This is a genomic window from Methanomassiliicoccaceae archaeon, assembly GCA_034928305.1.
In the GTDB taxonomy this organism is placed as follows: Archaea; Thermoplasmatota; Thermoplasmata; order Methanomassiliicoccales; family Methanomethylophilaceae; genus VadinCA11.
Genome location: JAYFOZ010000002.1, coordinates 284,422 through 341,121, shown reverse-complemented (window position 1 = coordinate 341,121; position 56,700 = coordinate 284,422). Strand labels below are relative to the sequence as shown.

The following is a 56,700-nucleotide window of genomic DNA, read 5'->3' as shown; positions in this document are numbered from 1 at the left end:
CCTATCCCGGTCACTGCGGCAGCGGCGGACCCCTCTTCGATATTGTTGGTATAGGATATCGTATAATCTATTCCTTCAAAAAGTTGGGTGCCTCCGTCCATGACGGCGACCGGTTCGATAGCATATCCTGTATAGATCTGGACCGGCGCATACATCATGCCCATGTTCAGCGTTTTAGCGGCTATCGACCATTCGACGGCCTCGTGTTCGGTGCTTCCGTTGGGCCAAGATGTTATGCTGGCATCGGTGAGGGCTACCAGAGCCTCGTAGCTGCCAGCATCTGAACCTATGTTGCCGGAAAGCATGTATCCGTCCCCTCCAGAGACGCCTATCTGTTCGGTTCCGTTATACACCAACCCGGCGTTGGGTACCGGTATTTGAATCACTTTCTTGCTTATGACCAGGGTACCTCCGATATACTCGAAATCATAGTTGTCCGCCGACCCGCCAAATGGTAGCAGCGTGTATGTTCCGGCATTGATGTTTTCATTGGTTATCGTGGGTGCGACGTATCCTGCTGCATTATTGACATTCTCATTGGAAACGAACCCGGAGACCGTTAAAGTAAGAGACGGAGATATGCCATAAACTACGTTCTCCCCGGAATATGCGATCGTCAGAGTTTCTTTGGCGATCGTCCAGCTGATCGTCTTAGGTTCGGTGGTCCCGTCCAACCATGCCGTGTTGACCGTATCGATAAGTGATGCGGTTGCCACGTAATTACCGGCACCGATACCGGATGTTGCGCCTGTTAGAGTGTATCCATCGCCATTTTCGACGCCGACCTGCGCGAATCCACTGTAAATAAGTTCTCCATTTACTGGGGGGACCGTAACACCTTTCAAGACAATATTAAATGTCTTTTCTATCGTTCCAGAATAGTTACCAATTCCTGTAATTATGGCTGTGGCAACCCCCGCATTGACATTATTTGTGTATGAAATATTGTAATCTGTTTCCAGAAATAGTGTTAAGTCTCCGTTTTTTACCTCTGAAACTGGCATTAATTCGTTACCGGAATAAATCATTGTAGATATGGGAGAAATCATATTATCTGTCAAAACCATTTGAGAAATTGACCAAATTATTGTCTTAGGCTCCACGGTTCCGTCCGACCATATTGTGTTTGTCGCATCACATAGAGTCAGAGTTACAGTGTAACTGCCCGCGTTTATTCCGAAATTATCACCTGCAAGTAGATATCCTGCGCCCTCAAAAATTCCAAACTGTTCATTTCCATTATATCTCAGTTCTTTTTCAGCGACAGGAATGGTTATATCTTTCATTATAATGCTGAATGACTTTTCCATTGTGCCAGTAAAGTTTCCAATACCTGTAATTACAGCTTTTGCAACCCCTACATTAGTATTATTTGTGTATGAAATAAGGTAGTCTTTATTCAGTACTAATGTGGTCTCACCGTCTATGACGTCGACTCCTGGCATTAGGGCCCCTCCTGTGTAAATCATTGATTCAATCGAAGCCGCCATCCCGTTAGTCAAAACCTTTGGTTCTATCTCCCAAATAATGGTTTTTTCATCGGAGTATCCATCTTCCCAGATGGTGTTTATTGGATCGATTAATGTAGCCCTAACAGTATAAAACCCAGCGCCAATACCAGACGTTTCACCTGCAAGTGCGTATCCTTCACCATCTAGAGCTCCGTGCTGCTCAAATCCATTGTACTTGAGGTCTGTGTTTTCTATTGGAATTGATATATTTTTCATTACAATGTTAAAGGTTTTTTCTATTGTCCCCGTATAGTTACCTATTCCTGTAATTAACGCCTTAGCTGCTCCTGCATTGACATTATTTTTGTAAGATACTGTATAATCTTTATTCAAAACAAGTGCTGTTTCGCCATCTGAAATAGAAACCTTTGGATTGAGTACGTCCCCAGTGTAAACCAAATAATTTATGGAAGCTACCATGTTAGTAGCCAGAGCCTTGGGGGAAATTGTCCAATTTATTGTTTTGGGTTCTGTTGTCCCGTCCGACCATGTTGTATTTACTGGGTCATCCAGCGTTGCTATCGCCACATAGTCGCCGGCATCTATACCTGTGTTACCGGTCAGGGTGTACCAGTCTGCGTCCGACATTGCGGTGACCATGGCGCCGCTATAGACCATTGTCGTATCAGTCAAAGTTACGTCTGAATTCATATTATAATTGCAATCACCGGATGTCGAGAGATCCTTCTCTTCGCTGTCCATTATCAAGGAGAGGGATGAAAAAAGTACAATCGCGAACAATGCGGCGATAGCAACACCTCCCTTTCTGTTCAGTTCATATGATGTTGAAGGCTTTTTTGTCTTCATGTCATTTTTATTTAACTATGAATAAAAATATTGCCCAAAATTTGAATAATATTAATGTTACAAAATAAAAATAGATATATATTATTAAGTTCTGTTGAATATATCTATAGATTTAATCCTTAATTATTTAATTTCTGAGCAATTGCGATTCATAGCAAGAAAACACCTCTTTTTTGTTGAACGGCCCTATATTCATTCCAAAATAATGATGATTGAACTGCTGGATACCATGATTTTACAGTCGGATCGCCTTTGCCGACAGGATGTTCATTTGATTCCGATCATGCAAAAACAGCAATATGACATTACTGACACTTTGTATTACGGTCCCGCATTTTTGTATTGGATATCTGATTCAACGATACCGTTGCGACCTCGACGGCGCATCGCTGGGAGATTCTTTATAGGGGCGCGCGTATCATCGCGCACCGCCAGGAAGATAAACTTGGCATAGAAGGATGAGCGATGATAAAGCAGGTCCGTGCAGATTATAACGCGCCAGATATCGAGAAGGGTGTCCAACAGTTCTGGAAAGACACGAACGCATACGAGAAGACCAAGGAATACAGATCCGATGGAGAGAACTTCTACTTCTGTGATGGTCCCCCGTACACCACTGGGAAGATACACCTCGGTACGGCCATGAACAAGACCGTCAAGGACATCTTTATCAGATACTGGAGAATGAACGGGCTCAACGTCCGCGACCAGCCTGGATTCGACATGCACGGCCTGCCTATCGAAGTGCAGGTCGAAAAGAAGATGGGCGTGCACTCCAAGAAGGAGATCGAAGAGAACGTCGGTATCGATAAGTTCGTCTCCACTTGCCAGAAGTATGCTCTGGACCTCAGGGTCAGCATGACCGAGGAGTTCAAACAGCTCGGCGTTTGGATGGACTGGGACAATCCCTATCAGACTCTTAAATCGGAATACATAGAATCCGCATGGTGGACTCTGTCCCGTGCATACGACCGTGGGCTCCTGGAGGACGCCGACCGTGTGGTCACATGGTGTCCCAGGTGCGAGACTGCCCTCGCAGAGGCGGAGATCGAATACTGGGACGAGAGCGATCCGTCCATAATGGTGAGGATGCCCGTGATAGGTCAGGATTGCTCGCTCCTCATATGGACCACTACACCATGGACTTTGCCGTCAAATATGGCTGTCGCCGTACACCCAGATTATGATTATGCCAAGGTAAGGATGAAGAACGACATGGGAACCGAAGATGTTATCGTCCTCGAATCCCAGGCCGGATATGTGATGAGCCAGGGAGGATACTCGGAATTCGAGGTCATCGAAAGGATGAAGGGCAAAGCACTCGAGGGCCTCTCGTACGTTCCGCCTTTTGAAATCGGAAACGGCCTCAAGAAAAGTGACTGGGTCTATAAGGTCGTTACAGCGCAGTATGTCGAAAAAGATAACACCGGGCTCGTACACACGGCCCCTGGATTCGGTCCCGACGACTACGACACGGGAAAAAGATACGATATGGTCCCGTTCTGCCCCGTAGGCGAGGACGGAAGGTTCAACGATGATTTCCCGATGATGGCCGGACGGAAGGTCCGTGGCGTCAACGACGATGTGATAAAACACCTGGCCGAGAACAATAGAATGTTCCAGTCGGGAAGAGTGATGCACCGCTACGGCCACTGCTGGAGATGCAAATCTCCCATCATCTACAGAGATACCCGCCAGTGGTTCTTGGACATCCCGAAGTTAAAAGACAAGATGTTGAGCGAAATCGACGAGACGAAATGGGTGCCCAGCTGGGCGGGCGAGTCGCGGGAACGCAACTGGGTGGAGGGAGCTAGGTCCTGGTGCATATCCAGGCAACGCTACTGGGGCATACCTATGCCCGTCTGGGAATGCGGATGCGGCGAGAAGCGCGTGGTCGGACAATATTCGGAGCTCAAAGAAGGCGAAGGATACACCGAGGGAATGGACACGCACAGGCCCTGGATAGACAAAGTTACGTTCAAATGCCCGAAGTGCGGAAAAACCATGCACAGGGTCCCCGACGTGTTGGACGTCTGGTTCGACTCCGGAGTTGCGTCTTGGGCTCAGTTCGGATACCCTGCCAAGAAGGAAGAGTTCAACAAATGGTGGCCTGCCGACTTCATCGTCGAAGCCCACGACCAGACGCGCGGATGGTTCTACTCGCAGTTGGGGGCCGGAGTGATATCTTTCGACCATGCACCCTATGACGAAGTGATGATGCACGGATGGGTTTTGGACCCCAAAGGACAGAAGATGTCCAAGTCCAAAGGCAACGTGATCGAGCCTCTGGAAATTATCAACCAGGTCGGGGCAGACTCGCTCAGATTATATCTGGTCAAATCAAACGCCCCATGGGAGGACACATCTTTCCAGAAGGACGGGCCGAAGAACGCCAGGAAGATGCTCAACACGTATTGGAATGTGGTCAACTTCGCTTCGACCTACATGAATCTAGATGGTTACGAGCCGGAGAAATACTCTCTCGATACCATACGCGACAGCCTGAGGCACGAGGACCTCTGGATGCTTTCCCGTACGGAGCACATGAAACGCGATGTGACCGAGGGATTGGAAGCCAGGGAGCTCCACAAGGTCGCACGCTCTCTCGAGGACTACATTATGGAAGATCTCTCCAGATGGTACGTCCGTCTTGTAAGGGACAGGACATGGGCCGAGGACGAGGACTCCGAGAAGGACAAGAACGCATCCTACTTCACGTTGCACTATGCAATAATGAGCACGGCCATAGCGCTCGCTCCGATGGCGCCGCATATTTCGGAAGAAGTGTACCAGCACATGGGCGGCAGCAAGCTCACGGTCCATATGGAGGACTGGCCTGTCTGCAACGAATCGCTTATCGACGAGGGTCTCGAGCACAGCATGGCGCTGATACAGAACATAGTCGAGATAATAGCCTCCGAGAGGGCCAAGATGGGCAGCAAGCTAAGATGGCCTCTGCTCGGGGCATACATACGCGGAACGGACGGGAACGTCAACAGCTCCATCAAGGTCTTCGGCAATGTGCTGGCCCAACAGGCCAACATCAAGAACATCGGATATCTCCTCGAGGGCACTGTCCCCGAGGGGGAAACCACGGAAGTGCCGTTCGATGAGGGCGACCTGTTCATCGACTTCTCGATCACGCCCGAGATAGAAGCCGAAGGATATGCCAGGGAACTGATACGCAGGGTCCAGCAGATGCGCAAGGACATGAAGCTCAACGTCGAGCAGTTCATCAACTGCGATGTAAAGGCGGAGCCGCGCCTGGTTGAGCTTCTTTCCTCATGGAGAGACCACATCTCTGGCGAGGTCAGGGCCAACAGCCTTACGTTCACCGACAGCCCCGGAGGGGATGAGATTAAGACGTGGGATGTCACCGGCGAGGATATCGTGATCGGCATAACTGCCGCAGAGCCGTGATCACGGTTCCAGCATCGCCGAGACCGCCTCGTACGTATACTTGACGGTCTTCCTCGACGGCAGGTCCTTGGGCTCCACCCATTCAAAACCCAGGTTCTCATGGTTCAGCTTGGGCTCCGCTGCCTTGAGACGGTAGAGGAAAGGATACACTCTCCATATGGTGTCCTTTTCCCTGACCGTCACAACCCTGCCGGACCTGTCCGGCGCATGTACGTCAATACCGGTTTCCTCCATGATTTCGCGTACGGATGCTTCGACCGGCGACTCGCCGAATTCGATCTTTCCGGCGACTAGTGACCATACTCCCGGGAACGAACGTGCGTTTTCGGGACGCTTCAGCATAAGCACCCTTCCATCCACCAGTATGGCAGATGATACGGACTCGATTATCTCAACGCCTTCCACTTCGACCGTGCCCGCATCTGCATCGACTGTGACCCTGTCTCCATCGCGCAGAAGAGAAACATCGATACGGTCGACCATCGGTATGGACGATATCACCGCCCCGGTTGTGACTATCGTCTCGGCGTTGTTGTTAATCACTGCCGCCGGAGCCTTGCCGTGGACGGCCAGGTCGTACATGACATATGATCCCACTGTGCTTCCCTTGCCTGCAGGGAACACGAACACCTTGCCGGCGACGTTTCCTTTTCCGGAGTTCAGCTCCCCTGTGGAGCCATCGACCCCTCCCAAAAAGCTGAACGGTTCGTCCAGCTTCAGTACTTCGCCCTTGGCCTTGCCAGGGGATATCGAGCGTCCGGAGAGGATCAATATACCGCCTCCATCAGTTTGGCGATGTCTTTGCACATTATGTTCTGCGAGCAAAGCGTCGGGAGATAATTCCCCGCTTTGGCTGAGTTTGTGCCGGTGCGCGAGAATGTTCCCTCGATGGGTGCGACCACCATGCATGTGTCTGCCAGGACCGGACCGAACTCCTCCAGTATCTTCACATCCTCGCCACATTTTTCCCTGGTTGCAGCTGAAGTGCAGAACCATATCTCCGGAGAACCCTGTTTCTTCTTTTTACCTTTAAGCATTGTTGCGATCTCATGGATCTCCTTCTGGGTCAGGTGGGGGCACCCGAGAGCTATAAGCTGGACATCGTCCGCCGTGTTCAGTGTGTCATAGGCCGCTTTGAGCTCTTCCTTGCCCACATGTATAACCTCGAGGTCCGACACGTCATATTTCCCAGCCTCCGGCGTCACGTTCTCCGCGTGCCAGATCGCCACAGAACCTGCTGCCGCCATTGCCGCGGAGAGTGTCTTTGCCTCTTCGATACCTGTGTCTTTAGGAAGTCCTCTGAAGTACGGGACACGACCGCCGATGGCGCAACCTACTGCCTGTCCGAGAAGTGAATAACTGAAGACAGAGCCGTCTATATCTGCGTCGATCAACACAGATGGTACCCTCTTATCATCGAGATGGAGTCCATAATTCGCCGTTTTACCGAGAATTGCCGCAGCCAACGCTCCGGGACCGCCTTCTCTGTTGGTCCTTGCTCCGATAAATGAGTTAACAAAGGATAAAGCCGATGACTCTGCCCATGCCACATGGTCCCCGAATTTCGGAACGTTTTCTCCGGTGTACGGGGTGCATGAACACGTGGTCTTCACCCCCATTTTTCCATAGAGTTCTACGATCTTCTGTTGCTTTACAGCGAATTTTTCGGAGATGTGCATCTCTTTCCATCTGCAGAGGTCCATCCCTACAGGGTTCAGGGTCGTCAGTACAGACACCTTGGCACCTCCGGCGACCTGGTCGCCAAGGTATTTCAGTCCGCCATCGCCGATCGTCTTATATGAAGCGCCCGAAAGGTGAGCGGAAGTGATATCGATAAGGTCCTCGGCACCGTAGACCTTGCCGAGAGCCACTAGAAGTTCCATCGCTTTGCGGCGGCTTTCGCCTTCCTCGCCTTTGAGTATGTGTTCTTCGTCGGGTCTGAGTTCCATGGCCCCGAATATGCAGTCTATGTTAAGGATTTGTCCCTGAAACTTGCCGTTGTGTTAGTAAATGTGATTTGATGAATTGCCGCATCTCCTACCTTTATGATAGGATTACTTAAACCATTGATGCAATCACCGCCTCCTATGAAATCGCTGACTTTGGTAAGGTCTCCGAAATACGACCGCGAAGGCGGGATAAGGATAATGTCACCTCTGGAAACTCTCGAAAATACCCTCCCGCTTCTTGCCAAAGCCGGTTTGCTTTCTCCCGAGGACATCACGGGGAAGGACAACGTGGGCATCCCTGTGTTCTCGATATCCAGACCAGACGCCGCCGAGGGCGCCGTATCAAGTTACAACGGCAAAGGGGCCACTTACGAACAGGCCAAAGCTTCAGCTGTCATGGAAGCTATGGAGAGATACAGCGCGGAGGTGCGCGACGATGACGAGATCGTCTACGGAACTTACGAACAAGCCAAGGATACCGGACTCACGGTGGACCCCGCCGACCTGATACTTCCGATAGACCGTCTGAACTACTATCGCAACGCGGAGATCGCCTGGTGCGAGGGGTGGGAGATGTTCAGGGGAGAAAAAATCTGGGTCCCTGCGTGCGCAGTATACCATCCTTACGTTACGGACGGCGACCTCCAGCTCTTCAGATACAACACGAACGGGCTGGCTTCGGGAAACACGATAGAAGAGGCGATACTTCACGCAACTTTCGAGGTCATCGAGAGGGACGCATGGTCTCTGGCCGAGGACCGCGAAGTTGCCAACGCAGATGTCGTAGTAGAGCCGGATTCCGTTCCGGGAAGACTTCTGGAAGCTTTCCATAAACAAGGTGTCGAAATAAAACTCAAGGATATTACCACCGATGTCGGCGTGACAACCATAGGCGCGGCCTCCGATGATGTCAGGACAGAGGACCCGGAGATGCTGACCATCGGTGTCGGTACGCACCTGGACCCGGAGATCGCGGCCGTACGTGCGATAACCGAGGTCGCTCAAAGCAGGGCTACACATAAACAAGGCGTGAAAGTGAATACCAAGATTCAGAAAACCACCCGCGACATGGGATATGAGAAGATCAAAAGGATCAATCACCTATGGTATTCCGAACTTGATCGTAAAGTGCAACTCAGGGATATGAAAGACGAATCGACCGATTATGTTCTGGACGACATAGAGGTCGTTCTCGACAAACTGATGAACGCAGGTTTTGACATGGTCATAGTATCCGATTTAACTCGACCGGAAGTCAATGTGCCAGTTGTCAGGATGAATATTCCGGGCATGGAATGTTCCACGATGGACCCTGACCGCATAGGATGCCGCCTTAACGGAATATGGCCTCCAAGAAAATGACAGTCTTGCGACCGTTGACATGAAGCGGACCCGCCGGGATTCGAACCCGGGTCAGAGGCTCCGGAGGCCCCAATGCTATCCAAGCTATACCACGGGTCCCTTTTAATGTAAAGCGTTAAAGAGAAGCAGGCAGGTCATGCCGGGGCTGGGCCCCGGCGATCCTGAGGCTCCCATTGAGAGGGCGGGAGCCGAATGAAGATGCCTTTACTCTTTTTTGCTGAACTCGGTGTACCCGCACTTTCCGCAGGATGTCCGGTCCTTGTGGACGGCCATGAACACGCCCGGTCCGCACTTGGGGCATACCGGTTTGGTCCTTATGATTTTGTTGCCTTCGACCTTGTATGCGTCTTTCTTGCTGATTGACTTAGGTGCGACCTTCTTCTTTGGTGCTGCCATTTTCACTCCACCTTCTTGGGTACTTCAGGCTTAGGTGCCTCGATGCCGTTCCTCTTTAGGAGGTGTTCGTTCTCGAACTCCAATGCAGCCTCTTTGCTCTCGTATACCTTGGCGTATCCTTCGGATACTCCCTTGCCGTAAACTGAGTCAAAGTGGTCGATGACCAGGCTGTCCCTCTTGGACTTCAATGTCTTGGCAAGCTCCTCGGCCACTGCGTTCCTCTTTGGTGTGCTCTCCCCGGTGTGGTCCACCGAGAAGTATACCTCGTTCCTCTTCTGCAGGGGGTTTTTCTTCTGCTGGGTTATTTCTATCTTCATTACAGCTCCTCCATCATCTCAATGAGCAGTTCTGCTTCTTTTCGGATATGCTCGTCCGTGGTGACAAGCTTCATCCCTCTTCCGGGCCATCCGTACACGATATTGGTGCCATAGGGCGCAAGGGCCATGCAGGCGACGGTCGCCAGGTCCTCTTCCCCATCCACCTTTATGATATGGATGTCTCCTTCGAAAGCGTTTTTCACGGCCTCGATTAACTCCGCAGTTATCATCTTTGGAGGGTTCCTGACCTCTATCTCGTCCCAACCGCTGTCTTTAACGAGAGATGAGAATTCGGTCATCTCGTGCCTTTCCGTCCTTCCGTCATAGATGGAGAGGAACGGCACGATGCCGTGCTTTCTGACGACCAGCGATACCACGTCGCCGACCGTAATCAATTTGGAACCTTTATCGAGTATAATAAGTTCGTTTTCGCCCAGGTCCCGCCCGATAGGCTTCCTGAACAGTTCGCGCCTGTCCTCCGGAAGCTTTCTGTCCCTGAGCTCCATCAGATCAGCGGACCTTCAGGGCATATCTGCCGTTAGCCATAATGCTCATGCGCTTGGCAATCTCCGATTTCGTATAATCGATAATCGCCACATATCCCTGCCATTCTTTGGATGTCTGTCCTCCGCAACGGGGGCACGTATCGTCTTCGGATATGAAACTGCAGTTCTTGCATGCTTTAAGAACAGGTCCTGCCATCAGGCCGCCTCCTTCTTCTTCGTGTTGTCTTCTTCGATCCACTGGAACTTTCCGAGGCCGGGCTGGCGCATCGTAAGTCCGATCTTGCTGTCCTGGGGGTTCTTGTCGTTAAGGTCTATGCTGACGACCCTCGCCCTGACCCTGTCCCCTAAGGAAAGCGTCCTTCCGGACTCCTTCCCTACGAGCCTCTGGTTGACCTCATCGATGTCGACACGGTCGTCCATTACCTGACTGATATGCAACAGGCCATCTAGAGGGCCGAATCTTATGAAAGCTCCGAACTTGAGGATCTCCACGACTATACCCTCGATCACCTCGTTGTCCTTCAGTCTGTAGACTAGCTGGTTATATTTTACGGTCTGGTACACTGCACCGTCACCGTGGACTATGCGACCCGGGCCCACAGGCTCGACGTCTTTTATGAGGACCGTAAGTGATTTGTCCTCGTTGAATCTGCCCTCGAAAGTATCCCATGTGAGGTTATCTATAGCCTCACTAATATCTTCGCCCAGATTTTTTGGCGGGACGCGGACCTTCCTCTCGGCCTCTGTGATCATATACATATGGCGAAACTCCTGAATGTGGGGATTAGGCCACTCTTATATAAAACTGATTCGTACGCGCGACGTTATACGAAAAGCCGAAGCTCCGATGATGCATTCTTCTGATTGGTGTTTAGGCTATCGCCTTATTTTTCAAAGGCGTATTATAAAAATGTGCCAGCGATAAAAAAATATGATTCATATCTTATGTCCTGCGGTATGTATTTTACCTGTTATCCATGCATCCCGCCAAGAGTATTATTTATAGAAGGAGAGTTTACCGCAAGTAAAGTTCAGAGGTAAACTCATGATCGAAATAACAACAGTTGAAAACTTGCTTTTCATGATACCTGTTGCCGTCGTGATCGCACTGGTCTTTGCATTGTATTTCCTGACCGACATAAGGTCTAGAGACAAGGGAACGCCTGAAATGCAGAAGATTTCCGATGCGATAGAGACCGGCGCCATGGCATATCTGAAGCGCCAGTACAAAACGATAGCTGTCATAAGCATAATCGTTGCCATTATAATCGCACTCGCGGGAATCCCCGAGTCCACCAGAAACTATCTCGGATATCCAGTGGCAATCGCGTTCCTCATAGGTGCGGGATTCTCCATCCTTTCCGGGTTTATCGGAATGAAGGTATCCGTTAGCACAAACATAAGAACGGCCAGCGCAGCACGCGAGTCTCTCGCCAGCGCATTCAAGACGGCGTTCCGCGGAGGTGCCGTTTCGGGAATCATTGTTTCGACCCTCAGTATCCTCGGCCTATTCGCCGTGTTCCTTGCGTACAACGCCATATACGTAGAGATGACCCAGACTCTCCACTACATCATAGGATATGCTTTCGGTGCATCATTCGCGGCACTGTTCGCCCAGCTCGGCGGCGGTATCTACACCAAAGCGGCCGACGTAGGTGCGGACCTCGTGGGAAAAGTCGAAGCAGGAATACCTGAAGACGACCCCAGGAACCCCGCCGTCATTGCCGACCTCGTCGGTGACAACGTCGGAGACTGCGCCGGAAGGGGAGCGGACATTTTCGAATCGACCGCGGCCGAGATCATCGGATCGATGGTCATCGGACTTGCAGTCCTCAAAATCGCGGGCAGCTTAGGGCTTTCTAATAACTGGATATACCTGCCGATGGTCATAATGGCCTTCGGACTGATCGCCTCCTTGATAGGTATCCTGGCTGTTAAGCTCAGGGATTCTGACAAAGAAGTGTTCTCCGCTCTTAACCGCGGCTACTACGTCACAATGGCGCTCGTCATAGTGGGTACAACATTCTCAGTATACTGGCTCCTTAAGGACGAAGTCTCCAACTGGTTCTATTTCGCAGGGTGCGGAGCGGTCGGTATCGTACTAGCTCTCGCCATAGTCTATATCACCCAATATTACACCGGAGACCACGGACCCGTCAAGTCGATCGCAGATGCATCCAAGACCGGCCCGGCCACCAACGTGATAAAAGGAATATCTGTGGGAATGGAGTCTACTCTCCTCCCCGTAATCTGCATAAGCATAGCCATATGCGCTACTTTCGTGCTCGGATACTACGCGGACCCCACCGGCTCCAACGGAATGATCTTCGGACTTTACGGAACAGCCGTCGGAACGATTGCAATGCTCGCATCTTCCGCGTTCATCCTCGCCGAGGACACATACGGACCGATCACCGATAACGCAGGCGGCATCATCGAAATGAGCGACCAGCCCGCCGAAGTCAGAGAGAGGACCGATAAGCTGGATGCTTCCGGAAACACCACCAAGGCCCTGACGAAAGGATATGCAATGGCCTCCGCGTCGCTTGCAGCATTCCTTCTGTTCGCAGCCTACTTCGAAATCGTCGGAGAAATCAAAGGCCTGCCCAGCCTTATCGACGCAATGCAGGTCAACCTCGGCAACCCGCTGATATTTGTCGGCGGACTTATCGGAGCGGTGCTTGTGTTCTACTTCGCATCCCTCGCTATGAGCGCCGTCGGAAAGGCGGCCGGCGAAATGATCGAAGAGGTCCGCAGGCAGTTCAGAGAGGACCCGGGCATCATGGAAGGAACTTCCGACCCGGACTACGCCAGTTGCGTCGACATCGCAACCCGCGGTGCCCTGAGGCAGATGGTCCTGCCCGCTCTTCTACCGATTATCGTACCCATCCTGTTCGGACTCCTGTTCAAGTGGGTCCTTCCCGATGAGCTTGCCGTCGAAGCCCCTGCGGCAGTCGGTGCGCTCATCATGGTAGCGACGATCGTCGGTGTCCTGCTTGCCAACTTCCTCAACAACGGAGGAGGAGCATGGGACAACGCCAAGAAGTACATCGAAGCCGGAGCAAACGGCGGAAAGGGTTCGCCCGCACACGCCGCTGCAGTCGTCGGAGACACTGTCGGAGATCCCTTCAAGGACACCGCCGGACCTTCGATACACGTGCTCATCAAACTGCTGTCCACCATCTGTCTGGTGACCGCGGTCCTGTACATCTGAGCTTAAAACCTATTACGGGGGAGCGATCCCCCGTCAAGTATTTTTATACTTAATTTTAGACAAACGGCGACATCAATAGGCCGGCCTCTTTTGCCGCCTCGGTCGCAGGCTCTTCTTGAGGATAGTCGCACGAGCCTGACACGACTATAGGTGTACCGTCCTCGTCAAGGTATCCGATTCCTATTATCTCGACCGGATTGCAAATGTCCTTTCCGGATACCACCGCCACGCATGAGGCGCCCAACGGACATGTCAGCGATAGAATCACATCAGAACCGGCCAGCATTTCAGGATCGAACTTCTCTCTGACCCTGGACCCTATGCACGATGCAGATACGACTATCGTTCCCGTCACATCGATACCGTCCTTCGACAGCTTATCGGAAAGCCTCTCCGCCGCATCCGCGCCTCCCAGCCCCCCGCATATCCTGACACAGGTGTTACAGGTGAGCACCAGCACCTTCTTCCTACTGAGCGATTCCGAAAGCTCCTTGTAATCTCTGTTGCGGCCTGCTATGATCACACCCGGTAATCGGGCGTTGATGATATATCTTTAACGCGCCCGATGTGCGCCTGCACAAACCCTTTTATCGGTGGCAGATGGTAGCCAATCAATACAAGGTGTTTTGAATGTCAGACTTAGAATTGGTCCCTGTAGAAGATATCAAGGTAACGAAAGGAATGACCGTAAATCAGATTTTGGAGGCCATGGGGCGCTCCGGAGGCTTTACTGCTCAGAAGCTCGCCGATGCCACCGACATTGCGGAGAAGATGATCAAGAAAAAGGGGTGCCTCAGAATACTGTCGTTCCCCGCTTGCATCATGGCGACCGGAACAAGGGGCATCATAATCGATATGGTGAAAAACCACATGGTGGACCTCATTATAACGACCTGCGGAACCCTCGACCATGATATCTCGAGGACTTATGCGGCATACTACAAAGGGGACTTCATGATGGACGATGCCAGGCTCAGAAGGCATAGCGTCAGCAGGCTCGGTAACGTGCTGGTCCCCGATTCATGCTACGGAATAGTCCTGGAAGACAACCTCCTGCCTATGTTCGATGAAATATTCAAGGACCGCAAAGACATGACCACCCATGAGATCATTGACGAGGTCGGAAAGAGGATGCCCAGCGAGGAAAGCCTACTGTACCAGTGCCACGTCAATAAAGTACCGATTGTCGTGCCCGGGATCACAGACGGCTCCTTCGGCTCCCAGCTGTGGACATACTATCAGATGCACCGCAACCTCAGGGTCGACCTCTTCGGCGACGAGCAGATGCTCGCAGAAATTACAATGGAGGCAAAATACACTGGTGCGATAATCATCGGCGGAGGCATCTCCAAGCACCACGTCATTTGGTGGAACCAGTTCCGCGGAGGCCTGGATTTCTGCATTTATCTCACTACCGCGCAAGAGTTCGACGGTTCCCTTTCCGGCGCCGCGATCAGAGAAGCAGTTTCATGGGGGAAGGTCAAGAGCAATGCCAAGAAGATGACCGTCGAGGGCGATGCTACGATCACGCTCCCTCTGATATATGCCGGCCTGGTGGACAGGCTGCTCTGAGGTGGCAATATGCCGAAGAAGGTCCTCATACTTCCCGGAGACGGGGTCGGTAAGGAGATTATCGACGCCGCAGTCTCTGTGATAGAGGCTGTCACCAGCGAGATAGAGGTCCTTCCAGGCAGAATAGGCGCTTCGGCATACGAGAAAACAGGATACTACCTTCCGCCGAAGACGATGGAGCTGGCAGCTAAATCCGATGCGATAATTGCCACCCCCGTTCTCAACCGTGCGATCGAAAAGAACTACAGGGACCCGTTGGCGACCCTCAGGAAACAGTTGGACATGGGCTCCGTGCTCAGAAAATTTCAGCCTCTCAGCGACGGCATAGGAATCTCTGGCCTGGATTGCATGCTGATAAACTGCAACCCTCAGACCGTGGGCACTGCAAAGGAAGTGGAAACCCTCAACGGCGTCAGCGTCGAATCTTACATCGACGCGGCTGGTTGCAGGAAGGTCTTCAGGATGGGGGAGCATATCGCCACCGCAAAACAAAGGCGCAAGATCACTTGCCTTCGGGACCTGGAACTCAACCCATATTCGGACGCCATGTTCGTGGACCTGTTCTACAAAGAGTTCGCAGCCTCCGAGTTCGTGATCGACGACATGGATGTGGCCGAAGCGATGTCGAAACTGGTCCTCGACCCTTCGTTCGCGGATGTTATAGTCACACCTGTACCATACAGCAACGCCGTTTCCGGGGTGCTGACGGGGATGTGCGGAGGGGCATACCTTACCTGCGTGGGATATCTGAGCGAAACCAGCGGAATGTTCATGCCCCTGCACGGACCCGTGGAATATCTTGCCGGCACCGACACCGTTAATCCTACTGGTTGCATGCTGGCCGCCGCTATGGCCCTGGACACCATCGGGCTGAATCTGGAGGCGGACAAGATACGCAACGCCGTACGTTCGGCCTACAGGAAGGGAATGAAGACCAAAGATGTCGGAGGGGACCTCTCCACGTCCGAGTTCACTTACCGCGTCACAAAGCTCTGTCAAAGGAGCAGATAACCAGAAACGGTTAATATCCAGTAATCAGCTTTCGTCCTGAGTGGATAACTTGAAAGATGCAGGACACAGGGACGCTGTCGCAGCAGCGATGAACTTCGAATCGATCGGAAGAACACCTGTCAATAACTTTGCGGTGGTCACAGCCGCGCACAGCGCCGGATATACTGTGACCCAGGCACGCAATGATCCGAAACTTTCGGCGAGAGTATCGGTCGACTATGCCATGAAGACCCGTTCCGATTTCGTTAAGCCGATTTTGGATTCGCAGATACCTTTCGCAGACATGGGCGGAGAAGTGAGGTTTCCGGAGGACGATTACGGCATGGTACCGAAGCCTATGGTGGACGGACCTGAGGAACTAGAAGGTCTGGCACTGTTCGACCCTTTTAAAGCATCCGAATGTCCCCGGTTCACCAGAGTGTTCGTTGACAGCATCGAGGAGACCGCACGCATAATACCTGAGGACCTCCACATATGCGGACTGTCATGGGGGCCGTTAACAATGGCAGGATATTTGATGGGCACCGAGAACATGATGTTTCAGATGTTGCTTGAACCGGACTACGTCAAAACCGCTATCAAAAAGATTACAGGCTTGGTTACGGCGATGGAGCAACGCATGATCGAGGCAGGGTCCACAGTTTTGTGGATGGCCGATCCGACCTCATCGGAAGACCTCATATCCAAGGACATGTTCCGCGAGTACTCTTACAACGCAATCAAACATGTCATAAAGGAGACTAAAAAATATCGCGATGTTCCAGCGTTCGTTCACATATGCGGTAACTCTCTGAACACCATGTCCCTTCTTAGGGAGATCGGAACGGATTGCTTCAGTTTCGACCATGCCGTCGACCCTGCCGCAGCAAGGAAGAGCGCGGGCAAAATGTCCATAATGGGCAATATTGACCCGGTGTCCGTCATGATGATGGGAAATCCCGAGAAAGTGAAGAGGGAAAGCTACCGCATCATAGATGCCGCCGGAAAGGAGGGGGGCCTGATACTCGCACCGGGATGCGAGATGCCCCTGATGACACCTGACGAGAACGCCGTGATGATGGGGGAGTCCGCCCGCAGCTACTGGGAGAGTTAATATAACTGTATAACCGAACCATATAATTCGGAAAGTACAGCGGTCCATGCGTGATAACATGGATGCACACGATAGAAACAATGGTCTCAATCGCAACGAGAACGGAATCCTGAGGACGTACGTAAAATTAAGGAACGAGGCACTGGCACATATCGGTTCCGAATACCGAACGATAAGGGCCTTCGCCTTCCTGCTGATCGTTGCCGACACGGGTCTGAGTCCGGACGAGGTAAGAAAATTAGAAATCGAAAATATGGACCCTGCGGACAGCATAGGCATAATATCCTGCCGTACGAGGGGCATCAATGACGGCTCTTGCATATCGGTGAACCTTCAGAAGGCAAGCTCCGATGTCCTAGACGCATACATAGAATCGCGCAGGGCGTTCCTCGATGAATATTCGTTCGATTCACCGTATCTTTTCCCTTCACGGATCACCATCAACGAGATAATGCCGCCAGAAGCGATCGAGGGGATAGCCGATACAGTTTCGGAGATATGCAACGAAAATATCGATATCGAACTCCTCAGAGAGACTTTCGGGCCCCAATGAATATGAAATAACTCCCGGCGGGAATACCCCTTGCATGCATCGAAACCCGCCAGGATGAAAAACGTTTTTTGATTTCGGTTCAGCCGAGCATCTTCTTCATATCCGCCTCGGGAGTGCTGATCGGGGTGATCCCGAAGTTCTCCACGAGGTACGATATTATGTTGGGCGAGAGGAACGCCGGGACCGTGGGTCCGAGGTATATGTTCTTAACACCCATGCTCAGCAGCGTCAGCAGCACTGCGACTGCTTTCTGCTCGTACCATGATAGGACTATCGACAGAGGCAGGTCGTTGACCGTGCATTTGAACACATCCGCAAGTGCCAGAGCTACCTTTACTGCGCCGTATGCATCGTTGCACTGACCGACATCCAGTATCCTCGGTATGCCACCGATGTCTCCGATGTCCAGGTCATTGAACCTGTACTTGCCGCATGCGAGGGTCAGCACGAGGGTGTCCTTTGGAGTGTTCTTTACGAACTCCGTGAAGTAGTTCCTTCCGGGCTTGGCGCCGTCGCATCCTCCCACGAGGAATATATGCTTTATGGCACCGGCTTTTACACCTTCTACAACCTTGTCAGCAACAGACAGTATCGTGCCGGCGGAGTATCCCGTGGTCACGTTCTTTCCGCCGTTGACGCCGGTCATCTGGACGTTCTCTTTGTACCCGCCGAGCTCCAGGGCCTTGGCGATTACAGGCGAGAAGTCCTTGTCCTCCCCTATGTGGATAGTGTTCGGATAAGCGACAGGCCCTGCGGTGAACACGCGGTCGGCGTAGCTCTCCTTGGGCTTCATGAGACAGTTCGTGGTGTAGAGTATTGGAGCGGGTACACCGTCGAACTCGTTGCGCTGGTTCTGCCATGCCGTTCCGAAGTTGCCCTTGAGGTGCTTATATTTCCTAAGCTCTGGATATCCGTGGGCAGGGAGCATCTCGCCGTGCGTGTATATCGCTATGCCTTTTCCCTCGGTCTGCTCCAGAAGCTTCTTGAGGTCCAGGAGGTCATGTCCCGTGATCACTATGAACGGGCCCTTTTCGATATTCATCGAAACCGTGTTGGGCGCAGGGACCCCGTAGGTCTTGGTGTTCGCCTCATCCAGTATCTTCATGGCTTTCAGGTTGGCCTGTCCCGTCTCCATCACCATCGCCAAGAGGTCGTCCTGGCTGGCGTTCGAGCCGATGGTCCTAAGCGCGGCGTACATGTAAGTGCTGACATCCTGGTCCGTGTATCCTAGGGCCTTTGCGTGGAACGCGTAGGCGGCGACCCCCTTAAGGCCGAAGAGAATCAGAGATTTTAGGGACCTGATGTCCTCGTTGTCGCTCCAGACCGTGACCAGTTTGAATTTGTTAGAGCTGCAGCCGCATGTCTTGCATCCGGACCCGACCCTCGAGCGCTCCTTTTTGACAGCATCGATCTGGGCCGAGATCGATTTCGGATCGAAGTCCACATTGGTGATAGTGCGGAAAAGCGCCTCTATCACAATGTCGTCAGTCTTTGTGTCAATCTTTCCATGGGCGCTTTTGGCCAGATCTATCAAGGAAGTAATTAGGTCATCCTGTAGATTTGCGACATCCGAAGGCTTTCCGCAAACTCCCGCTTTTCCCGTACAGCCCGTACCATTGGCTGTCTGCTCGCACTGAAAACAAAACATTTCTGACATTTTTTTATCTCCTATACTTTAGCTATCTAGTATGATTAAGATACCAGGTTAAATACGGATGGTATCTTACAAGATATCATGAACGAGAACTGCACAGTTTACAGAACAATGGGCTTCCTATCGAAGAAATGGACGCTGCTTATCATACTGGAACTCTACAAAGGAGGGGACGGTTGGAAACGATTCTCCGAGATAAAACGGTCCATGAAGGAAATTACACCCAAGATACTTTCGGACAGGTTGAGAAATCTGGAGGAGGAAGGCATCATCGAAAGGAGGGTGGACTCTACGACAGTTCCGATAAAGAGCGAATACCGCCTTACCGAAATGGGAAGGGAATTGACCGAGGTTGCGAAAGACATCAAGGTATGGGCGCTCAAGTGGAAGATTAATAACTCCGCATGCGCATCTAAGGACTGCATCGTCTGCGTGCTCTGATGGAATTATGAAAAAAAAAACCTAAAGTAGCATTTCTGTGTTTGCACAACTCGTACAGAAGCCAGGTCGCCGAGGCTCTCGCCAGGGAATATGCATCTGATGCTTTTGAGGCGTACTCGACCGGATCTGAGACGCCGCACACCTTCGACGATAGGGTCGCATGGATGCTTTTAGAGTATTGCAGCTGCGACATAACCGAGAATAATCTCAAACCTCTGTCGGAACTGCCTAAAATAGATATTGTGATCACTATGGGATGCGGAGAATCCTGCACGGATATCCCCTGCTCATACACCGAGAACTGGGGACTCGATAATTCCATAGGCAAGGGCGACCTTGAATATCGCAAGATGATCGAGGCCGTGCGCAACAATGTCTTAGACCTCCGCGACAGAATAAAAAGAGGCAAGATACGTCCGATATATGAAACGGCGTGAGTTCGACCGTTCCTATATATTTTATTTTTTAACCCCTATATTTCCAGTGGAAAATACCGTCCAAGCGCAACTGTCCGGGCTGATGCTCATAGAAGGCAAAAGGAAAAATGGTGCAAGGGACGTGATTTGAACACGCGGACCACTAAGGACTAGGCCCTCAACCTAGCGTCGTTGGCCATGCTTGACTACCCTTGCGCCATTCCGAGTAACCAGATGCAGTTAATAAGGTTTACCGTCAAAACAGACCTGGACCTGAAAAAATACCCCATCCTTTCGAACTAACACATGATTAAATAACGATAAGAAGATGGGCGTGCCATGGAACTAGCCACAGCCGTCGCGTTGCTGTTTATAATCATCGGGTTAATATTTTTGATAGTAGAAGCCACGATGCCGGGTGTTTTTATGATAATCCCCGCCGTGATCTTTATTATCATCGGAGGGCTGGGGCTTTTCGAGCCCGACCTCCTTTTTACTTGGTATGCAGTCGCACTGGCCATCGTCGTGGCGATTCCCGTTACTCTTCTTACGATATACGCATACAGGTTTTTGGGGAAGCCCGAACCTCCCTCGACGACCATCACCGATACATTGGTCGGAGAGACAGGGGTCGTCACTGTGGATACGATCCCCGGGACCCTCAAGGGAAAGGTCCGGATCGGTACAGATACATGGAGTGCAAATTCGGAGGTTCCTCTGAGGGTTGGTACCAGGGTCAAGGTCATTAAGAGCGAGGGCGTGCACGTCTTCATAGAGTCCGAAAAGTGAACCAAAGAACTTATCGATAATAAAGTAAAACATACGGAGGAATAAAAATGGAAACTGAAACCATATTGATAACTATCGCCCTTTTGGTGATATTCGTTATCGTTCTAGTAGTCATAAGCGGGGTGAAAATCGTTCAGCCCTACGAACAGGGCATCTACATGAGGCTGGGTAAATATGTACGCATACTGAACCAGGGTCTGAATGTAGTGTTCCCGCTGATCAATCAGGTCGTCAAGCTGGACCTGCGTACCGAAGTGTTGGATATTCCACGCCAGGAAGTCATCACCAAGGACAACTCGCCTGTAAACGTGGACGCCATCATCTATATCAAGGTCACCGACCCCAAGAGAGCTTACTTCGAAGTCACGCAATACAAGCTAGCGACCGTCAGCCTGGCACAGACCACCCTGAGGGCCGTTATAGGAGAGATGGAACTGGACCAGATCCTCTCTAACAGGGAGACCATCAACCTCCAGCTGAGAGACACGCTCGATGAGAGCACCGATAAGTGGGGCGTGAGGGTCGAGGCGGTCGAGATACGTGAAGTGGACCCTGCAGCCAAGGTCAAGAACTCCATGGAGGAGCAGACCTCCGCGGAGAGGATGAGGCGCGCCGCGATCCTCGAGGCCGACGGACTGAAAAGGGCCGCGATCCTCAAGGCAGAGGGAGAAAAGAAATCCCGCATCCTCCAGGCAGAGGGGCGCAGGCAGGCCATGGTCCTCGAAGCTGAGGGTACCAGAGTAGCTACGATACTCGAGGGCCAGGGAGAGGCTCAGAGACTGCGTATCCTCTCCGTGGGAGCAGCAACGATGGACTCCAAGGCCCTATCGGTCCTTTCTATGGACACAATGGTCAAGATCGGACAGGGAGAGTCTTCGAAGTTCTTCTTCCCGATGGAAGTCACAAGGCTTATGGAAGGTATCTCCGAGTACGTAGGGTCGGCCGCCAATTCGCCCGAGAGGAGCATAGCCGGCATCGAAGACATAGAGAAGACCTTTGGTAACACCGACAACATCTTGGGCAACATACCCAGGCCTGAAGATATCCAGGCCGAGGCCGAGAGGATCGACGCCATGATGGACAAGGAGCTTAAGGAATCGACCGGCATGGTCGACAAAAATCCAAAGAACCAGTCGTGAAACACTTTTCCAAAACTTCTTTCTTTCTATTTTCCCGATTAAATCTTATATTCGTTTATTGATTGGCGGGCGTCATGAGAGAGAGGGCGGCTGACGGTAGGACTTCGGTCCAGCTGAGGAAGTTCCCTCCTCCGAGGGCAAGATGAGCAGCGAAATGCTGCGGGGCGAGAGCCTTGGCAAGGGCCCAGAAACGACACAGCTCCGGTAAAAAGAATGATCTGAAGACAGTGACGTTCCCGGAGATTTGGTGAAACGGCGACACCTCATCGGAGCAAGCTCATACAGCCGGGATGATTTGCCCTGGACCGGCGGGTAGGGTGCATTAGTCGAATGCCGCCTGAAACAGAAGGGGGGCTACTACTCTCACATGACTCTTTTTTTACCTGTCCCGCATTAACATTATTAATCACGTGGCACATTAGCTTCCATGGCGTTGGAACCCCATATCAAGGCTGTCGGTTTTGACATGGACGGCACTTTCATGAACACACGTGTCGATTATCCCAGACTTCACAATGTAGTGGCCGATGTGATGAAAGAAGAGAACATCCCGATGGGAGAACATAATTGGAAACAGGACGGACGCCTGACAAAGGTCCCCATTTATGGATGGATATACGACGCCGGTCGATGGGACGACGTCGAAGATATCATTAAAAAGATCAATGACCGAAGCACGGAGATTGAAAAACAGTACTATCTAGACGCGTCGCCCTTTCCTCTAGCCGTCGAGACCATGGATGCGCTTAAGCGTGCTGGATACAAAGTGGGTATCCTGACCAGGGGTGGCAGAGATTACGCCGAATCGGTTCTGGCGATCTGGAGCATATATGAGCGTTTCGATGCCGTCGTCTGCAGGGACGACCATCCATATTGCGACGCCAAACCCTCGCCGATAGCAATGAGAAATCTTGCTAAAGAGTTGGGCGTGAAGCCAGAAGAAATCCTGTATCTAGGAGACAATCTTAGCGACTGGTACACTGCCCGCGATTCAGGGGCAGCATTCGTAGGTGTCCTCTCGGGCAACTGCACTCTGAAAGACTGGAAAGACGCAGGGGTCACAGATGTGGTCGGAGGAGTCGGAGCATTGCTCGAGCGGATATGATCATTCGGCTCTCCCCTGCATAATTTTTCCAAGTGCTGTTTTCACCACTATCGCAATGATAAACAACACGCCCATCGTCACAGAAACGGTGGCTCCGGGAGGTATGTCCGCTCCAATGGCTATTATCAGACCGAAGAATGCCATTATCAATGAAAGAATCACTGATACTATCATCATCTCTTTCAGGCTCTCCGTGAACATGTTCGACATGGCCGCAGGTATCGTGATGAGCGCTATTACCATCACTATGCCGACTACATTGAGTGCCACGACGCACGTCATTGCAATAATGATGTAGAGTATAATGTTCATAGCTGTAACATTGATGCCGCTCAGCTTGGCGTGGGTCTCATCGAATGTCAGGACCTGTAGGTCCCTGAACAGGGCTGCGATAATGATCAATGATATTACAGTAACGACGGCTATGATTTTGAGCTCCGTGTTCCCGACCAGCAGTATATCCCCGAAAAGGATGCTCTCAAAAGATCTGGGAGTGACCACCGACCTATCCATCAGGCTCATGAATATCACACCCAGTGCCATTCCGACAGACCATAGCACTCCGATCACAGAGTCTTCCCTCATCCTTTTGGAAACAGCAGGAAGCGCCATTATGACCGCAGAAACGACCGCGAAAACAGCTGCGCCGATTGTGGGCGTGAACCAAGAGACCGCGAAAACCGACATCAGATAATATGCCATGCCCACGCCTCCGAAGGTCGTGTGGGCTATGCCTCCTGTAACAAAAACCATTCGTTTCACTACTACAAGCGTTCCTACGACTCCGCAAAGCACACATGCTATTGCTGCGACTATGAACATATTCTGAATTAATGGCATAGAGAATGCCGCGATCCAATCAACCATGGTTATGACCTCCGCAATCACAGCTACCGATATGCACAAGTTCGGGAATACAGTGGAATCCCAGAGCGATCATCTCTTGCGTTATCTCCGGTGCATCGTTTACGATCAGCCTGTGGTTCATGCAGGCAACACGTTTGACATCGTGGGATATGCTGCTCATATCATGAGTTATCAGCATTATTGCAATGCCGTCTTTGTTCAGTTTCCTTAATATGTCGTAGGTGCAGTCTTTCATCGAGGGATCCAGACTTGCCGTCGGTTCGTCGAGCATCAATATCTTAGGTTCCGGTGCAAGGGCCCTTGCCAGATACACCCTCTGACGTTGACCCCCTGATAATTTGCTTATTCTGCGGTCTGCGAAATCGATGACCTCGGCGTACTCCATCGCCCTCTCGGCAGCCTCCTTGTCTTCTTTGGAATAAAACGGCCTGATTCCTTTTTTTGACCTCATGCCCATGAGAACTACTTCTCTGGCACTTATCGGATATTCCGAATCCAGGTTCTCGTTCTGCGGAACATAACCTATTCCACGAGCCGAACCAACGGGTTCTTCTCCGAACACCTTGACGGTTCCGGACATTGGATCTATCAGGCCCAGGATCGCCTTGAACAGAGTCGTCTTGCCGCCTCCGTTCGGTCCGATCACCGCGAGGAAGTCACGTTCCCTAAGCTCCAGACTAACGTTGCTGAACACTGCTCTGCCGTCATATCCTGCGGACAGGTCTTTTATCTCGATGGGTATCATTGATTCCGTTCTCCGTAGCTTTAGGAAATATTTTCTCCCAGTATCTCGATCACTTGGGCAAGATATTCGACCCAGTTTGATGCGAGCACGTTTATTACTATGATATTTACATATATTTGCATGTCCCAAAGATTTTTCTGAGACAGACCATTGATTTCTTCAGAATTGGAGAGGAACACATTGATCGGATTTTCTTCGGTCCCCCCCTGAAGCATAGCTATTCCGGTGGGATTAATGGTGGACTGAGCGACTTCCATAAGTTCCAACTCTGTTACATTATCGGGAAGAAGGTATGCCCACGAAGGGTGCCATACGATAATTTCACCTGTAGCCTTGTCTGTTAGGTATTCCTCTTCGAGCTGAATGAGGACATCTACCTTGGCCAGGTAGCTGGCACATCCCGCTTCGAATACGGCCGCGTTGTCCGCTTCGAGCTCGATCATCTTATCCTTTATGTACTCGGCTATAAGTGCCAGGCGCTCCGGGGATGCCCATACGTGAGGGTCCGTCGCATGTTCATGTCCTTCTCCGGTGCCCTCATGCTCCTCTCCTTCGAGAAGAGGGTCCATTATTCCAAGTTCGATAAGCTCTTCGCAGCATTCGAACGTGGTGACGTTCTGCTGATCTCTTATAGTTTTAAGATTGACCTCTTCCCATTCGATCCCTGAGCCCACGGCAAAATATGCCACCGTATTTCTGGATGTGACTATTCCGGGCGTTATCTCGGTCGCGTGGGGACTGGTGTTAGATTTTAAGAAAGATACGACAGTATACTCATCGCCGACGATCTCCTGGACCATTTCCTGTTGCCAGCTCATCGTCGTGTAGATATATTTCGTATCATCGCTGTCATTTGTCAATACAATAACAGAAACTGTTCCCGCTAGGGCGAGCATTGCGACCAACGACACTGCTGCGACAGCGCTTTTATTCATAATGCATCCTACAATGATCGACTATTAAAGATTAGCTAGAATCTTAATAACTATAGAATTCCAAAGAACGGATTTTTAATAAATGGGATAGAAGTGGAAGGTGTTTTTATAAGAAGTTTGAAGGGACGTGCTCACTGGGAGCCGTCGCCGAGGACGCGGAACCTTCCCTCTTCCACTTCGTGCTCCATTTCACTGTACCTGAATCTTTTCAGGTTGTCGCTGAACGTGGTGTCGGCCGGGAGGAGCTTCTTTACTCCCTGGATAAGCTGGCTTCCAAAAGACATGAGCTGCTTGCCCATGTTGATGCCGAACCTGGTCTTTCCGCAGACGAGGTGCCCCGGATTCATTATGTCGCGGGGGTCGAGGGCGGTCTTGAGGTCCCTCATAAAGTCGGCGGTCTCTCCATCGTGTATGACGTCCATGTTCCAGGCGAAGAACACTCCGAAACCGGTGGTCCTTCCTCCATAGAGGGAGGCCCTGTCTCCGAGGTAGAAGTTGAACGAGAATGCGGTCATGCCCAGCAGCGACTCGTCGTCCTTGAAGTAATAGGGCATGAAAAGCGCGGTGCTGCGGTCTACGATTACTCCGATGACCCCTCCGGCCTCCATCTTCATTACGTCGAATCCCTTGTAGCACTCGTCAACGAATTCTCCCCAGTGTTTGGCGGGAACTATGACTTCTGCGGGGATTTCTCCGACCCCGACCTTCCTGGCCCTGAACTCGTAGCATCTCTCTGACCACTCGTGGTCGGCGATATTCCTGTCGAGCTTCTTGCCGCCGAACTCAGATATGATCGAATCGATCTCTTTTTCCTCGAGGTCGACGAATTTGGCATCTCCCTGAAGGGCTACGAGAAGCACGTTCTTCACATTGGGTGCGTGAATGCCGGCCTTCCTCTGGTTGGCGAAGTGCTGGTAATCGGACCAAGCGATGTGGAGGGGCCTGATGCTGGGATGGGCTATGATCTTCTGAATCGGTCCGTGCATGTCCTTGAGGTTATCGAACTCGTAGGCGACGGGCCTGATCTCTCCCATGGGGTAGATCCTCATGGTCACGGTTGTTAGAACTCCGAGGGTCCCTTCGGCACCTGCGAAGAACTGATTGAGGTTGTAACCAGCCATATACGATCCGATGTGGTCATATCCTGTCTCGATCAGAGTTCCGTCGGAAAGGACGACCTTCATGTTGAGAATATTGTCTTTGGCGGAGCCGTACTTGTAGCTTCCCGTGCCCATTCCGTTGGTCGAGGTCCATGCGCCGATCGTCCCTGCGGGGAAGCTTGACGGGTAGGAACCGACTATGAAACCGCGCTTCATGCATTCGTCGAGTGCGCCTTTCCATGTGCAACCGGCCTGTACCTTTACGTACATGCTCTCGGTGTTGATCTCAAGGACCTTGTTCATCTTCGAGGACATGTCTATAACGATGCCTCCGTTGGTAGGCATGCATCCGCCGAGTCCCCAGGTCGCGTTGCCCCTGGGTATGATGGGAATTCCATCTTTGTAAGCGAGGGCGACGATCTTTGCCACCTGCTCATCCGTCTCCGGCCTTACTATCACATCGGGCATGTTCTTGAAAGCCATGCCTGCCTCCTTAGGAAGGGGGGCCATGTCATGGCTGTATAGGATTTTGTCCATGTCGCCCGTGTTGATATTGTCCTTGCCTACGATACCCTCAAGTTTGGTTATCATTTCAGGAGTCACTTTACGAGATAGAATTGCTTCACTGTTTGCCTTCATTTGTTCCCTCCACTTTGCAGTGTGCGGACTGATTATAGAGTCTGAAGACCCTGATACATTATAAGGATTACCACTCACGGGCGCACGCGAACAGGGGTTCCAGCGGTTTCATTCCGAGACTTTCGACCAGCGATATCTTTCCGGCATCTGGCACTGATAAAAGATGACAATAACAGCGACAATCCGAGGAACCGAAACCCTTGACCGTCGGCCCGAATCCCAGTGATGTTGCGACCTCGGTGATCTTGCACTCCGGAACTGGCCCTGGGCATTCGGAGACATAAGCTTCCATATTTATTGCCAAAGACGTGATATAATCAATGTGCCAGCGTATGTTTTTTTGATTTGACAGATGCCTGCGTACACGTTGGTCGAGGCCGTTCATGGCACTTCCGACATAGCAGTAATCGCCCGCCTTTAGGAATATCCTGCCCAGGGATCCGACGTTGATTTCGCTGTCGTCCGGGAGGGTCATGAAAACGACATAGGTGCCCTTACGGTTTCCTTGCCGCGTTCCGGGCATCGTCGTACTCTACCTCCGAGCCCGTCTTGATCTTGACGAGCATGCTGCTGCGGTCTAGTTTAGACTCGGTTATCTTAGCGATATCTCCCAGCCTGCGGTCGTAGACCATTATGTCGCTGACCGCCCCTATATTCTCGTCGTACGGAATCTTCGCCCTGAGGCCGTCCATGTGAAGAACTATCGGGGACGGTCTGAGGCACATATCTATCGGCGGATAGTTCTCGAGTACCTGCTTCACTTCCGACGGATGGACGAAAAGAGGGTCCTCGGACATCCTCTTCCTCTTGTCCTTCAGTACCTCCTCGGTCATGGAGACGATTTCTTCGAGCTTTTGCCTCTCCTCCGACGACCTCATCCTTTCCGATTTCCTTCCCACGCCCGGAATTATGCCCTCGCAATAGTCCTCCAGCCCCTCCGGCCTGGGACCGCACACGAGGATCAGCGGTATCTTGATGTCCTTCATGAGCTCCGCTTTCGCCTCTATGCATGATTTAAAATTGCCGAAACAGAAAATCGCCGCGTCGTACTCGTTGATGATGCCGACCTCTGACGCGGATATCTGAGACGTGTGCTTTCCTCTTCCTCTGGCGAGTCCCATCACGATCGAAAGCGCACCCTTCCTTCTGAGCGCTTCTGCTATATCGCATATCGGATGGGGCATGTGGTGGCGCCCCAGCGTGGGACCCACTACCGCTATCTCTGTCCCCGCTAGCGGTACCTCTTTGACCTCTCCTCCGATCTCCCTGCAAAGTGCGGAAACCGTCTCCTTGTCCTCACTGGGAATGGACATGGTCACTGTAAGCATCTGGGAGCTTCTGATCTTCTGCAGGACTGCTCCGCCCACATCCTCTATCATCTCGAAAAGTTCGTCCGAACGATAAACGCCGCCATCGTACATTATAACTTCAAACATCTGCCGAACCTCCCATCGCTATATGGACCTCTGCCCCTTCCTTCATGTACTCGGGCTTCATGATCTCCTCTGTCGCGACCACCGTGATAACAGTCCCGGTGATGAAAACATGGCGCACTCTGATGCCTTCGGGCATGGACCTCCATACCGAGCCTATGATCTCCTTGATGACTTCTTCGCCTGATGCGACCACTGTCTTGCTGACGGTCTCGAGGTCGGCGTTAGATACCGACATGTCGAAACGTGTCTGTTGGTCTACGCTGTTCCTGCCATACTTTGACCACATCGCCTTGAGTATCTCCGGCGCATATCGCTCGTCCGTTATGGTTATATGGACCCCGGATCCTTCTTCGCGAAGGCTGCTGACGTCCGCTATCGTTTTGCTGACAGGCTGCGCGCGCAGTCTGACGGAGAATATGAACAGCGGGATCTCCGCCTTGAGCACGAGCTCTGCCTTCTCGATCGCCAGAGCCTCGCCCAGATCGTTCATAATGTTCCCGAAAAGTACCCTGTACCCCTCATTCCCGAACGGGTCCGATCCATGAACCGTGATGTCCATTTCTTTACCTCACAGGAATCCCGAACTCAGCAATGCTCCTCCGACCGCCCCGATATATTGAGAGTCCGGCGGGACTATCGGCATCTCGCCGAGTATTTCTCCGACCGCCTTTACCAAGCCGGAAATGAGCGATGTGCCGCCTACCTGGATGATCGGATGCCTTACATCGATCTCCTGAAGCTGCTGTTCGTATACCTGCTCTGCGACGGAATGACATGCCGCGGCCGCGACGTCCTCGAAGGTTTTCCCTTCTCCGAGCTGCGTGACCAGGTCCTGGATTCCGAAGATCGAGCAATAGGAGTTCATCTTGGCGTTCCTCCAGTCTCCCTTCATCGCGAGAGGGCCGAGGTCCTCGATATCCACTTTCATCCTCTTGGCCGTCATCTCCAGGAAACGTCCCGATGCGCCGGCGCATATGCCTCCCATGGTGAAATTGTCCGGGACTCCGTCGCGGACTGTGATCGCTTTGTTGTCCATACCTCCGATATCGAGGATGGTCGCCTCCCCCCTCTGCTTGTTGGCCAGCCAGACCGCGCCTTTCGAGTTGACGGTGAGCTCTTCCTGTACCAGCTTGGCATTGTAGTACTTCCCCAGGGTGTAGCGTCCGTAACCTGTTGTCCCTATCGCCTCCAGGTCCTTGAGCTCTATTCCCGCCTGTTTCATCGCTTCCATAAGCACCTGGTCTGCGGACTTGACGACGTCCCCCGACCCGGTCCAAGCTTTTCCGATTATCTTATTGTCCTGCATGATGACGGCCTTGGTGGTGCTCGAACCGGAGTCCAGGCCCGCGGTCAGCCCTGTCTGCCTCTCCCTCGCCAACAGCTCTTTCCTCGAAACGATGGTGACGAGCGCCTCCATCCTTGTGAGCATCTGAGAGGCCTTCAGCCTCTCCGTGAAAGAGTATGTGACGACGGGCAGGTTCGTGTTGTCCTGTATGAACCTCCTAAGCTCGTTCCTGACCAACGCGGCCTCGGCGCACCTGAAGCATGTGCATATGAAAACCGCGTCCGCATCGTATTTTCCGTCGGCCAACGAGGCTGCCCTTGCGATCATTAACTTAAGTTGATTGGAACGGGGGTTGAACCCGAAGCGTTTGACCGCATCGTCCACATCGTCCACGCTTACATCCGGATAGACCATCTTCGCGCCTACCGAGAGGGCGGCCTTCTCGATCTCATGCTGCACGCTGCTGTATTCTGTCCCGCAAGACAGCTCTGCGATTTTTATTGTCATTTACCTAGTCCCTCCAGAAACTCCTTGGCGCTGATGACGAAGTTCTTGGCGTCCTCCTCGTTGGAAGGGTATACCACGTGAAGTGTCGGGATGTTTCTCTTTTTAATCAGATATTTCAACATTTCGTTGGATCGCTCGCACCCGACGCATCCGAAACTGTACGGCGCATTATCCATTATGATGGCCGCTTCCGCCTCCTCGATCATCGGCCCCCACATCGCCATCCTTCCCCTGATTCCCGAGGGGACTTCGACGCCTGCATACTTTAGGCCCCTGACCACGTCGTCCAGGGTCACGTTCATCGGGGGCATGTCTATCTCCAGGTTGTCGATCTTCTCCTGGATCGCGGCCATGGCGCTGAGCGGCTCATGGCCGAATCTCTCTACAATATCGAACAGTATCAGACTGTTCGGCGGGTCTATGAACACTTTCATCGTTACTCCTCACAAATCTTTTTGAAATCTCTTACCGAAAGAGGTTCTTTCACCGGAATCTTTTCAACGGTCTCGCCTCTGTCGGCGCAATCCAGGCCGTGCTGCACGTTGGAAAGCAACGCCCATTCAGCCTCAAGTTGGCAGTACCCGGGCCTTGTGCCGTGCTGGGCGCGGCATCTCCTCGGGTCGCCTGCCGGATATGCCCTGCGCTTGGAGAATACCTCGTTGGTGTATTTCTTGCGTACCTGGTCCAATACTTCCTTCACGACATCCTTTCTGCCCTCGACAAGGCAACCATAGCATGTCTCCTTGACCTTGACCTCTTTGTTCATCGCGTGTATCGAACGGACGAGCTGGTCGGGCGTGAGCATGGAGTTCGGTGAAATCATAAGCAGCCTTGTCTCTCTTTCGTCGCTCATATGTTCTCCTCCGTGATGTATATGACCTTGTCCTCCTCCGCTTCCGCAAGAAGCCTGCTGAGGTCGTCGGCAAACCTGCCGATGATGTTCGTCCCGTACGGCTCCTCGCCTGTGGGCCCGTATTCCTTGCTGTCCTGCAGCCTTATGCCCATCAGCCCGCAGTATGGGCGGGCCTGGTTGGTAACTCCGATGTCCCCGCGCTTGACCCTCTTGAAAAGCTCCTGCGGATGGAGGAGCTTGCCTCTCATCTCGTCCCCGTAGAAGGTCATCATCGAAGCCCCTTCGTAAGTGAACTGGACCTTCATTGTCCCTATCGGCTTGTGGCTCAGGCCGGTGACCTTTCTGAAATAATAGGACGTTTTTTGGTCCTTGGCGGTGATCTCTATCCTGTATATCCTGTCGCGGGGTACCGCGAATGTTTCGACGACCCCGGCCTTCATGGCCTCGATGGTGCGTTCAGGGGTCTGTTCAACTATTATCGCTCCGTCCGAAGTGTCGCCCTTTCTGATCTGTTCTACACCTGCCTTGGAAAGGAACTCTCCGCCGGCCTTCTGGGTCATTCCGACCGAGAGTGTCCTGGGAGGTTCGGTTACCACAGATATCCTGTCGCCCTTTTTCGCCATCGAGATCATTGCCAACCCGCGCTCGACCTTGCCCGCCGAGCTGTGCGACTGAGCGACCTGCCTCTTGTCCTTGTAAATGTATATCCTGCCCTTCCCGGTACCTTCATTCCTTACCGTTACGGCACCGGTCTCCCTCACCGCCGCCTTCTCGGATTTTAAATCGGCGTCCAGGTCCTCGGAGCTTGCAATGAAGCTACCCGTCTGATCGGTGACCTCCAGATTCAGGTCCGAGGCCGTGATGAGTATGTGTTCGACGGCTATCGGGGACTCCGGATCCAATTTTATCAGCACGTTGGTGTCCACCGAGTATCCTTCGGCCATCGGATATGACATGTCCGATGTTACATCGACGTTCTCCGTGCTTATTTCTGACATCACCGGGCGTATCTCGCTGATGCCTTCGCCCTCGCGCAGTTCGTCGATCAGATGCCTTCCGACAGTTATGCGTCCGATGCGTCCCGGCCCTGCGCCGTATGATTCTCTGTGATCGTTCCTGGCGACCATTATGTAAGTGGTCTGATTGTCACCGCCTCCCAATGAGAAGAAACAGTCGAACTTTCGGTAAAGACGGTCGGCCGGGTCTGACTTTATGTCCGAAGGAAATGCTCCCAACGCAACAATCTTACGGGTGACCCACCTTGCGGTCACTCCTTCCACCGTACTGATCATCGACCTCCATTTTTCAGCATCGGGGCTGTCGTCGAGATGAAGGACCATGTTCCCTCTCGGCGTAGTGAGTTCGAAATCGTTGGTCTTCTCTGTGACGGTCTCCACCGACAGATGCACCGCCACCAGCGCCCCTTCGTAATATTGCTCGCCGGTCACAGCTTCTTTGAGCGTGGCTCCGGCCTTCAGCACCTTCGGTCTCCCGTTGACGGTTATCTTCATCTCATACCTCCGCTGGGAAGCATGGACTGGACCTTGGAAACTATCTCATCGAGCTTTTCCTGCGGGCAGGTAACGCCCCTTATTACCCCGGTGACGATATGCACTATCTCTCCCTGGGTCTGTATCTCGTCGTCCGGAGGCATGACGTGTGCGGTCTTCACCCCTATGGCAGCGAAATCTTCGAAATCCACAGGGCATTGAGCTACGATAATGGTGGGCAGGTCGACATTCCTGAGTATCAGCCTCGCCTTGTATACTATGTGATTCCGCACGTTTCCCAGGTGGATCAGCACGACCTTGAACTGCCTCATGCGGTCGACTTCGAGAGGATCCAGTCCGAACCTCGAACCTGTGCTGACGTCCGGGGCGTCCGAAGGCACCCCCGACCCTGCGTTAACTACCAAGACGCTGGTATCGATGCCTTCTTCCCTGAGCGCATAAGTTATCTCGCAGACCGGTTTGGTTATGTGCCTCTTTCCCGGCCCCATTGCCACTGCCACCACGTCCCTTCCGCTGTCCGATATCGTGGCCCTCTGCGCCAGAGCGCCGCCGACTCCCAGCCCCATGGCTTCCCTGCATTCTACAAAACTCAGGTGGCGCCCTATTTGCTGCTTCATTCATTCACCCTCGGAATCGTCGTCCTGAAGTTCCTTGAGCCCGAACCTCTGGATCACCGAATCGGGGGTCCCCATGTCCTCTACGACACCGTTCCTTATGAATGCGACACGGTCGCAGACATTCTCGACGAAATCCATGTCGTGACTGACGACCACGAACGTTTCACCGAGGGTCTCCCTTGCGCGGATCACGGATTTGGCGATTATCGTCTTTGTTATCGGGTCCATCGTCCCGGTGGGCTCATCCAACACTATAATGCGGGGCTCCCTTATCAGAACCTGCGCGAAGGCTATCCTCTGGCACTCTCCGACGCTCAGGGTATCTGGGTAGGAATAAAGTAAGCTCTCCATGTTTTTCTTGTCGAACCCTACGCTCTGAAGCACCTGTATCGCCTTGAACTTTGCAAGTTCCGCAGGCATTCTGGTGCCTATGCTCGTCGTCAGGTTGCTGAGTATGTTGTCAAAGGGATAGAGAGTGTATTCCTGATGCAGGAACCCGATGTACGGTGTGGCGCGGCCCTTGCCGCTCGGACCCATTTCGGACATGTCCACCCAGTCGTCCCCGATCCTTATCTTGACGGACCCCTTGGTGGCAGGCGTCATACCGGCGACCATCCTTGATGCTGTGGTCTTTCCTGCACCGGACTTTCCGACAAGGCCGAACACCTCGCGCTCCATGATGTCGAACGTTACTCCGTCGACCGCCTTGACCACTCCTCTGACAATAGAGAAAAAGTGCTTCTCTGCATTCTTGAGCGATATTATCGGCTCCCCCAGGTCCGCGGCCTTGGTTCTTTCGAAGGTGTATCCCTCCATGAATCTATCGGTGATCTCTTTGGGTTTACCCTGCATCACCACATCCCCGGAATTCAGCCAAATAGCTTCGTCCGCCATCTTGTCCACGGCCTCGGGCCAGTGGGACGCGAAGACCATCGATATTCCTCTCTTGCCCACATAATCTACAAGCCGCTCGTGCATTAATTCGGCTGTATACGGGTCCAATGTCCCGGTCGGCTCGTCGGCCAAAAAGAGAAGGGGGTCCCTGGCTATCTGCCTTGCGAGTACTATCCTCTGCTTCTCTCCTCCGGAGAGGTCCCTCGCTATGTGCGTCGTCCTATGGGTCATGCCCACGAATTCCAAGAGGTGGAGGGCCATGTCTGTCCGGGCCTTGCCCTCTGCGCGGTCGCCGATCGCCTCGAAGATGTTCTCTATGACCGTCTTGTCCCCGAACAAGGCGAACGTCCTCTGAAGCATTATCGCGATGCGACCCTTAAGTTGGCGCCTGAGAGGGTCGTCGTCTTTTAGAGACCAGAAATCCACCGTGATGGTTTCGGTTTCACAGCCGCATTTTGTGCATGGCGTTCCTTCGAACGGAAGATCGAGGTTTCCGCATTTGGAACACCTGTTAACTCTATACAGCACTCTTCCAGAGTCGGGTGCGTAATCTTCGCTTCCCCTCAGCATCATAATCAGAACACTCTTGCCCGCGGCGCTTTTGCCGATGAGCCCGAGTATCTTGCCGGTCTGGATTGTGGCGCTCACATTATTAAGGACGGTCTTGTTCCCGAATTTTTTGGAAACGTTCTGGATAATAACGAAGTCGACCGACTTTTGAACCATAAGTGATAAAAGCCACCTCGATATAAAAAACGCGCGAACATCCAGTATAGAAAGATAGATCGTCTTAAGGTTAACATGTATTTACGGCGTTAATATCTATCTCGAACCGATACCAATCAATTACTTTATTTAGATGGATGAATGATACATCCATATGCCCATTCAACAACACAGGGGGGCTGGCGGCCCAATACCCAAATTCAGCGATTATCATATTTGGAAGGCATTGGACTGCCTGAACAAGAACAAACCCGTAGGAAGGAAAAAACTATCACAGATCCTGAATATAGGCGAGGGCAGCACAAGGACTATTCTCAGCATACTTCAGGAGCACGGGCTGATCGACATTGACAAGAACGGCGTGTCCATAAACAAAAAAGGCTCCGGATGCTACAATTCGATGTCCATGGATGTCAGACCGATAGATATGGGAAGCCTCACCATCGGCGATTTTGACTGCGCCGTGCGTATACCGAAAATCGCCCGCAGGGTGAAATATGGATGCGAGGAGCGAGACATAGCCATAAAAGCCGGAGCGACCGGCGCAACAACGCTTATCTGCAGCAACGACAGGCTTATTTTTCCTGGGTCCGGATATACCGTAGAACCCGAACTGAACGATATTCTGAGAAAGAGCATCACGATTCGAAACGAGGACGTCATAATCATCGGAACCGCCTCGACCCCCGATATGGCGGAAGAAGGGGCCATCATGTCCGGCCTGTCGCTCTTGGGAGGGTTACAATTCGATAGGGACCTCAAAGATATCCTTTCCCATCGGAGCACCGGCAATGAACTGATATCCCTCGCATTTGCGATCCACGACCTGGTGGGGGGGCTTCCGGTATGCGCCAAGAGCCGTGACAACCTTGGAATAAGGATCGAGAACGGCGTGGTGATAGACAATGCATATACCGGCCAAGTCCTGGAGGAAGTTATCACGGTGGGAACCACTATACGAAAGATAGCCACTTCCGGGCCGTACAAAGGTATAAAGGTCATTGTGACACCTATTGACCTGGACAACCGTGTCATCGCGGCCATAGGTGTGGTCGACATACGTTCTATGGCAGGGGTTGACAATCTGATTAGACTTAGTGGTGATGAAAATGACTGACCATTGCAAAGTAACGGTGGATTCGGGCGTCTGCAAAATGATCACGGTGATCAATGCCCGGGAAAATGAGATGGGACTTATCGAGCTTGCGATCGAGAGCGATTGCCCCCATATCCTGATGATGTCCTGGCACATGGAGCCCATCAGTCCATATACGGAGGTGGAGGCGCCCATGTGCGAGACCGAGGTCTATAAACTGGTCAGCAAATATCTGCCCCATGCGGCCTGTCCGGTCCCATGCGGCATGGTCAAAGCGATCGAAGTCGCCGGAAACCTGGGTCTCAAAAGAGACGTTACAATAAAAATCGAATGATTTGATTTCAAACCTAGCAAGGAGAGATAAAATGACAATAACAAACGAGTGTCCGGAACTCCCCCTAAGCATAGTCAAGGGCCTCAGAGGCGTAGTCTACGGTTTTTACCTGGACGACAAAATAATTGATGACCTGAGGGCCGAAGAAGCAACCGTACGGGCAGGGGGCGGAAATATCCAGGTCGACAACCAGGGATTCTCGCAGGCATTGAAGAGAGAGCACATAATATGCATTATCAAAGATCCCCGCTTCAGACCCCCGCCGGAGGCTACCGTGGTATTGGTAGATTCGTGCGGCAACCTAATGGGCACCGAGGTATTCCCGTTCAACGCTAAAGAGTACGAGGGCCGTAACGACGCCGTATGGCTATCCGACGGCTTTATTGTGTTCCCCGAGGTCAGGGGAATTGGGACAGAGAGTTTCGTAATGCCTCCGGTATCTTTCCCGGAGCTCAATCAGAGCAACGGATGCAAAGATGTCATCTCGTGCAGCCCTGCGCCCACTTCCGATCTGATGATCAAGAATTACTACGGATACGAAGATGACCCGCGCCTCGCCTCGATCCTCGTGGCCTTTAACAAATGCTGATCAGTCTAAGGTGAAATTTCCCCGCAGTTCTTCTACCTTACGAGAGAGGCTGACCACATCGGTAACGGAACTTATATGACTGGTCAGAAGCCCGGAAGCGGTCTTATTGATAAGTCCCAGCTTGACGTCCAGAGCTTCGGCCATGCTCTTCTCGACCTTCAATTTAAAGGAATTGATCCTCCACATGTCGAGGTCGATCCCTATATCGGCTATCGTTCCGATGGGAACAAGGTCCGAGGTAACGACCTTCTTGCCCATCAGCGCGGTCGCCTTGTCGGTCCCTGTGTTGTCGGCCACCAGCGCTTTTTGCAGCTGGTCACGGGTCTCCGGAATCAGTACCACGTCATTGATGTCGTATGCACCTATGTTCAGAGAAAACTGCGGCTTCCTGAAAGCCGATACGCCCAGCACCTCTCCGAGGCCTTTAGAGCCGCGGACGCCGATGGAGCGTATGACCCACGATTCCGATTCGTAGTACACGTCGATCACATCGCCGACGACATAAGCGTCGCTGCTGATTATCGACTTGTCCTTGAGGAAGCTGAACATTCTCATTGCCATACCCGGCAGATATCGTACGATATAGAAAAAACCGCCGTTAGAACGGTAAAAAAAGAAAATTAGGGGAAGTGGTTTATCCGCCGCCCGAGGGCATAAATCCAGATATATCGACGTCGCGTGCGGTTTTCGCAGCATCTTCGATCGTCTGCATTCTGCCTTCGAACTTCTTGTCGCGATCCTTGTAGGAGACAGGGCTGTACTCCGATTCGTCTGCCGGGACCAGGAACGTCTGGTCATAATAGAGCCCGGTGTAGTCCAGTCTGAACCAGACCTTGCCTCCGCTCTCTCTGACCTCGGTCACTTTCCCGACCGTCGATGTCGGAAGGTACTTCGCGAAATCTCCTACCTGCACGGGATCATCCCTTGATGACCGCGGTCCTCTCGCCTGCAGGGACGAACTCCCTGAGCCCGCCGCGTCCGATCTCCTTCGTCACGTTGGCGAAGTCGAACTGGAGCGATGGGTCGGCGAAGGCGACACGTATGAACGGGTTGGCTGTGAAAGCGTCTCCGCGTGCGACGTGTGCGGCCTTGGGTATTCCGGTGTATCCGGAGAGGTGACCGACGTTCATTGCGTAGTTGGGGTAGTTCGGTCCGCGGCCTTCCATCGGCAGACCCTCGTCGGATCTGTAGGCGAAGGAGTTGGCGGAACCGCACTGGTCCTGGAGGTCGTATCCGTAGAATCCGAGCCTTCCGGCCCTCTCCTTGTGCTCGAGCATGGAGTAGTACCAGCAGTTCAGACCGCAGTCTGCGACACCGGTGGCCATCGCACCGGCGATACCGGTGGACACGGCCGCGACGGTAGACCTCTGGGATCCTCCGAAGTGGGTCTCCATGATAGCGGGGTACCTCTCGTACATCTCGAGGGAGTAGCTGTTAACGTCCTCGGCGAGGTTCATGAGCTCGTCGTAGTTGTTGGGGTCCAGCTTGCAGAATCCTCCGTACTTCTTGTTGATCTGGTCGATACCGTAGTAGACGTAGTCCTCGAGGATGTTGTCGGTGTATGCCGCAGTAGCGTACTGGGTAAATCCGACTCCTCCGGACATGTATCCGCCGAGATAGATCTGATCGTAGACGATGGCTCCGAGCGCCACAGCCTCAAGTGCTGCGCGTCCGGGGTCATCGGGGTACACACGGTCGGACTGGGCCATATCGGCCATGAATCCGAACGGGATTCCTCCGGGTTCGTTGGGTCCCCTGGCACGCCTAGCGGGCATCATGCTTCCCATGTTGATCGACTGGTGCTTCGCAGAGTATGCGAAGTCCGCGATAGCCGCCTCTCCTGCCGCAAGCTTGTAAGCAGAGATGAAAGCCATCGAAATCTGCATTGCTGCATGCCTGGATGTGGTGGCTCCGTCCATGACCCTTCCAACGATGGAAGGGACGCGGACTGCCTGCATCAGGGTCTTTCCGACGGCTGCCTTCAGCTGCTTTGCCTGTGCGGCGGGGAAGAGCTTGTTGATGTCGATGACGAATCTCTTGTCGAGCTCGTCGATCAGCTCATCGTCTCCGGAGAACACTTTGACATACGAGTCGTACACCAGTGCGGGGTTGACTTCTGCCATGTGCTCCTGAACGACCGCTCCTCCGGGCATTGTGTGGTTGACCGTCTCGAGGTATGTGTTGATGGTCTCGGGTGTGATCTCTTTACCAAGCCTTCTCTCGATGGTCTGGTGAGGAGAGTCGAGACCGACAAGGATAGTCCTCCTGATGTCGTCCCACGCCTGCTGGATGGCAGGGTTGTTTATGCAGTGGAGATCGTCGGGCTCGACGAAGATGTCGGTGTGCGAGAGCTGGTAGGGCATCCACGACCTCTGTCCGAGGGGGACTCCTATGTCCTCGTTCATCATGGGGAATCCACGGTCTTTCGCGATCTTTTCAGCCGCTGCCTGGAACTCCACTTTGCTCTTAGACTGTTTCCAGCCGCCGTACTTGTAGTAGCTGGTGGATATGTCGGTAGGCTCCTCTTTGAATTTCTTCTTGACGGCCTCCATGAACATTTTCTCTTTTGTTGCCATTGATTTACACCCCCTTCACTTTGAAAGGCTGGTATCCGCCCAGTGTCCTGAGTTTGTGGATCCTGTGCTGGTATTTTGTGACCTCTTTGTCGTCCCTCATGTCGACTCCGTCGGCCCTGAAGATGGTTGTCCTCTTCTTGAGGTCTTCCATCGATGCGGGGGCTCCGACAAAGACTTCCTTGTCGAGGGGCAGCGCGACCTGGTCCTTCACGTACTTGACCTCTTTCCTCTTGGGGTCCCACAGGTATCTCTGCCAAGCGTCGAACATAAGTCCGTTCTCGTCGAGACGGCAGGCGTGACCGTGAACGGTCGCACCCCTGATTCCTGTAAGCGCGGCGTCAAAGGTCTCGTTCTCGATGAACTCTTTCGCCATTTTCTCAAGGTCTCTCTCCCTTACTTCGATGATCTGCCTTCCGGACAGGGTACCGGTGTCGATACCTCTGTACCTGGACAGATACATCCATGCCCTCTGGTAGGGGGACACGGGTGCGAAGTATACGGAGTCGGTAAACTGGATGTACCTGATTCTGTCTCCGTGCTTGGCACCGTCGATGGGGGTGACCAATTTCCTGATGGGGCAGTCCGGCTCGGAGCCCTCCTCGATGGGGGGGTGAATAGACTTGTAGTCCTCTCCGGGGTTGCGGTGTCCCATGAGCTTGACGACGTCCTCGATGGGGACTTCGCGAAGTTTCTGCAGTTTTACTTTGGGGTCCATCAGTCTGCGCCTTGCGACGGCAGGGCTTGTGGTTCCGGGGTAGAACTGTCTTTTGTATGCCATATTTAAACACCTCTGTAATCAATGAGAGTAGGTCTGTATTTCGAGTATCTTCCGATCTCAAGGTTGAATCCGTGCTCGATGTGAGCGTCGCAAACAGCCTTGATCTTTCCAACGGTCTCGTCGAGTACCTTGCCGTCCTCAACATCGAGCTCGATGAAAAAGTAGCCGACTAAACTTGTCAGCTCCACATTTTTATCGCCGACTTTGATGGTGCGGCGCTGTGTGTGGTTGTTATCAAGTCCCTTGTTGGGTCCGCTGTTGATCTTCCTTGGCAGGCTCTCGCCCGACATCGTGATCTGTCTTATGTGCTCGATCTCCTCGAACCCGTTGAGAACCTTCTCGGTTGTCTCTGCGATCAGGAGACGGGTGGTGGTGATCCTCACTTCAGGGAGGGGCACGCCCGCATATTCCGCTGGGGGATTGCTCGACATTTATTCTCAGACCTTCTTCTTTATTTTCTTTGCCTCAGCCGCTACGACCTGGATGGGGTAGCGGAATTCGTCCATGTCACCGAAGACTTCTTTGAAGGCTCCGGACGTGGCCTCTGCAGAGAAGGTCTGCGTTCCACCATCAAGGCAGTTTCCTGCTGTAACGGCTGGAATCAGAACACCCTTGGAGTGCCTGGTAACGACGTGGTTTCCGTGGAACAGTCCGGGTCCGCCTCCACCGTAGATGGAGTGAGAGAAGAACGACATTCCGACGCAAACACCCATCGACCTTCCGTAGTCGACACCGGGGAGTCCGGTCTCGTGCTCGAGCAGGTCGTTGTAGTACAGAATCGTAGAAGGCACACCCTGGGCGGCCCTTGCGGCTCCGACGTTTACCATGACTGCCGCGACCTGTCCCACTGCCGCATATGCGTTCCAGAGGGGGAGGTCGTCGGTCGTGTACACCTTGTATCCGGACGGGAGGGTCTCTTTCACGCGGATGACCTTATCATCGATGGCCTTCTCCATGAGGGATTCGATAACGGTTCCGACGGTTCCGGTCTTTCCGTTCTTTTTAACGATGGAGTACAGCATGTTGTTGGCGTTGAGTCCCTGGTATGCGAGTCCGAGGAGGTGTCCTCTCTCGAAGGGCCCTACAGCGTCTCCCATCTCGAAGGCAGCGGTCTGCTCGAAGATCGCGGACAGGGCTACTCCCTGCATGGCGTTCCTGTTGACCAGTGCAACGACGTGGTTGGACATGATGTTCCTGAGAGCGTATCCTGCTCCTTCGTTGTTCTGGGGAACTTCGAGGATGGATTTTACGTTAGAACCGGAAAAGTCGACGGTCTGGGGGTACCTTCCCCATACTGCTCCCTTGACCATGTTTGCCTTGTACATAGGGATCTTGAACTCGTCAATGATCGCCTCTGTAACGGCGGCTGCGGTTGAGGTGAATCCGGTGGTATACTCGATACCGACGTTCGCCCTCTCAACGGGTAGAACGACGATGAGGCTCTTTCCTCCGGACTTGACTTTAACGATGGTGTCGTCATCGGGAGTTACCTGAATCATGTCTTTAACTGCAGCTGCGATCTTCTCAGCATTTGCTACCAGGGGGATGTCGATCTCTTTTCCCTTGATGGTCATGCCCATCATCGAGCCGGTCTTGAGAGCTTTCTCGATACCGGTGAGATTGACAGCGCATGTCCTCTTGGTGAGGTCTCCGATCTTCTGGATCGCTTTGTTGCGCAACGGACTGATGGCTTCCAACGGAATATCTTTCGCAATGCGTTTTCCGTTGTCGTCATACAAGTCTATTACGTCCTCGTATTTTGGCATTTTTTACCTCCGTTCAATTTTTGCAGGATTGGGTCCTGCGCCCCTTGCATTTCGCGTAACCTGTTATCCTAATATAAAACCAACCCTTAAACACTGTTGAAATGATAAAAAATAACAAAAAACAGCGTACTTGATGCTGTTTTAGTGTTACCTAGTATTTAAATAGATTATTTTTGCGGTATTTCCGGGCCGTTATTTCGCGAATTATTCGCGTTTTGCCTTCTCCATCATGCCTTTTTCGTACTTCTCCAAATGCGTTACGAAACCCGGAATCATGCCGTAGGGGATACCCGCGGCAAGCTCGTCGGCAGCCATATCGGTCTTCTTGCGGCAGCCGAAGCAACCGAGAGATACATTGGGCCTTTGTGTGACCAAGGGGTATGCTGTCACGTCCTCGCATGCACATTGGAACGCGGAGGTGCTGAACTCGACCCTCCCTCCCTTTTCGGCGGTGGCAAGCGGCACTATCCAGTATATTCTCTCCGGAATGTCGATCGTTATGACCACGTCAGGCTGGAAATCGGCATCCTTGAGCGGACAGATTATCTCGCCGACCATCCGTCCCTTCGGGATCTTCCTGTCGGATATCATCTTGGCCGCCGCTTCCGGCGAATCGAATGCCCCGACATTGTAATGGAACGTACCGTCGGCGACCATCTTGGGAGTTTCAACGATGCCCAATGCGGACGAGCCGACGTGACAGCTCTGGTCCTCAAGCTTCATTGTGATATACTCGCCCTTTCTCGCACGCATGACCGCCTGGCAATGTGACATCTGACCTTCCGGTTTCCTGTACCCTCCGGGAAACTCTTCTCCGGCAGGTATCAGTTTCACGGCCACCGGCTCGTACCTGAGTTTTAATATGGACTTGATCTTCGAGGCGTATTCCGAGTTGTCGGCCAGAAAATTTGACATGCTCCCGACAGCGGGAACGGCGATAATAAACATTATGAAAATGAAAGGAAAAGTAAGAGGTTTTAATGATCAGGGTTTGAGCGAGCTCATCCCTTGACTGCCTTGACCATGGCCGCCATGTTCTCATCGGGGGTGCCGGTAGCGATACCGCATCCGGACGAGATGACGTTGAATCCCGCTTTGACGGAATTCTGGGTTCCCTTGATGACCTCTTCAGGGGTTCCCTGGAAGAGGGGTCTGACGGATCCGACGTTTCCGACGAGTACGGTCTTTCCGCCGACGTGCTCTACGGCTTTGAAGGGGTCGACCTTTTCTTCGATAGACAGTCCGGTAACGCCGGTCTCGATCATCATTTCGAGGATGGGCAGGGTGTCTCCGCATATGTGGAGCACCGAGTATCCGCCCTTTATCGAGGCGAGGGATTCGGAGACGTATTTTCCGGATGCATCGTGGAACATGTCAGGGGCGATCATGTCGGTGGACGCGGTGGGCTCGGACATCTGGATGATATCTGCTCCTCCATCGATGAGGGCCTGACAGTATGCCTTGCACACGGGGGTAACTCCTTTTACCCAGTTGGAGACCTGGTCGGGGTCCATCATCATTCCGAAAACGAGGTTCTCGGTGCTGACCATGTGGCCGGCCAGAGAGAAGGGTCCGGTGTTTCCTGCTACGATGCAGTATTTTTCGCCGTGGGTCTTCTTCATGATGCCCATCGCCTTGATGACTTCGGCGGGCCTGCCGCCTGCAATGAACTCCTCGGGGTCCATAAGTCCGTCGGGGCTGTCATATTCGCCGGTCATCGGGTCGAATTTGTACGGGTGTTTTTTGATCATCGGGGCCGCGTCTCTCTTTTCAACGGCGACGTTGCATCCGAGCCTCTCGGCCTCTGCGGTCAGGCAGAAGGGGGCCCTGCAGCACTCGAAACCGAATACATCGGCCTGTGCGGATCCCAGTTTTGCCATAAGCTCAGCGGATTTGTGGGCCTCGGGCCATGCGGCACCGACCTTGTCCATCTGTCCGAGAGTGGCGGACTGTGTGAAGATCGCTACCGGCGGCCTGTCGAGGGTCTCTTGTTTCATCGCTGCAAGCACTCTTTCTCTTGGAGTCATTGACATAGATTAATTCTCCTGCGGTTAGAATAACCTACTATTATTTAATGTTCAGGTGTGCATTGTTAGGGGGGCCAAAATCTCAACCCAGTTCCATATCTTCTAATCCGGAAAGCTTACCCAGCTCCATTATCCCGAGGTCAGACACCCCGTAGATTTCCGCATTGCCTGTGTCGCATCCACGCAATGCGGGCGCCATTGACGAACCCTCCGAAAGCAGGTCGTTGCCCATAGAAAACGGGCTGAACGGCGGCAGGACCAGTACCCCTTCCTTCCTTGCCAGAACGAAACAGTGTATTTTTGTCCCTCCTGAACCCGAACCGGGAATCCTGACCGCAGGATGCTCGTGTCCGATTATCACCGGACGGAATCCCGAATCTACGTGTCCGTGCTCAAGCCTATAGCCTGCGACATCTACGTGATCTGTTGCAACCATGTCTCTGCTCGCCAATATGTTCTGAATATAATTGTCATGGTTGCCTTTTATCACCAGCGTCTCCACTGCCTCGCCCAGCAGATCGAGTACTCCGAGTACTTCGGACGAGGCCGCGCGTTCGGAACGCCTGAAATCGTGTTTGATGTCCCCGAGAAGGACTATTCTCTCGGGCTCGTAACGTCCGATGATGCGATTCAGTGCGTCCCTTATCGTGCCGGTGTTTATCCGGGGGAGATAGACTCCTTCTTCTTCGAGAGCTTTTTCATAACCGAGATGCAGATCGCCTATCACTGCCGTCCGGCCGCTCTCGAGAAGAACACACCTGTCGCTGGTGATCCTCACGTCCGGAAGTATCTCGAGCGTCCGCATAGGCATCGCGATGCTGTCGCGGCGTATTAATCCGATGCATGCAAGGTTTTTTTGAGTGGTTCGGACATGAGCCTGCAATGATGAGGCACACTTTCAGGATCGCCCCTTCCATCGGGATGAAGAAGGAGAGGTCCATCTGGATGTCGGGGGTCCGCGATTGGGACGACTTCCTGAGCGCAAATAGCGTATGCTCTGTGCCCGAATACAGAAAGAAAGAATGCGATCTGGCTATTTCCAATGCCTATGAGCTTTTGGATGATGGGGACGCGGCCGGCCTGAGAGACCTCCTTCCAAAATCCGAACAATGGCGCCTTTTCGGCGATTTCAGGGACGGGGCCGCATACCTGGACATAGAGACCGACGGACTCGAAAGAGATTCGCTGGTTACTGTTGTGACCGTTCATAAGAATGATGACACTGTGACCCTCATACATGGAAAGGACCTTGATGCAGGAACAATCTCCGATGCCTTGAAAGACGTATCGATGCTCGTCACATTCAACGGCAGCTGCTTCGACCTTCCCGTCCTGAAAGAAAGCTTTCCCGCCCTTGACCTGGGAATGCCTCATCTGGATCTGCGGTTCGCTTCCAGGAGGGTCGGTTACAGGGGGGGCCTCAAGAACCTGGAGATAGAGGTCGGGATATCCAGGGATGACGGCATCAAAGGCGTCGACGGCTTCGAGGCTGTACGTCTGTGGAACCGCTGGAACAAGCATGGGGATATGGATTCTCTGAAAAAACTGACCGAATACAACAGGGCGGACACCATCAATCTGAAGCAGGTGGCGGACGTCATATATCCGAAACTGGTGAGAGAACATGCCGGATATGTGTGGTGACCTGCCGTCGTTCGAGGGCGCGGCGGAACGTGCGGCGAACGCCATCAGAAAAGCAAAAAGCGCTCTTGTGATTTCACACATCGATGCGGACGGCATAGCGGCCGGCTCTATCGCATCCATCGCGCTTAGACGTCTGGGGATAGATCATACGGTCATCTTCGAGAAGAAAATAACCGAAGAAGTGGTGAACAAGGTCAACTCGAGCAAGGAGGATATCGTCTGGATATGCGATCTGGGAAGCGGATACCTGTCCGAGTTCAATAAAAACGGCCTCGTTATCACCGACCACCATGTACCAGATACCAGAAAGAGGCGCAGACAGGCGACCCTTGACGATTTTTCTGCTACATTTCATGTGAATCCGCACTGCTTCGGAATGGATGGATCCATAGAGATCAGCGGCGCAGGATCTACTTACATCGTTGCAAAGAAAATAGATCCCGGAAACATCGACTTGGCATATCTGGCACTTATCGGTGCCGTTGGAGATTTCCAAGACGGCAGAGAGTCGGGGCTCATAAGCCTGAACCGCATGATAGTGGAAGACGCCGTAATGGCCGGGGACATTTTGCCGGAGAACGACCTGAGACTTTTCGGCAGAGAAACCAGAAGCCTGGTTCAGTTCCTTCAATACAGTAACGATCCGGAGCTCCCGGGTTTGTCGAACTCCGGACATGCATGCGTGAGATTCTACTCCGACCTCGGAATAGACATTAACTCTGAGGGGAGGTCCAGATCGTGGAACGACCTTGATCCCTCCGAAAAAGGAAAAGCGACTTCTAAACTCCTCAAGATGCTCGGAAACCCCACGGACGCCAAACATCTGTACGGCGAAGTTTACACGCTGCCGCGTTTCGACCTTGGGACCGGGCTAAGGGATGCCAAAGAATTTGCAACAATACTGAACTCCTGCGGCAGATATGAAGATGCCGAGACTGGAATGAGGATCTGTTGCGGCGACCGCACCGCATTGGAAGATGCGGAACGTAACCGCACCGAGCACAGACGCAACATATCTGCCGCCATCTGCTACATCAAGGAAAACCATCTGATGCGCGAAAGCAGATTCATCCAATACTTCGACGCAGGCGACCAGATAAAGGAAACTGTGGTCGGCATAGTCGCAGGAATGATGCTAAACTCCGACGAATGCAAAAGGTGGCTTCCGATAATCGCATTCGCCGACGCTGACGACGGCGTCAAAGTATCGGCACGTGCCGACCGTTCGCTGGTAGACAGGGGACTGAACTTATCGGCCGTCATGAAGAAGGCCTCCGAGCTGGTCGGAGGCTTCGGAGGAGGCCACAGCGTTGCCGCCGGGGCCACCATCCCGCCTGAAAAAAAAGAAGAGTTCCTCGAGATCGTCGAGGACCTTGTTTCCTGCCAGGTCATTTGAGCAACATGTAGAGTACTGCTTTCTGAGCGTGGAGACGGTTCTCCGCCTGGTCGAATATCACGCTGTGCTGCCCGTCTATGACCTCGGAAGTTATCTCCTGGCCCCTGTGGGCGGGCAGACAGTGCATCACAACGCAGTCGGGTTTTGCCATTTTAAGGAGGTCGCTGTTGATCTGGTACATATTGAATATCCTGATCGCTTCCTCCACCGGCGTCTCGTCACCCATGGAGATCCATGTGTCGGTGTATAGTATGTCGGCGTCCACACATGCCTCTTTAGGGTCGTGGGACGCGATGATCTTACTGCCGTTCTGGTCCGCTATACGGGAGGCCTTCAGCATTATCTCTGCGTTGGGCATCCTTACGGCAGGGCAACATGCGACCATGTCGAGCCCCAGTATCGCCGAAGCGTAGAGCAATGAATTACACACGTTGTTGCCGTCCCCGAGATATACGAGCTTTTTGCCGCGGAATCCGCCTTTCTTCTCCTTGATGGTGACCATATCGGCCAGAGCCTGACACGGGTGCTCCAGATTATCCAGGCCGCTTATCACCGGGATTGTCGCGAACTCTCCGAACTTGTCCATGGTCTTGTAGTCCCTGGCACGGTACATTATCCCGTGGACGAACCTGCTCATGACTTTGGCCGTATCCTCCACGGTCTCTCCGTGGTCCATCTGCATCTTGGACTCGTCGATGTAAAGTGCATGCCCGCCGAGCTCGGTGATGGCTACGTCAAAAGAAATGCGCGTCCTCGTGCTCGGTTTTTCGAAAATCATTGCGAGGGTCTTTCCTGCCAGCGGGTCACCGTGATTTCCGCGTTCCTGCTTCATCTGAATCGCCAGATCGACAAGCTCGGACCATTTGTCCTGCATGTCCACTACTGATATTAGATCCCTCTTGGCCATAGGCGGAAATGATTTTGTCCATATAATAAGGGTGTTGCCTCATGTCGCAAATATCGACGTTTTGAGACCTAGAGGGCAAGAATCTTTATGTACATCAAATCTATCAAGCGCTCAGTACATGGCCGGGATAGGGTAGCTTGGTTATCCTGGGGGACTGTGGATCCCCCGACCCGGGTTCAAATCTCGGTCCCGGCCCCTACTTTCTTTGGAGTAACACTATGGCATGGAACGGCACCCTTGAAAGGATCGACAAATACAGGTGGCGCATACCTATGGGCGAAGTTCCATGTATGCACACCGATGCGGTGATCTATGCCAGTGAAGAGATGATACCTCAGATCCGCTCTGACAATGCACCTGCACAGGCTGCAAACGTCGCATGCCTTCCAGGTATTGTCGGTAGTTCTCTAGCAATGCCCGATATTCACTGGGGATACGGCTTCCCCATCGGGGGCGTAGCGGCCGTAGATGCTGACGAGGGAAGCATATCTCCCGGAGGCATCGGTTTTGATATCAACTGCGGCGTACGCCTCATAAAAACCAATCTTACCGTAAAAGACATAGGGGATAAGAGAAAACGTCTGATGGAAGAGCTCTATTCCAACGTTCCATCAGGTCTCGGCTCGAAGGGGCTGACCAGGATCGGCAACAAAGAGCTGGACGAAGTTCTACAATGCGGTTCCGAATGGGCTATCGAGAACGGCTACGGCTGGGAGAGCGATCTGGAAACCACGGAGGAAGGCGGACGCATGAAGGACGCCGATCCTTCGCTTGTGAGCGACAGGGCGAGGAAGAGAGGTCTGCCTCAGTTGGGATCCCTCGGTTCCGGGAATCACTTCCTGGAGCTTGACGCGGTCGAGAATATTTTCGACGAGAAGGCAGCAAAAACCTTCGGTCTGGATAAGGGGACGGTGACGATCACGGTACATTGCGGATCCAGGGGGTGTGGCCATCAGATTGCGACGGACTATCTGCAGGAGATGGAACGCTACATTTCGGAAAACAAGGTACAGCTTCCCGACAGACAGTTGGCTTGTGCCCCTCTCAAGTCCAAAGCGGGAGATAATTACTACAAGGCCATGTGCTGCGGGGCCAACTATGCCTGGGCCAACAGACAGATGATAATGCATTGGGTCAGGGAATCCTTCGAGAGGGTAATGGAAATGCCCGCCGAGGACATGGATATGGCGCTCGTATATGACGTGGCACATAACATCGCAAAGAAGGAAACGCATTCTGTCGATGGAAGCAACATGGAGGTTGTCGTCCACAGGAAGGGGGCCACTCGAGCTTTCGCGGCAGGAAACAGGGAAATCACGCAGAAGTACAGAGATGTGGGGCAGCCCGTTATAATACCCGGGGACATGAGCTCCGGTACTTACGTGCTTCTGGGGCAGAAAGGTGCAATGGAACAGACCTTCGGATCCACATGCCACGGGGCTGGGAGAAAAATGTCCAGGACATCCGCGTCGCACGGGAACACAGCGGCTGGCATCAGGAAGGACCTGGCCGACAGGGATATCGTGCTCCTGAGCGGGTCTGACGAAGGGCTCACCGAAGAAGCTCCCGACGCTTACAAAAATATAGACACCGTGATAGAGGTCGTATGTGGTGCCGGAATATCTTCGAAAGTAGCCAAACTTTCGCCAATCGGCGTGGTCAAAGGCTGAAACCATCGATTCATAGGCCTATTTGTCCGTCCAATACGGTATAAGCTCCGATAGCTATGAAAAGAACCGGGACGAGCCAGCGCTCCACCTTATCCAATATTCTCTTCACGGATGAGATGTCGCTTATACGCCTTCCGATCATTGCTATGATAAAAACACAGATTATCGCCGTTATGATCATGATGAGTGCTTCCCCGAGAACCATGCTGGTCAGCAACGGGATGTATACGCCAAAATCATCCACGCTGAGCACCAGTGCGAGGATTACGAACTGAAGAGTGGGCGCAAGGCCGGACGTATGCTCGGCAACGGTGCCCGCTACTTCAAGTTCATCTTTTTGGCCCTTGGGACGTATCAAAGAATAAACTCCCATGATAATCGGTATCAGACCTATCCATGAAAGCAGACTGTGGTCAGGGATCTGTACCAGCCCCAATGACACGGTAGCGGATATCATAATGGCCAATATGCTGCCCACAATGTACCCCCGACCTATCGCACGGCGCCTGTCGGTTCCATAGGGGTCCGCCGGCACCGTACCGTAGAACATGGCCAACAAAATAACCTCGTCTAGACTGGTGGCCACTACCGTCAAAAGTGCCAGAATTATAGATCCGATTATATCCATATTAAAAAAAACTCCGATCTCCTTTCGAGATTTACGAATATGATATATATCCTTCGTACGAAGGTTCGGGTACCTTCCCTGGCGCAACTCCTTTGCCTGCAGGACGTGTGCTAAAAAGCAAAACTGCACCTATTTTGTCGCAAGATATTATTTATGCTCCCGGATTTCACCAAAGCATATAATTCTCTGAACAAATTATTCCGACTATTTATATATTAACAATGTGCCAGCATTACATTGTATCGAAATCTGCCGAATAATATTCGATTTTTCACACATCATCGAACATCATGTTCCGATGATCTTTTTTGCGGCCGCCTCTACCGCATCGCGCTTATCTTTCGGTGCAGAAACCAAGATGGCCCACCTGAAAGTATCTCGGGACTGCAGAGCTTTTGCAATGGTCGAAAGCTTTGTTATGCTGCGGACCCTGCCGCCGTCCAGTATGGACACGTCCGTCTTTCCGATGCTGATTTTCGAGAGCAAAGCCGATTCCGAGGGGATATCTACAGAGACCTCCGATACATCGGCTCCGGCCATATCGGCTATCTCCTGCTCAAGCTTCTTGCGCTCGTAGTATCCTGTATATTGTGCCAGGCTGTAAGATTGATCTTCACTGAGATCGGCCACGTATCCTACTGCGGCCTTCTTGTACAGTCTGCGGTTCATCAGGTCCCTCACTATGCGCATGGGGCGCCCTCCGTGGGCCTCCAGCAACGATATGAGGTCCGCGTCGGTCATAAGGTACATTTCACTTAGGTCCAGGTCGGACGCTTCTACCGCCTTGTTGAGCATCGCCCCCGCGATGCGGACGGTCTCGTGATAATACACCGAGGTGTACATAAGGGACCTGGATACCATCAGCCCTTCGGCGGCGGTTGTCCCGCCTTTGTTCAGAACGATACGGTCGTTGAACACCTGCATCATCGAGATTATGCGTTCGGTATCGATGGCACCGTGCGTCACCCCCGTATAGTGGGCGTCCCTTACGAGATAATCCATCTGGTCTGAGTCCACAGGGCCGTGGATTATCTGATGCAGGTAATCTCCGGATCTGAAATACGACTGTCCGCTGTCCTGCGAAAACGCATCCAGACCGACGCTCGGGGATTCCGGATAGGCGATAAGGTCGCAGACCTTCCGGGAAGAGATCCCTGCTGCGTCCAGCATCTCCGAGATTGGGCCTTCCGATCCGAACAGCCTCTCGTCCCTGTCACTGTATGTTTTTAGGCTTCCGTTGATGAGCATCCCGGCCGCTTCCATGTGATCCAGTCCAAAACGTATCTCGGCGATCTCGCTCAGTGTGTGGGAATATGGCAGGTGGCAGATGTCGTGCAGCATCCCGGCAGCTCTCACGGCTTCGGATTCTTCTTTCGAGAGTCCCAGTGAAAGAGCCATTCGGCCCGAAAGATGATAGACTCCGAGAGAATGCTCGAACCTGGTGTGGTTGGCCCCCGGAAATACCAAGTTGCCCATTCCCAGCTGTTTTATCGATCGCAATCTCTGCATCTCGTGCCTGTCGGCCAGATCTAAGAATAAATCGTCCAGCACTATGCTGCCATGCAACGGGTCGTGGACGATCTTAAATACCATTCATTTACCCCTTCTGGTTATGCGGCATTTGTCGAGCCCTATGCCGGCGGGCGTCAGAACCATAACACGGTCGGAAACCTCGGAGAACAATCCTCCCCTGTCTTCTGCCAGAGATCTGATGGCACTTACGGCGTCCTTGCGCCGTTCATCCCCGTCAGCGAACTGCGATGTCTCTATTATGAGTATGTTGTCCTGGTATGCGAGGTCCGTCACGGCCTTCAAATCGGTGAAATACCTAAGTTCGACCGCCTTGACGCACAGCATCTGTTCTTCTCCGGGATCGGCATAACCTTCCAGATCTACGAATACCTTCTTCTTTTCCATGTTCCTGCGCTTGGTTCCGAACAATTGGATCACTCACCGGACTTCCATAGTTTGTCGCCGATATAATGTATGGTCCTGACCGCCTTGCCGGGCTCCCTGGCCGAAATTGCCGAGGCCGAGCGGAGCGCAACGCCCACGCCCAGGGGGGCGCCGTTTTTCACATCTCGTATCCAGACAATATCTCCTTCGTTGATCTCCTGATCGGCATCGGTTATGCCCGGACCCATCACGTCGGCTCCGTTGGATATGTACGGGACGGCTCCCATGTCTACCGTTACAAAACGCTTTACCGGCCTGTATTTAAGTATCCCACGTATCGTGAGAAATGGCTTTTCGTCGAAGACGAGGCCGATTATGTCCCCGCCCACGAATATCAATCCGTAATCCGTGCTCTCGGCGGTGTCCACAGGCTCGCTTTCACTGAATACCGGGACGCCTGCCGCTTCTTCGAGGACGGACGAAAGAATTTTCGCATCTTTCTCTCTCATCCTCTTCCTCTTCTTTATCCTTATGTCAGACATCTAATACCTTAATCGGCGGTCAAGTAATCATATTTTCCTATCGCTCGACGTATGATTTAAATTACCAATGCAATACACAGACGTGAAGGCTTTCAGCGTCATAATGCACGCTATCTACGCTCTGGCGGTTGTTGGGGCTATTCTTTTCGTTGCTTTCGGGTTCATCCCCGAAAGCACCGAGGAGTCGCCGTTGGATTTCAAACTCGAAGTAGAAAGCACCTATGATGTTTCGGAACCTGTCGGGGTGCTTGAATATAACTTCTCGGACGCCGTGAACAGTTACGGAAACCGGGCTGACGCATACACTGAAGAGGGCGATATGATCCCTGGTACGACGATATATCCCGACGACGACGCCAGCGTGACAGCGGCAGTTGCAAGCGTAAAGGCATATGCTTTATCCAATCCCGATACCGCCACGGTAACCCTGAAAGACCAGGGCGGAACGGTTTTGACACAGTCGATGATAATGAAGGAAAGCGACGAGATCACTACCAACATGTATACCGAGATATCCATCACAAATCGCCTTAGATACGATTTGATAGACATCGAGGTAGGGGTGGACCAGCTTAACGATACCGGAACGGTCAGTTACAGGATAGTGGATAGCGTGCCTACCACAATAAAGACCGGGGAGACCCAGGTCATACCTGTAAATATAAGCATCAACAGCCTGAACAGTGCACTCATAATGCTTACCGGGTCCGGCGACACCATGGACATCTACATGGGATTCGACATCTCCGGAAGATACCTTTACGGACTTGCCGGGGCCAGCATCTATGCCAAGGCCGCTTTCACATCTTCCACCGCCGCACCGGACGTTGATATTTCGGCCACACAGATTTCCGTCACTTCGACGGAACCCATCGATCAGCTTCCCTCCGACCTTGACGTGACCGCATTCATAGGTGCGGTCAAGGTGACCATAGTGAACGGCCCCGGAGGATTCTCCATGGAAATGGGCGACGGCACTGTAGATATCGTCGACGAACTTCAGGCCCAGTACGACCAGGGCGATTACACGATAGAAGTCGGAGTTGGACCGGATACGGAAATAATCGAACTGACACAAGAACAGTATGCCGAGATGATTGATCTGATTAAGCAGGTCATGGAAAGCGGAGGTGCGTGATCATGACGGAAGACACAACCCTTAAGCAGGACCTGAGGCACGGCGTATGGTGGAAGGGGATACTCTCGGCGGTCCTGAGCTTCGTCTCCATCGTCGTAGTACCGCTGGTCATCATCTGGTTCGTCAAAGACCTAGTTGCGACAATGGGCGCCGGCGACGAAATGGCAGGCATCTTGGACACTGTTACGGAGACTGTTTGGAGATACATGATCTACGGTATACCCGTAATAGTGCTGGCATTCTTCACAGCATTCTACCAGAAGGGCAACAAGGCAAAGCTCTTGTTCAAAATCATAACCCTGGCATATTCGATAGCCTGGCTCTTCCTTATCTTCCAGGGCGGGGTATTGCCTCTCTCCATAGACACTTCCGAAATGTTCTCGGACGGGGACTTCAGTCTGGAAAGTATCGACCTAGCCCTCGATATTCTGGGAATAATGCTAATAATGGTTGTACTCATCCTGCTGAGAATGGTACTCGCATACGCGGTGTATAAGAGCAACCGTGAAAAGTACCTCGAAAAACTCAGCGAATGAGGTGAATCAAAGATGGGAATAAATATCGCGATAAGGGAAATGGAGTGCCCCAGCGCCCTCTGCAGGGAAATGAAAAAGAAGACGGTCAGAGTACTCGTGGGACGCCCGGAGGAATTTGGGGAGTCCGCAGAAGTATACTGCACTGTGCCAAAGTCGTGCGCCGAGGATAAGGTAGACAATTGGGAAGCATTCCTTAAAAGGAACAAGCTCAGCAAGGACACCGAGACTGTCCATATCGACCTTCTCATCGACCGGGAGGACATCGCTGCCCTGGAGCCTCTGGCCGAGAGCTGTTGCTCCGGATGGGTTGACTTTGACGGGCTTGACGATGATTCCCGTAAAAAGGCGCTCGATGATTCGTTGCCGGAGAACCGGACAACCGAATGGGAGCTGGTATCCTTCGATGAAATGAAAGATACATGTGCCAGATGTTCGGTTTCGTGGGATAAGGGACGAGGATGCATAGGTTCATTCGGACCGGAAGACAGCCTGCTCCCCGAAATAGCCAGGAGGCATGCGTGCGCAATCACCGCCTCCGTACCCGAGGGCGTAGCTTCGCACAGAATATATTCTCCCGAAGAGGCCGCGGAGCTCCTAAACGAAATCGAGGTCCTGAGGAGGGCGCTTCCCGAAGAAGGTAAGATGATGGTACGCAGATATTCCGGTCCCGTCGACCGCATGGAGGCGGTGGCCAGAATCTGCACGAAGGAGAAGTGCGGATTTTACTTCTTCTGAGACAATCTTTCCATCGCCCAGACCATCTCCCGGGCAAGGATCGAAACGGCCTTTACGGCCTCCTTGTCCATTGAGAACTGCGGGGGGTTCAATGCCCTGAAGGTCGTATGGGGGGTCGATCCGCAAACGATCATCTGGTTCCTCAGCATGAAGTTGACCATCTGCGAATATGCAGCGGATGCACCGTCGTGCGCTGCGACCGCGATGGCTCCGCCGACCTTGTGCCTAAGTCCCATGTCTCCCGTCTCGAATGAAAGGCCTGCCCTTTCCATGAATATCTTCATCTGTCCGGTGACACCCCCGTAGTAAGACGGACTAGCGAAGACTATGCCGTCGGCTTCCCTCAGCTTGTCGAGCAGTTCATTGAACCCGTCTTCCCCGTTTATGCATGTCCCGTCTCCCCTCATCTCGCACGACCTGCAGTCGTTGCACGGAATGAAATTATACGAATACAACTGGACGTGCTCGGTCTCCATACCCTCTTTGGAGAACATGTCCAACATGTCCATTACTATGTTGGATGTGTTCCCGATCAGGCGCGGACTGCCGTTTAGCGCGATTACCTTCATAGAACCAGAAGTGCACCGCCCCAGTATAATCTCTTTGTCCGCCTCTTGAATGCAAAACGTAATATAGGCAAGTATTTAGCAATCGATAACCTCCCAGGGCTCAAGGTACGGAACATGCTTGAAATAAAGAATCTTCACGCCGTGGCAGGGAACAGAGAGATACTCAAGGGAGTAGACCTCACTGTGAAAGAGGGGGAAACCTGCATCCTTTTCGGGCCTAACGGATCTGGTAAATCGACCCTTCTGTCCGCTATAATGGGATACAGCACCTGTACCATAACCGAGGGGCAGATCATCTTCAAAGGCGTCGATATCACACATCTTCAGGTCGATGATCGTGCCAAGATGGGCATAGGAATGATGATGCAGAGGCCGCCCAACGTGACGGGCGTAACTCTCGGCGACCTTATCAGAACGACAGCTGACGAAGAGTGTGCGGATGAGGTTCTTTCTGAAGCGAACGATTTCAGAATGGACGGGTTCCTGGACCGCGATGTCAATGT

At 52.6% G+C, this 56,700-nt stretch carries 60 protein-coding genes, 3 tRNA genes and 1 other RNA gene (2 of these 64 cut by a window edge); 24 read left to right on the top strand and 40 right to left on the bottom strand.

Features of this window, described 5'->3' with window-relative positions; genetic code table 11:
- Positions 1–2,318, bottom strand: partial view of an MBG domain-containing protein gene (locus VB016_03540; protein MEA4977605.1) — the 5' portion only. Its footprint begins 889 nt before the window's first position; only the first 2,318 of its 3,207 coding nucleotides appear in the window; the start codon lies at positions 2,316–2,318; its stop codon lies off the left edge, out of view.
- A 465-nt stretch (positions 2,319–2,783) separates the two neighbouring features.
- On the opposite strand from VB016_03540, the gene ileS reads away from it, so the two are divergent.
- Positions 2,784–5,738 carry an isoleucine--tRNA ligase gene (ileS, locus tag VB016_03535; GenBank protein ID MEA4977604.1) on the top strand — a complete coding sequence of 985 codons (2,955 nt, stop codon included), beginning with the start codon at positions 2,784–2,786 and terminating at the stop codon, positions 5,736–5,738.
- On the opposite strand, the gene VB016_03530 is transcribed toward ileS, so the two are convergent.
- Positions 5,739–6,509, bottom strand: a complete 771-nt coding sequence (locus VB016_03530) for a DUF126 domain-containing protein (protein MEA4977603.1) — start codon at positions 6,507–6,509, stop codon at positions 5,739–5,741.
- The gene (locus VB016_03525) at positions 6,506–7,687 is read right to left on the bottom strand and encodes an aconitase X catalytic domain-containing protein (GenBank protein ID MEA4977602.1); all 1,182 of its coding nucleotides are present in this window, start codon (positions 7,685–7,687) and stop codon (positions 6,506–6,508) included. Before VB016_03525 ends, VB016_03530 begins: the two co-directional genes overlap by 4 nt.
- A 138-nt stretch (positions 7,688–7,825) precedes the next feature.
- Between VB016_03525 and VB016_03520 the strand changes: the two genes are divergently transcribed.
- A complete protein-coding gene (locus VB016_03520) occupies positions 7,826–9,049 on the top strand; it encodes a YcaO-related McrA-glycine thioamidation protein (protein MEA4977601.1) in 1,224 nt (407 codons plus the stop codon).
- A 25-nt stretch (positions 9,050–9,074) separates the two neighbouring features.
- Here VB016_03520 and VB016_03515 read toward each other — a convergent pair.
- The 6 genes from VB016_03515 to VB016_03490 form a co-directional block, all read right to left on the bottom strand.
- A tRNA-Arg gene (locus tag VB016_03515) sits at positions 9,075–9,148 on the bottom strand.
- A gap of 105 nt (positions 9,149–9,253) precedes the next feature.
- Positions 9,254–9,445, bottom strand: coding sequence for a 30S ribosomal protein S27ae (locus tag VB016_03510; protein ID MEA4977600.1), 192 nt, complete (start codon positions 9,443–9,445; stop codon positions 9,254–9,256).
- A 2-nt stretch (positions 9,446–9,447) separates the two neighbouring features.
- Entirely contained in the window at positions 9,448–9,762 is a 315-nt protein-coding gene (locus VB016_03505) for a 30S ribosomal protein S24e (protein ID MEA4977599.1), read from the bottom strand.
- On the bottom strand, positions 9,762–10,268 hold the full coding sequence (locus VB016_03500; protein ID MEA4977598.1) for a DUF359 domain-containing protein: 507 nt from the start codon (positions 10,266–10,268) through the stop codon (positions 9,762–9,764). The genes VB016_03505 and VB016_03500 overlap by 1 nt, the downstream gene beginning before the upstream one ends.
- Positions 10,269–10,272: 4 nt before the next feature.
- Positions 10,273–10,464 (bottom strand): transcription elongation factor subunit Spt4, encoded by a 192-nt coding sequence (spt4, locus tag VB016_03495; protein MEA4977597.1) that lies wholly within the window; start codon positions 10,462–10,464, stop codon positions 10,273–10,275.
- Complete coding sequence (locus VB016_03490) at positions 10,464–11,027, bottom strand: DNA-directed RNA polymerase (GenBank protein ID MEA4977596.1); 564 nt, start codon at positions 11,025–11,027, stop codon at positions 10,464–10,466. Before VB016_03490 ends, spt4 begins: the two co-directional genes overlap by 1 nt.
- 286 nt (positions 11,028–11,313) lie before the next feature.
- Between VB016_03490 and VB016_03485 the strand changes: the two genes are divergently transcribed.
- Complete coding sequence (locus VB016_03485; protein MEA4977595.1) at positions 11,314–13,482, top strand: sodium-translocating pyrophosphatase; 2,169 nt, start codon at positions 11,314–11,316, stop codon at positions 13,480–13,482.
- Positions 13,483–13,537: 55 nt separating this feature from the next.
- On the opposite strand, the gene VB016_03480 is transcribed toward VB016_03485, so the two are convergent.
- The gene (locus VB016_03480) at positions 13,538–14,005 is read right to left on the bottom strand and encodes a hypothetical protein (protein MEA4977594.1); all 468 of its coding nucleotides are present in this window, start codon (positions 14,003–14,005) and stop codon (positions 13,538–13,540) included.
- 107 nt (positions 14,006–14,112) lie between these two features.
- Between VB016_03480 and VB016_03475 the strand changes: the two genes are divergently transcribed.
- The 4 genes from VB016_03475 to VB016_03460 are packed head-to-tail and all read left to right on the top strand — an operon-like array spanning position 14,113 to position 17,711.
- Positions 14,113–15,054, top strand: a complete 942-nt coding sequence (locus tag VB016_03475) for a deoxyhypusine synthase (GenBank protein MEA4977593.1) — start codon at positions 14,113–14,115, stop codon at positions 15,052–15,054.
- A gap of 9 nt (positions 15,055–15,063) precedes the next feature.
- The gene (locus VB016_03470; GenBank protein MEA4977592.1) at positions 15,064–16,065 is read left to right on the top strand and encodes an isocitrate/isopropylmalate family dehydrogenase; all 1,002 of its coding nucleotides are present in this window, start codon (positions 15,064–15,066) and stop codon (positions 16,063–16,065) included.
- Between the two features lie 40 nt (positions 16,066–16,105).
- A complete protein-coding gene (locus tag VB016_03465; protein ID MEA4977591.1) occupies positions 16,106–17,158 on the top strand; it encodes a uroporphyrinogen decarboxylase family protein in 1,053 nt (350 codons plus the stop codon).
- A 58-nt stretch (positions 17,159–17,216) separates the two neighbouring features.
- Entirely contained in the window at positions 17,217–17,711 is a 495-nt protein-coding gene (locus VB016_03460) for a hypothetical protein (protein MEA4977590.1), read from the top strand.
- A gap of 79 nt (positions 17,712–17,790) precedes the next feature.
- On the opposite strand, the gene hcp is transcribed toward VB016_03460, so the two are convergent.
- On the bottom strand, positions 17,791–19,368 hold the full coding sequence (hcp, locus tag VB016_03455; protein MEA4977589.1) for a hydroxylamine reductase: 1,578 nt from the start codon (positions 19,366–19,368) through the stop codon (positions 17,791–17,793).
- A 78-nt stretch (positions 19,369–19,446) separates the two neighbouring features.
- On the opposite strand from hcp, the gene VB016_03450 reads away from it, so the two are divergent.
- Together VB016_03450 and VB016_03445 are read left to right on the top strand one after the other, a co-directional pair.
- The gene (locus VB016_03450) at positions 19,447–19,806 is read left to right on the top strand and encodes a helix-turn-helix domain-containing protein (GenBank protein MEA4977588.1); all 360 of its coding nucleotides are present in this window, start codon (positions 19,447–19,449) and stop codon (positions 19,804–19,806) included.
- A gap of 35 nt (positions 19,807–19,841) precedes the next feature.
- Positions 19,842–20,243: a hypothetical protein gene (locus VB016_03445; protein ID MEA4977587.1), complete on the top strand. Its 402-nt coding sequence runs from the start codon at positions 19,842–19,844 to the stop codon at positions 20,241–20,243.
- A 108-nt stretch (positions 20,244–20,351) separates the two neighbouring features.
- Here VB016_03445 and VB016_03440 read toward each other — a convergent pair.
- Positions 20,352–20,438, bottom strand: a tRNA-Leu gene (locus tag VB016_03440).
- A gap of 123 nt (positions 20,439–20,561) precedes the next feature.
- Between VB016_03440 and VB016_03435 the strand changes: the two genes are divergently transcribed.
- From VB016_03435 to VB016_03420, 4 genes are all read left to right on the top strand, one after another.
- Complete coding sequence (locus VB016_03435) at positions 20,562–21,011, top strand: NfeD family protein (GenBank protein ID MEA4977586.1); 450 nt, start codon at positions 20,562–20,564, stop codon at positions 21,009–21,011.
- A gap of 47 nt (positions 21,012–21,058) precedes the next feature.
- Positions 21,059–22,150 carry an SPFH domain-containing protein gene (locus VB016_03430; GenBank protein ID MEA4977585.1) on the top strand — a complete coding sequence of 364 codons (1,092 nt, stop codon included), beginning with the start codon at positions 21,059–21,061 and terminating at the stop codon, positions 22,148–22,150.
- Between the two features lie 74 nt (positions 22,151–22,224).
- Positions 22,225–22,519, top strand: an RNA gene (gene rnpB / locus VB016_03425) — RNase P RNA component.
- A 58-nt stretch (positions 22,520–22,577) separates the two neighbouring features.
- On the top strand, positions 22,578–23,255 hold the full coding sequence (locus VB016_03420) for an HAD family hydrolase (GenBank protein MEA4977584.1): 678 nt from the start codon (positions 22,578–22,580) through the stop codon (positions 23,253–23,255).
- On the opposite strand, the gene VB016_03415 is transcribed toward VB016_03420, so the two are convergent.
- From VB016_03415 to atwA, 13 genes are all read right to left on the bottom strand, one after another.
- The gene (locus VB016_03415) at positions 23,256–24,122 is read right to left on the bottom strand and encodes a metal ABC transporter permease (protein MEA4977583.1); all 867 of its coding nucleotides are present in this window, start codon (positions 24,120–24,122) and stop codon (positions 23,256–23,258) included.
- A complete protein-coding gene (locus tag VB016_03410) occupies positions 24,115–24,867 on the bottom strand; it encodes an ABC transporter ATP-binding protein (protein ID MEA4977582.1) in 753 nt (250 codons plus the stop codon). The genes VB016_03415 and VB016_03410 overlap by 8 nt, the downstream gene beginning before the upstream one ends.
- 20 nt (positions 24,868–24,887) lie before the next feature.
- Positions 24,888–25,802 carry a zinc ABC transporter substrate-binding protein gene (locus tag VB016_03405; protein MEA4977581.1) on the bottom strand — a complete coding sequence of 305 codons (915 nt, stop codon included), beginning with the start codon at positions 25,800–25,802 and terminating at the stop codon, positions 24,888–24,890.
- A 131-nt stretch (positions 25,803–25,933) separates the two neighbouring features.
- Complete coding sequence (locus tag VB016_03400) at positions 25,934–27,541, bottom strand: FAD-binding oxidoreductase (GenBank protein ID MEA4977580.1); 1,608 nt, start codon at positions 27,539–27,541, stop codon at positions 25,934–25,936.
- A gap of 67 nt (positions 27,542–27,608) precedes the next feature.
- On the bottom strand, positions 27,609–28,064 hold the full coding sequence (locus VB016_03395) for a GIY-YIG nuclease family protein (GenBank protein MEA4977579.1): 456 nt from the start codon (positions 28,062–28,064) through the stop codon (positions 27,609–27,611).
- The gene (locus VB016_03390; GenBank protein ID MEA4977578.1) at positions 28,036–28,977 is read right to left on the bottom strand and encodes a methyl-coenzyme M reductase family protein; all 942 of its coding nucleotides are present in this window, start codon (positions 28,975–28,977) and stop codon (positions 28,036–28,038) included. The genes VB016_03395 and VB016_03390 overlap by 29 nt, the downstream gene beginning before the upstream one ends.
- Positions 28,970–29,536 (bottom strand): methanogenesis marker 17 protein, encoded by a 567-nt coding sequence (locus VB016_03385; protein ID MEA4977577.1) that lies wholly within the window; start codon positions 29,534–29,536, stop codon positions 28,970–28,972. Before VB016_03385 ends, VB016_03390 begins: the two co-directional genes overlap by 8 nt.
- A gap of 9 nt (positions 29,537–29,545) precedes the next feature.
- The gene (locus VB016_03380; GenBank protein ID MEA4977576.1) at positions 29,546–30,769 is read right to left on the bottom strand and encodes a methanogenesis marker 15 protein; all 1,224 of its coding nucleotides are present in this window, start codon (positions 30,767–30,769) and stop codon (positions 29,546–29,548) included.
- Positions 30,766–31,203, bottom strand: coding sequence for a methanogenesis marker 5 protein (locus VB016_03375; GenBank protein MEA4977575.1), 438 nt, complete (start codon positions 31,201–31,203; stop codon positions 30,766–30,768). Before VB016_03375 ends, VB016_03380 begins: the two co-directional genes overlap by 4 nt.
- Before the next feature lie 2 nt (positions 31,204–31,205).
- Entirely contained in the window at positions 31,206–31,622 is a 417-nt protein-coding gene (locus tag VB016_03370; protein MEA4977574.1) for a methanogenesis marker protein 6, read from the bottom strand.
- Positions 31,619–33,133 carry a methanogenesis marker 3 protein gene (locus tag VB016_03365; GenBank protein ID MEA4977573.1) on the bottom strand — a complete coding sequence of 505 codons (1,515 nt, stop codon included), beginning with the start codon at positions 33,131–33,133 and terminating at the stop codon, positions 31,619–31,621. Before VB016_03365 ends, VB016_03370 begins: the two co-directional genes overlap by 4 nt.
- Positions 33,130–33,750, bottom strand: a complete 621-nt coding sequence (mcrC, locus tag VB016_03360; GenBank protein ID MEA4977572.1) for a methyl-coenzyme M reductase I operon protein C — start codon at positions 33,748–33,750, stop codon at positions 33,130–33,132. The genes VB016_03365 and mcrC overlap by 4 nt, the downstream gene beginning before the upstream one ends.
- Positions 33,751–35,370 (bottom strand): methyl coenzyme M reductase system, component A2, encoded by a 1,620-nt coding sequence (gene atwA, locus VB016_03355; GenBank protein ID MEA4977571.1) that lies wholly within the window; start codon positions 35,368–35,370, stop codon positions 33,751–33,753.
- Between the two features lie 154 nt (positions 35,371–35,524).
- Between atwA and VB016_03350 the strand changes: the two genes are divergently transcribed.
- The 3 genes from VB016_03350 to VB016_03340 are packed head-to-tail and all read left to right on the top strand — an operon-like array spanning position 35,525 to position 37,389.
- A complete protein-coding gene (locus VB016_03350; protein MEA4977570.1) occupies positions 35,525–36,487 on the top strand; it encodes a DUF2111 domain-containing protein in 963 nt (320 codons plus the stop codon).
- Positions 36,480–36,800, top strand: coding sequence for a hypothetical protein (locus VB016_03345; GenBank protein ID MEA4977569.1), 321 nt, complete (start codon positions 36,480–36,482; stop codon positions 36,798–36,800). Before VB016_03350 ends, VB016_03345 begins: the two co-directional genes overlap by 8 nt.
- A 31-nt stretch (positions 36,801–36,831) precedes the next feature.
- Positions 36,832–37,389 (top strand): hypothetical protein, encoded by a 558-nt coding sequence (locus VB016_03340; protein ID MEA4977568.1) that lies wholly within the window; start codon positions 36,832–36,834, stop codon positions 37,387–37,389.
- Here VB016_03340 and VB016_03335 read toward each other — a convergent pair whose 3' ends face one another.
- The 9 genes from VB016_03335 to VB016_03295 form a co-directional block, all read right to left on the bottom strand.
- Entirely contained in the window at positions 37,390–37,950 is a 561-nt protein-coding gene (locus tag VB016_03335) for a hypothetical protein (GenBank protein MEA4977567.1), read from the bottom strand.
- A gap of 73 nt (positions 37,951–38,023) precedes the next feature.
- Positions 38,024–38,302: a DUF2098 family protein gene (locus VB016_03330; GenBank protein ID MEA4977566.1), complete on the bottom strand. Its 279-nt coding sequence runs from the start codon at positions 38,300–38,302 to the stop codon at positions 38,024–38,026.
- 4 nt (positions 38,303–38,306) lie between these two features.
- Entirely contained in the window at positions 38,307–39,965 is a 1,659-nt protein-coding gene (gene mcrA, locus VB016_03325) for a coenzyme-B sulfoethylthiotransferase subunit alpha (GenBank protein MEA4977565.1), read from the bottom strand.
- 4 nt (positions 39,966–39,969) lie between these two features.
- Positions 39,970–40,743: a coenzyme-B sulfoethylthiotransferase subunit gamma gene (mcrG, locus tag VB016_03320; protein MEA4977564.1), complete on the bottom strand. Its 774-nt coding sequence runs from the start codon at positions 40,741–40,743 to the stop codon at positions 39,970–39,972.
- A gap of 2 nt (positions 40,744–40,745) precedes the next feature.
- Positions 40,746–41,174 (bottom strand): methyl-coenzyme M reductase operon protein D, encoded by a 429-nt coding sequence (mcrD, locus tag VB016_03315; GenBank protein MEA4977563.1) that lies wholly within the window; start codon positions 41,172–41,174, stop codon positions 40,746–40,748.
- A gap of 6 nt (positions 41,175–41,180) precedes the next feature.
- Positions 41,181–42,509 (bottom strand): coenzyme-B sulfoethylthiotransferase subunit beta, encoded by a 1,329-nt coding sequence (gene mcrB / locus VB016_03310; GenBank protein MEA4977562.1) that lies wholly within the window; start codon positions 42,507–42,509, stop codon positions 41,181–41,183.
- A gap of 204 nt (positions 42,510–42,713) precedes the next feature.
- On the bottom strand, positions 42,714–43,424 hold the full coding sequence (locus VB016_03305) for a DUF169 domain-containing protein (protein ID MEA4977561.1): 711 nt from the start codon (positions 43,422–43,424) through the stop codon (positions 42,714–42,716).
- Positions 43,425–43,510: 86 nt separating this feature from the next.
- On the bottom strand, positions 43,511–44,536 hold the full coding sequence (locus tag VB016_03300) for an MtaA/CmuA family methyltransferase (protein ID MEA4977560.1): 1,026 nt from the start codon (positions 44,534–44,536) through the stop codon (positions 43,511–43,513).
- Positions 44,537–44,618: 82 nt separating this feature from the next.
- Entirely contained in the window at positions 44,619–45,341 is a 723-nt protein-coding gene (locus VB016_03295) for a metallophosphoesterase (protein MEA4977559.1), read from the bottom strand.
- A 38-nt stretch (positions 45,342–45,379) separates the two neighbouring features.
- Here VB016_03295 and VB016_03290 point away from each other — a divergent pair, with 38 nt between their 5' ends.
- Positions 45,380–46,180 (top strand): ribonuclease H-like domain-containing protein, encoded by an 801-nt coding sequence (locus tag VB016_03290; protein MEA4977558.1) that lies wholly within the window; start codon positions 45,380–45,382, stop codon positions 46,178–46,180.
- A complete protein-coding gene (locus VB016_03285; GenBank protein ID MEA4977557.1) occupies positions 46,161–47,576 on the top strand; it encodes a DHH family phosphoesterase in 1,416 nt (471 codons plus the stop codon). Before VB016_03290 ends, VB016_03285 begins: the two co-directional genes overlap by 20 nt.
- Here the strand turns inward: VB016_03285 and argF are convergent.
- Complete coding sequence (gene argF / locus VB016_03280; GenBank protein ID MEA4977556.1) at positions 47,569–48,483, bottom strand: ornithine carbamoyltransferase; 915 nt, start codon at positions 48,481–48,483, stop codon at positions 47,569–47,571. The genes VB016_03285 and argF overlap by 8 nt on opposite strands.
- 121 nt (positions 48,484–48,604) lie before the next feature.
- Here argF and VB016_03275 point away from each other — a divergent pair.
- Positions 48,605–48,678: transfer RNA gene (locus VB016_03275), tRNA-His, on the top strand.
- A 23-nt stretch (positions 48,679–48,701) separates the two neighbouring features.
- Positions 48,702–50,153, top strand: coding sequence for an RtcB family protein (locus VB016_03270; GenBank protein MEA4977555.1), 1,452 nt, complete (start codon positions 48,702–48,704; stop codon positions 50,151–50,153).
- A gap of 10 nt (positions 50,154–50,163) precedes the next feature.
- Here VB016_03270 and VB016_03265 read toward each other — a convergent pair whose 3' ends face one another.
- The 4 genes from VB016_03265 to VB016_03250 all read right to left on the bottom strand — a co-directional run bounded on the left by VB016_03265 (position 50,164) and on the right by VB016_03250 (position 53,219).
- Entirely contained in the window at positions 50,164–50,781 is a 618-nt protein-coding gene (locus tag VB016_03265) for a cadmium resistance transporter (GenBank protein MEA4977554.1), read from the bottom strand.
- 288 nt (positions 50,782–51,069) lie between these two features.
- A complete protein-coding gene (locus tag VB016_03260) occupies positions 51,070–52,374 on the bottom strand; it encodes an HD domain-containing protein (protein ID MEA4977553.1) in 1,305 nt (434 codons plus the stop codon).
- Positions 52,375–52,731 (bottom strand): cell division protein SepF, encoded by a 357-nt coding sequence (sepF, locus tag VB016_03255; GenBank protein MEA4977552.1) that lies wholly within the window; start codon positions 52,729–52,731, stop codon positions 52,375–52,377.
- On the bottom strand, positions 52,728–53,219 hold the full coding sequence (locus tag VB016_03250; GenBank protein MEA4977551.1) for an RNA-binding protein: 492 nt from the start codon (positions 53,217–53,219) through the stop codon (positions 52,728–52,730). The genes sepF and VB016_03250 overlap by 4 nt, the downstream gene beginning before the upstream one ends.
- 67 nt (positions 53,220–53,286) lie before the next feature.
- Here VB016_03250 and VB016_03245 point away from each other — a divergent pair, with 67 nt between their 5' ends.
- Genes VB016_03245 through VB016_03235 form a run of 3 tightly spaced genes read left to right on the top strand, consistent with a single transcriptional unit; the run spans position 53,287 to position 55,628 of the window.
- Entirely contained in the window at positions 53,287–54,357 is a 1,071-nt protein-coding gene (locus tag VB016_03245; protein ID MEA4977550.1) for a hypothetical protein, read from the top strand.
- A gap of 2 nt (positions 54,358–54,359) precedes the next feature.
- Entirely contained in the window at positions 54,360–54,893 is a 534-nt protein-coding gene (locus VB016_03240) for a hypothetical protein (GenBank protein MEA4977549.1), read from the top strand.
- A gap of 12 nt (positions 54,894–54,905) precedes the next feature.
- On the top strand, positions 54,906–55,628 hold the full coding sequence (locus VB016_03235) for a hypothetical protein (protein MEA4977548.1): 723 nt from the start codon (positions 54,906–54,908) through the stop codon (positions 55,626–55,628).
- Here the strand turns inward: VB016_03235 and VB016_03230 are convergent.
- Positions 55,616–56,197, bottom strand: a complete 582-nt coding sequence (locus VB016_03230; GenBank protein ID MEA4977547.1) for a flavodoxin family protein — start codon at positions 56,195–56,197, stop codon at positions 55,616–55,618. The two genes, VB016_03235 and VB016_03230, sit on opposite strands and share 13 nt — an antisense overlap.
- 114 nt (positions 56,198–56,311) lie before the next feature.
- Here VB016_03230 and VB016_03225 point away from each other — a divergent pair, with 114 nt between their 5' ends.
- On the top strand, positions 56,312–56,700 hold the 5' portion of the coding sequence (locus VB016_03225) for an ABC transporter ATP-binding protein (protein ID MEA4977546.1). The gene runs 367 nt beyond the window's last position; the window shows 389 of its 756 coding nt (coding positions 1–389); it begins with the start codon at positions 56,312–56,314; its stop codon lies off the right edge, out of view.

What these genes read in the sequence shown, in the direction of transcription:
- ileS (MEA4977604.1), top strand. Translation starts at nt 2,784, where the DNA reads ATGATAAAGCAGGTCCGTGCAGATTATAACGCGCCAGATATCGAGAAG.
- VB016_03525 (MEA4977602.1), bottom strand. Translation starts at nt 7,687, where the DNA reads ATGGAACTCAGACCCGACGAAGAACACATACTCAAAGGCGAGGAAGGC.
- VB016_03520 (MEA4977601.1), top strand. Translation starts at nt 7,826, where the DNA reads ATGAAATCGCTGACTTTGGTAAGGTCTCCGAAATACGACCGCGAAGGC.
- VB016_03510 (MEA4977600.1), bottom strand. Translation starts at nt 9,445, where the DNA reads ATGGCAGCACCAAAGAAGAAGGTCGCACCTAAGTCAATCAGCAAGAAA.
- VB016_03505 (MEA4977599.1), bottom strand. Translation starts at nt 9,762, where the DNA reads ATGAAGATAGAAATAACCCAGCAGAAGAAAAACCCCCTGCAGAAGAGG.
- VB016_03500 (MEA4977598.1), bottom strand. Translation starts at nt 10,268, where the DNA reads ATGGAGCTCAGGGACAGAAAGCTTCCGGAGGACAGGCGCGAACTGTTC.
- spt4 (MEA4977597.1), bottom strand. Translation starts at nt 10,464, where the DNA reads ATGGCAGGACCTGTTCTTAAAGCATGCAAGAACTGCAGTTTCATATCC.
- VB016_03490 (MEA4977596.1), bottom strand. Translation starts at nt 11,027, where the DNA reads ATGTATATGATCACAGAGGCCGAGAGGAAGGTCCGCGTCCCGCCAAAA.
- VB016_03485 (MEA4977595.1), top strand. Translation starts at nt 11,314, where the DNA reads ATGATCGAAATAACAACAGTTGAAAACTTGCTTTTCATGATACCTGTT.
- VB016_03475 (MEA4977593.1), top strand. Translation starts at nt 14,113, where the DNA reads ATGTCAGACTTAGAATTGGTCCCTGTAGAAGATATCAAGGTAACGAAA.
- VB016_03470 (MEA4977592.1), top strand. Translation starts at nt 15,064, where the DNA reads ATGCCGAAGAAGGTCCTCATACTTCCCGGAGACGGGGTCGGTAAGGAG.
- VB016_03460 (MEA4977590.1), top strand. Translation starts at nt 17,217, where the DNA reads ATGGATGCACACGATAGAAACAATGGTCTCAATCGCAACGAGAACGGA.
- hcp (MEA4977589.1), bottom strand. Translation starts at nt 19,368, where the DNA reads ATGTCAGAAATGTTTTGTTTTCAGTGCGAGCAGACAGCCAATGGTACG.
- VB016_03450 (MEA4977588.1), top strand. Translation starts at nt 19,447, where the DNA reads ATGAACGAGAACTGCACAGTTTACAGAACAATGGGCTTCCTATCGAAG.
- VB016_03435 (MEA4977586.1), top strand. Translation starts at nt 20,562, where the DNA reads ATGGAACTAGCCACAGCCGTCGCGTTGCTGTTTATAATCATCGGGTTA.
- VB016_03430 (MEA4977585.1), top strand. Translation starts at nt 21,059, where the DNA reads ATGGAAACTGAAACCATATTGATAACTATCGCCCTTTTGGTGATATTC.
- VB016_03420 (MEA4977584.1), top strand. Translation starts at nt 22,578, where the DNA reads ATGGCGTTGGAACCCCATATCAAGGCTGTCGGTTTTGACATGGACGGC.
- VB016_03415 (MEA4977583.1), bottom strand. Translation starts at nt 24,122, where the DNA reads ATGGTTGATTGGATCGCGGCATTCTCTATGCCATTAATTCAGAATATG.
- VB016_03410 (MEA4977582.1), bottom strand. Translation starts at nt 24,867, where the DNA reads ATGATACCCATCGAGATAAAAGACCTGTCCGCAGGATATGACGGCAGA.
- VB016_03405 (MEA4977581.1), bottom strand. Translation starts at nt 25,802, where the DNA reads ATGAATAAAAGCGCTGTCGCAGCAGTGTCGTTGGTCGCAATGCTCGCC.
- VB016_03400 (MEA4977580.1), bottom strand. Translation starts at nt 27,541, where the DNA reads ATGAAGGCAAACAGTGAAGCAATTCTATCTCGTAAAGTGACTCCTGAA.
- VB016_03395 (MEA4977579.1), bottom strand. Translation starts at nt 28,064, where the DNA reads ATGCCCGGAACGCGGCAAGGAAACCGTAAGGGCACCTATGTCGTTTTC.
- VB016_03390 (MEA4977578.1), bottom strand. Translation starts at nt 28,977, where the DNA reads ATGTTTGAAGTTATAATGTACGATGGCGGCGTTTATCGTTCGGACGAA.
- VB016_03385 (MEA4977577.1), bottom strand. Translation starts at nt 29,536, where the DNA reads ATGGACATCACGGTTCATGGATCGGACCCGTTCGGGAATGAGGGGTAC.
- VB016_03380 (MEA4977576.1), bottom strand. Translation starts at nt 30,769, where the DNA reads ATGACAATAAAAATCGCAGAGCTGTCTTGCGGGACAGAATACAGCAGC.
- VB016_03375 (MEA4977575.1), bottom strand. Translation starts at nt 31,203, where the DNA reads ATGAAAGTGTTCATAGACCCGCCGAACAGTCTGATACTGTTCGATATT.
- VB016_03370 (MEA4977574.1), bottom strand. Translation starts at nt 31,622, where the DNA reads ATGAGCGACGAAAGAGAGACAAGGCTGCTTATGATTTCACCGAACTCC.
- VB016_03365 (MEA4977573.1), bottom strand. Translation starts at nt 33,133, where the DNA reads ATGAAGATAACCGTCAACGGGAGACCGAAGGTGCTGAAGGCCGGAGCC.
- mcrC (MEA4977572.1), bottom strand. Translation starts at nt 33,750, where the DNA reads ATGAAGCAGCAAATAGGGCGCCACCTGAGTTTTGTAGAATGCAGGGAA.
- atwA (MEA4977571.1), bottom strand. Translation starts at nt 35,370, where the DNA reads ATGGTTCAAAAGTCGGTCGACTTCGTTATTATCCAGAACGTTTCCAAA.
- VB016_03350 (MEA4977570.1), top strand. Translation starts at nt 35,525, where the DNA reads ATGCCCATTCAACAACACAGGGGGGCTGGCGGCCCAATACCCAAATTC.
- VB016_03345 (MEA4977569.1), top strand. Translation starts at nt 36,480, where the DNA reads ATGACTGACCATTGCAAAGTAACGGTGGATTCGGGCGTCTGCAAAATG.
- VB016_03340 (MEA4977568.1), top strand. Translation starts at nt 36,832, where the DNA reads ATGACAATAACAAACGAGTGTCCGGAACTCCCCCTAAGCATAGTCAAG.
- VB016_03335 (MEA4977567.1), bottom strand. Translation starts at nt 37,950, where the DNA reads ATGGCAATGAGAATGTTCAGCTTCCTCAAGGACAAGTCGATAATCAGC.
- mcrA (MEA4977565.1), bottom strand. Translation starts at nt 39,965, where the DNA reads ATGGCAACAAAAGAGAAAATGTTCATGGAGGCCGTCAAGAAGAAATTC.
- mcrG (MEA4977564.1), bottom strand. Translation starts at nt 40,743, where the DNA reads ATGGCATACAAAAGACAGTTCTACCCCGGAACCACAAGCCCTGCCGTC.
- mcrD (MEA4977563.1), bottom strand. Translation starts at nt 41,174, where the DNA reads ATGTCGAGCAATCCCCCAGCGGAATATGCGGGCGTGCCCCTCCCTGAA.
- mcrB (MEA4977562.1), bottom strand. Translation starts at nt 42,509, where the DNA reads ATGCCAAAATACGAGGACGTAATAGACTTGTATGACGACAACGGAAAA.
- VB016_03305 (MEA4977561.1), bottom strand. Translation starts at nt 43,424, where the DNA reads ATGTCAAATTTTCTGGCCGACAACTCGGAATACGCCTCGAAGATCAAG.
- VB016_03300 (MEA4977560.1), bottom strand. Translation starts at nt 44,536, where the DNA reads ATGACTCCAAGAGAAAGAGTGCTTGCAGCGATGAAACAAGAGACCCTC.
- VB016_03295 (MEA4977559.1), bottom strand. Translation starts at nt 45,341, where the DNA reads ATGCGGACGCTCGAGATACTTCCGGACGTGAGGATCACCAGCGACAGG.
- VB016_03290 (MEA4977558.1), top strand. Translation starts at nt 45,380, where the DNA reads ATGCAAGGTTTTTTTGAGTGGTTCGGACATGAGCCTGCAATGATGAGG.
- VB016_03285 (MEA4977557.1), top strand. Translation starts at nt 46,161, where the DNA reads ATGCCGGATATGTGTGGTGACCTGCCGTCGTTCGAGGGCGCGGCGGAA.
- argF (MEA4977556.1), bottom strand. Translation starts at nt 48,483, where the DNA reads ATGGCCAAGAGGGATCTAATATCAGTAGTGGACATGCAGGACAAATGG.
- VB016_03270 (MEA4977555.1), top strand. Translation starts at nt 48,702, where the DNA reads ATGGCATGGAACGGCACCCTTGAAAGGATCGACAAATACAGGTGGCGC.
- VB016_03265 (MEA4977554.1), bottom strand. Translation starts at nt 50,781, where the DNA reads ATGGATATAATCGGATCTATAATTCTGGCACTTTTGACGGTAGTGGCC.
- VB016_03260 (MEA4977553.1), bottom strand. Translation starts at nt 52,374, where the DNA reads ATGGTATTTAAGATCGTCCACGACCCGTTGCATGGCAGCATAGTGCTG.
- VB016_03250 (MEA4977551.1), bottom strand. Translation starts at nt 53,219, where the DNA reads ATGTCTGACATAAGGATAAAGAAGAGGAAGAGGATGAGAGAGAAAGAT.
- VB016_03245 (MEA4977550.1), top strand. Translation starts at nt 53,287, where the DNA reads ATGCAATACACAGACGTGAAGGCTTTCAGCGTCATAATGCACGCTATC.
- VB016_03240 (MEA4977549.1), top strand. Translation starts at nt 54,360, where the DNA reads ATGACGGAAGACACAACCCTTAAGCAGGACCTGAGGCACGGCGTATGG.
- VB016_03235 (MEA4977548.1), top strand. Translation starts at nt 54,906, where the DNA reads ATGGGAATAAATATCGCGATAAGGGAAATGGAGTGCCCCAGCGCCCTC.
- VB016_03230 (MEA4977547.1), bottom strand. Translation starts at nt 56,197, where the DNA reads ATGAAGGTAATCGCGCTAAACGGCAGTCCGCGCCTGATCGGGAACACA.